50 protein-coding genes and 1 tRNA gene (1 of these 51 running past the window's edge) are annotated in these 56,006 nt (G+C 63.5%); 21 read left to right on the plus strand and 30 right to left on the minus strand.

Going from position 1 to position 56,006, the window contains the following annotated elements:
* Window positions 1–68 precede the first annotated feature (68 nt).
* The 4 genes from NTD88_RS20610 to bglX all read right to left on the minus strand — a co-directional run bounded on the left by NTD88_RS20610 (window position 69) and on the right by bglX (window position 7,113).
* On the minus strand, window positions 69–1,394 hold the full coding sequence (locus tag NTD88_RS20610) for an MFS transporter (protein ID WP_095154799.1): 1,326 nt from the start codon (window positions 1,392–1,394) through the stop codon (window positions 69–71).
* 272 nt (window positions 1,395–1,666) lie between these two features.
* The gene (locus tag NTD88_RS20615) at window positions 1,667–3,001 is read right to left on the minus strand and encodes a sigma-54-dependent transcriptional regulator (RefSeq protein WP_262155349.1); all 1,335 of its coding nucleotides are present in this window, start codon (window positions 2,999–3,001) and stop codon (window positions 1,667–1,669) included.
* Window positions 2,995–4,752, minus strand: coding sequence for an ATP-binding protein (locus NTD88_RS20620; protein ID WP_262155350.1), 1,758 nt, complete (start codon window positions 4,750–4,752; stop codon window positions 2,995–2,997). Before NTD88_RS20620 ends, NTD88_RS20615 begins: the two co-directional genes overlap by 7 nt.
* A 63-nt stretch (window positions 4,753–4,815) precedes the next feature.
* Window positions 4,816–7,113: a beta-glucosidase BglX gene (gene bglX, locus NTD88_RS20625; RefSeq protein WP_262155351.1), complete on the minus strand. Its 2,298-nt coding sequence runs from the start codon at window positions 7,111–7,113 to the stop codon at window positions 4,816–4,818.
* 186 nt (window positions 7,114–7,299) lie between these two features.
* Between bglX and NTD88_RS20630 the strand changes: the two genes are divergently transcribed.
* The 4 genes from NTD88_RS20630 (at window position 7,300) to NTD88_RS20645 (ending at window position 10,679) form a co-directional block, all read left to right on the plus strand.
* Window positions 7,300–7,896, plus strand: coding sequence for a LemA family protein (locus NTD88_RS20630; RefSeq protein WP_095154803.1), 597 nt, complete (start codon window positions 7,300–7,302; stop codon window positions 7,894–7,896).
* The gene (locus NTD88_RS20635; protein ID WP_262155352.1) at window positions 7,896–8,642 is read left to right on the plus strand and encodes a TPM domain-containing protein; all 747 of its coding nucleotides are present in this window, start codon (window positions 7,896–7,898) and stop codon (window positions 8,640–8,642) included. Before NTD88_RS20630 ends, NTD88_RS20635 begins: the two co-directional genes overlap by 1 nt.
* 95 nt (window positions 8,643–8,737) lie before the next feature.
* A complete protein-coding gene (locus NTD88_RS20640; protein ID WP_262155353.1) occupies window positions 8,738–9,355 on the plus strand; it encodes a TPM domain-containing protein in 618 nt (205 codons plus the stop codon).
* A gap of 106 nt (window positions 9,356–9,461) precedes the next feature.
* On the plus strand, window positions 9,462–10,679 hold the full coding sequence (locus tag NTD88_RS20645) for a class I SAM-dependent methyltransferase (RefSeq protein WP_262155354.1): 1,218 nt from the start codon (window positions 9,462–9,464) through the stop codon (window positions 10,677–10,679).
* A 34-nt stretch (window positions 10,680–10,713) separates the two neighbouring features.
* On the opposite strand, the gene NTD88_RS20650 is transcribed toward NTD88_RS20645, so the two are convergent.
* The 4 genes from NTD88_RS20650 to NTD88_RS20665 all read right to left on the minus strand — a co-directional run bounded on the left by NTD88_RS20650 (window position 10,714) and on the right by NTD88_RS20665 (window position 16,054).
* The gene (locus NTD88_RS20650) at window positions 10,714–13,284 is read right to left on the minus strand and encodes a TonB-dependent receptor (RefSeq protein ID WP_262155355.1); all 2,571 of its coding nucleotides are present in this window, start codon (window positions 13,282–13,284) and stop codon (window positions 10,714–10,716) included.
* Window positions 13,285–13,429: 145 nt separating this feature from the next.
* Window positions 13,430–14,383, minus strand: coding sequence for a FecR family protein (locus NTD88_RS20655; protein WP_095154808.1), 954 nt, complete (start codon window positions 14,381–14,383; stop codon window positions 13,430–13,432).
* Window positions 14,380–14,925 carry an RNA polymerase sigma factor gene (locus NTD88_RS20660; protein ID WP_095154809.1) on the minus strand — a complete coding sequence of 182 codons (546 nt, stop codon included), beginning with the start codon at window positions 14,923–14,925 and terminating at the stop codon, window positions 14,380–14,382. Before NTD88_RS20660 ends, NTD88_RS20655 begins: the two co-directional genes overlap by 4 nt.
* Before the next feature lie 103 nt (window positions 14,926–15,028).
* Window positions 15,029–16,054 carry a DUF4917 family protein gene (locus NTD88_RS20665; protein ID WP_262128263.1) on the minus strand — a complete coding sequence of 342 codons (1,026 nt, stop codon included), beginning with the start codon at window positions 16,052–16,054 and terminating at the stop codon, window positions 15,029–15,031.
* Window positions 16,055–16,166: 112 nt separating this feature from the next.
* On the opposite strand from NTD88_RS20665, the gene NTD88_RS20670 reads away from it, so the two are divergent.
* Both NTD88_RS20670 and NTD88_RS20675 read left to right on the plus strand, forming a co-directional pair.
* Window positions 16,167–17,240, plus strand: a complete 1,074-nt coding sequence (locus NTD88_RS20670) for a glycerophosphodiester phosphodiesterase (protein ID WP_410017301.1) — start codon at window positions 16,167–16,169, stop codon at window positions 17,238–17,240.
* A gap of 66 nt (window positions 17,241–17,306) precedes the next feature.
* Complete coding sequence (locus NTD88_RS20675) at window positions 17,307–17,945, plus strand: LysE family translocator (protein ID WP_262155356.1); 639 nt, start codon at window positions 17,307–17,309, stop codon at window positions 17,943–17,945.
* A gap of 62 nt (window positions 17,946–18,007) precedes the next feature.
* On the opposite strand, the gene hpaI is transcribed toward NTD88_RS20675, so the two are convergent.
* From hpaI to NTD88_RS20715, 8 genes are all read right to left on the minus strand, one after another.
* Complete coding sequence (hpaI, locus tag NTD88_RS20680; protein ID WP_175651755.1) at window positions 18,008–18,811, minus strand: 4-hydroxy-2-oxoheptanedioate aldolase; 804 nt, start codon at window positions 18,809–18,811, stop codon at window positions 18,008–18,010.
* A gap of 13 nt (window positions 18,812–18,824) precedes the next feature.
* Window positions 18,825–19,628, minus strand: a complete 804-nt coding sequence (gene hpaH, locus NTD88_RS20685) for a 2-oxo-hept-4-ene-1,7-dioate hydratase (RefSeq protein WP_095159798.1) — start codon at window positions 19,626–19,628, stop codon at window positions 18,825–18,827.
* 11 nt (window positions 19,629–19,639) lie between these two features.
* Window positions 19,640–20,944 carry an MFS transporter gene (locus tag NTD88_RS20690; RefSeq protein WP_262154602.1) on the minus strand — a complete coding sequence of 435 codons (1,305 nt, stop codon included), beginning with the start codon at window positions 20,942–20,944 and terminating at the stop codon, window positions 19,640–19,642.
* A gap of 50 nt (window positions 20,945–20,994) precedes the next feature.
* Complete coding sequence (locus tag NTD88_RS20695; protein ID WP_095159796.1) at window positions 20,995–21,387, minus strand: 5-carboxymethyl-2-hydroxymuconate isomerase; 393 nt, start codon at window positions 21,385–21,387, stop codon at window positions 20,995–20,997.
* A 17-nt stretch (window positions 21,388–21,404) separates the two neighbouring features.
* Window positions 21,405–22,262 (minus strand): 3,4-dihydroxyphenylacetate 2,3-dioxygenase, encoded by an 858-nt coding sequence (gene hpaD / locus NTD88_RS20700; RefSeq protein ID WP_095159795.1) that lies wholly within the window; start codon window positions 22,260–22,262, stop codon window positions 21,405–21,407.
* A gap of 191 nt (window positions 22,263–22,453) precedes the next feature.
* A complete protein-coding gene (gene hpaE / locus NTD88_RS20705; RefSeq protein WP_095159794.1) occupies window positions 22,454–23,914 on the minus strand; it encodes a 5-carboxymethyl-2-hydroxymuconate semialdehyde dehydrogenase in 1,461 nt (486 codons plus the stop codon).
* 5 nt (window positions 23,915–23,919) lie between these two features.
* Entirely contained in the window at window positions 23,920–24,693 is a 774-nt protein-coding gene (locus NTD88_RS20710) for a fumarylacetoacetate hydrolase family protein (protein WP_095159793.1), read from the minus strand.
* A complete protein-coding gene (locus NTD88_RS20715) occupies window positions 24,693–25,364 on the minus strand; it encodes a fumarylacetoacetate hydrolase family protein (RefSeq protein ID WP_095159792.1) in 672 nt (223 codons plus the stop codon). The genes NTD88_RS20710 and NTD88_RS20715 overlap by 1 nt, the downstream gene beginning before the upstream one ends.
* 161 nt (window positions 25,365–25,525) lie before the next feature.
* On the opposite strand from NTD88_RS20715, the gene hpaA reads away from it, so the two are divergent.
* Window positions 25,526–26,428 (plus strand): 4-hydroxyphenylacetate catabolism regulatory protein HpaA, encoded by a 903-nt coding sequence (hpaA, locus tag NTD88_RS20720; RefSeq protein WP_262154603.1) that lies wholly within the window; start codon window positions 25,526–25,528, stop codon window positions 26,426–26,428.
* 69 nt (window positions 26,429–26,497) lie between these two features.
* Here hpaA and NTD88_RS20725 read toward each other — a convergent pair whose 3' ends face one another.
* Together NTD88_RS20725 and NTD88_RS20730 are read right to left on the minus strand one after the other, a co-directional pair.
* The gene (locus tag NTD88_RS20725; protein WP_262154604.1) at window positions 26,498–27,685 is read right to left on the minus strand and encodes an LLM class flavin-dependent oxidoreductase; all 1,188 of its coding nucleotides are present in this window, start codon (window positions 27,683–27,685) and stop codon (window positions 26,498–26,500) included.
* A gap of 10 nt (window positions 27,686–27,695) precedes the next feature.
* Complete coding sequence (locus tag NTD88_RS20730) at window positions 27,696–28,919, minus strand: lipase family protein (protein ID WP_095159789.1); 1,224 nt, start codon at window positions 28,917–28,919, stop codon at window positions 27,696–27,698.
* Window positions 28,920–29,206: 287 nt separating this feature from the next.
* Between NTD88_RS20730 and NTD88_RS20735 the strand changes: the two genes are divergently transcribed.
* Window positions 29,207–30,280 (plus strand): sigma-54 interaction domain-containing protein, encoded by a 1,074-nt coding sequence (locus NTD88_RS20735; RefSeq protein WP_262154605.1) that lies wholly within the window; start codon window positions 29,207–29,209, stop codon window positions 30,278–30,280.
* Here the strand turns inward: NTD88_RS20735 and NTD88_RS20740 are convergent, their stop codons facing one another.
* Window positions 30,281–31,891 (minus strand): inorganic phosphate transporter, encoded by a 1,611-nt coding sequence (locus NTD88_RS20740; protein ID WP_262154606.1) that lies wholly within the window; start codon window positions 31,889–31,891, stop codon window positions 30,281–30,283. It lies immediately after the preceding gene.
* 138 nt (window positions 31,892–32,029) lie between these two features.
* Between NTD88_RS20740 and NTD88_RS20745 the strand changes: the two genes are divergently transcribed.
* From NTD88_RS20745 to NTD88_RS20780, 8 genes are all read left to right on the plus strand, one after another.
* A complete protein-coding gene (locus NTD88_RS20745) occupies window positions 32,030–32,461 on the plus strand; it encodes a GNAT family N-acetyltransferase (protein WP_262154607.1) in 432 nt (143 codons plus the stop codon).
* A gap of 134 nt (window positions 32,462–32,595) precedes the next feature.
* Entirely contained in the window at window positions 32,596–32,949 is a 354-nt protein-coding gene (locus NTD88_RS20750; RefSeq protein WP_095159786.1) for a helix-turn-helix domain-containing protein, read from the plus strand.
* A gap of 134 nt (window positions 32,950–33,083) precedes the next feature.
* Window positions 33,084–33,725 carry a UvrY/SirA/GacA family response regulator transcription factor gene (gene uvrY, locus NTD88_RS20755; RefSeq protein WP_095159785.1) on the plus strand — a complete coding sequence of 214 codons (642 nt, stop codon included), beginning with the start codon at window positions 33,084–33,086 and terminating at the stop codon, window positions 33,723–33,725.
* A gap of 2 nt (window positions 33,726–33,727) precedes the next feature.
* On the plus strand, window positions 33,728–35,551 hold the full coding sequence (gene uvrC, locus NTD88_RS20760) for an excinuclease ABC subunit UvrC (RefSeq protein WP_262154608.1): 1,824 nt from the start codon (window positions 33,728–33,730) through the stop codon (window positions 35,549–35,551).
* 32 nt (window positions 35,552–35,583) lie between these two features.
* Window positions 35,584–36,144, plus strand: a complete 561-nt coding sequence (pgsA, locus tag NTD88_RS20765; RefSeq protein ID WP_095159783.1) for a CDP-diacylglycerol--glycerol-3-phosphate 3-phosphatidyltransferase — start codon at window positions 35,584–35,586, stop codon at window positions 36,142–36,144.
* Between the two features lie 66 nt (window positions 36,145–36,210).
* Window positions 36,211–36,286: transfer RNA gene (locus tag NTD88_RS20770), tRNA-Gly, on the plus strand.
* Window positions 36,287–36,520: 234 nt separating this feature from the next.
* Entirely contained in the window at window positions 36,521–36,676 is a 156-nt protein-coding gene (locus NTD88_RS20775) for an Arm DNA-binding domain-containing protein (protein WP_410017302.1), read from the plus strand.
* Between the two features lie 121 nt (window positions 36,677–36,797).
* Complete coding sequence (locus tag NTD88_RS20780; protein WP_095156598.1) at window positions 36,798–37,715, plus strand: LysR substrate-binding domain-containing protein; 918 nt, start codon at window positions 36,798–36,800, stop codon at window positions 37,713–37,715.
* Between the two features lie 53 nt (window positions 37,716–37,768).
* On the opposite strand, the gene madM is transcribed toward NTD88_RS20780, so the two are convergent.
* The 11 genes from madM to NTD88_RS20835 all read right to left on the minus strand — a co-directional run bounded on the left by madM (window position 37,769) and on the right by NTD88_RS20835 (window position 46,664).
* The gene (gene madM, locus NTD88_RS20785) at window positions 37,769–38,533 is read right to left on the minus strand and encodes a malonate transporter subunit MadM (protein WP_095156599.1); all 765 of its coding nucleotides are present in this window, start codon (window positions 38,531–38,533) and stop codon (window positions 37,769–37,771) included.
* A gap of 1 nt (window position 38,534) precedes the next feature.
* On the minus strand, window positions 38,535–38,951 hold the full coding sequence (gene madL, locus NTD88_RS20790) for a malonate transporter subunit MadL (protein WP_262154609.1): 417 nt from the start codon (window positions 38,949–38,951) through the stop codon (window positions 38,535–38,537).
* A 60-nt stretch (window positions 38,952–39,011) separates the two neighbouring features.
* Entirely contained in the window at window positions 39,012–39,938 is a 927-nt protein-coding gene (mdcH, locus tag NTD88_RS20795) for a malonate decarboxylase subunit epsilon (RefSeq protein WP_262154610.1), read from the minus strand.
* Window positions 39,935–40,552, minus strand: a complete 618-nt coding sequence (locus NTD88_RS20800) for a malonate decarboxylase holo-ACP synthase (RefSeq protein ID WP_095156602.1) — start codon at window positions 40,550–40,552, stop codon at window positions 39,935–39,937. Before NTD88_RS20800 ends, mdcH begins: the two co-directional genes overlap by 4 nt.
* Window positions 40,553–40,591: 39 nt before the next feature.
* On the minus strand, window positions 40,592–41,374 hold the full coding sequence (mdcE, locus tag NTD88_RS20805; protein ID WP_095156603.1) for a biotin-independent malonate decarboxylase subunit gamma: 783 nt from the start codon (window positions 41,372–41,374) through the stop codon (window positions 40,592–40,594).
* The gene (locus tag NTD88_RS20810; protein WP_095156604.1) at window positions 41,371–42,225 is read right to left on the minus strand and encodes a biotin-independent malonate decarboxylase subunit beta; all 855 of its coding nucleotides are present in this window, start codon (window positions 42,223–42,225) and stop codon (window positions 41,371–41,373) included. The genes mdcE and NTD88_RS20810 overlap by 4 nt, the downstream gene beginning before the upstream one ends.
* Window positions 42,218–42,517 carry a malonate decarboxylase subunit delta gene (locus NTD88_RS20815; protein WP_095156605.1) on the minus strand — a complete coding sequence of 100 codons (300 nt, stop codon included), beginning with the start codon at window positions 42,515–42,517 and terminating at the stop codon, window positions 42,218–42,220. Before NTD88_RS20815 ends, NTD88_RS20810 begins: the two co-directional genes overlap by 8 nt.
* Window positions 42,518–42,519: 2 nt before the next feature.
* Window positions 42,520–43,374, minus strand: coding sequence for a triphosphoribosyl-dephospho-CoA synthase (locus NTD88_RS20820; protein ID WP_262154611.1), 855 nt, complete (start codon window positions 43,372–43,374; stop codon window positions 42,520–42,522).
* Window positions 43,375–45,036, minus strand: a complete 1,662-nt coding sequence (mdcA, locus tag NTD88_RS20825) for a malonate decarboxylase subunit alpha (protein WP_095156607.1) — start codon at window positions 45,034–45,036, stop codon at window positions 43,375–43,377.
* A gap of 157 nt (window positions 45,037–45,193) precedes the next feature.
* Window positions 45,194–45,862 (minus strand): GntR family transcriptional regulator, encoded by a 669-nt coding sequence (locus NTD88_RS20830; RefSeq protein WP_262154612.1) that lies wholly within the window; start codon window positions 45,860–45,862, stop codon window positions 45,194–45,196.
* A gap of 67 nt (window positions 45,863–45,929) precedes the next feature.
* Complete coding sequence (locus NTD88_RS20835) at window positions 45,930–46,664, minus strand: SDR family NAD(P)-dependent oxidoreductase (protein WP_262154613.1); 735 nt, start codon at window positions 46,662–46,664, stop codon at window positions 45,930–45,932.
* A 210-nt stretch (window positions 46,665–46,874) separates the two neighbouring features.
* Here NTD88_RS20835 and NTD88_RS20840 point away from each other — a divergent pair, with 210 nt between their 5' ends.
* The 5 genes from NTD88_RS20840 to NTD88_RS20860 all read left to right on the plus strand — a co-directional run.
* On the plus strand, window positions 46,875–47,906 hold the full coding sequence (locus NTD88_RS20840) for a polyamine ABC transporter substrate-binding protein (protein WP_262154614.1): 1,032 nt from the start codon (window positions 46,875–46,877) through the stop codon (window positions 47,904–47,906).
* Between the two features lie 57 nt (window positions 47,907–47,963).
* Window positions 47,964–49,031 (plus strand): phosphotransferase, encoded by a 1,068-nt coding sequence (locus NTD88_RS20845; protein WP_262154615.1) that lies wholly within the window; start codon window positions 47,964–47,966, stop codon window positions 49,029–49,031.
* A complete protein-coding gene (locus NTD88_RS20850; RefSeq protein WP_095156612.1) occupies window positions 49,028–50,350 on the plus strand; it encodes an aspartate aminotransferase family protein in 1,323 nt (440 codons plus the stop codon). The genes NTD88_RS20845 and NTD88_RS20850 overlap by 4 nt, the downstream gene beginning before the upstream one ends.
* A gap of 186 nt (window positions 50,351–50,536) precedes the next feature.
* Window positions 50,537–54,415: a hypothetical protein gene (locus NTD88_RS20855; RefSeq protein WP_262154616.1), complete on the plus strand. Its 3,879-nt coding sequence runs from the start codon at window positions 50,537–50,539 to the stop codon at window positions 54,413–54,415.
* Between the two features lie 18 nt (window positions 54,416–54,433).
* Window positions 54,434–56,006 carry the 5' portion of a hypothetical protein gene (locus tag NTD88_RS20860; RefSeq protein ID WP_262154617.1) on the plus strand. It continues 119 nt past the right edge of the window, so the window shows 1,573 of its 1,692 coding nt (coding positions 1–1,573); it begins with the start codon at window positions 54,434–54,436; the stop codon falls past the right edge of the window.

Below are 56,006 nucleotides of genomic sequence, written 5' to 3' on the forward strand. Positions count from 1 at the left end.
GCGCATGAAAAAAGCCCCCGGCCAATTGGCCGAGGGCTTTGTCTATTGCGGGCGAAGTGTTGTGAGGATCAGTCCGTCACGATTCGCGAATGTTTCTGGGTGTCTTTCATGAACACATACACCAGCAACGAGCAGGCGATGCAGGCGGTGACGTACCAGTAATACCCGGTTTCCATGCCGACGCTCTTGAACCACAGGGCGACGTACTCAGCGGTGCCGCCGAAGATCGAGACGGTCAGGGCGTAAGGCAGGCCGACGCCCAGGGCGCGGATTTCGGTGGGAAACAGTTCGGCTTTGACCACGGCGTTGATCGAGGTGTAGCCGCTGACGATGATCAGTGCCGCCATGATCAGGAAGAACGCGCCCCACCAGCTTTGGATGGTGTGCAGGGTGGTGAGGATCGGTACGGTGAAGATCGTGCCGAGAACACCGAAGGCGATCAGGATCGGACGCCGGCCGATCTTGTCGGAGAGGCCACCGATCACCGGTTGCAGGCACATGAACAGGAACAGGGTGGCCGCCGAGATCATGGTCGAGTCGGTGATGCTCATGCCGACGGTGTTGACCAGGTATTTCTGCATGTAGGTGGTGTAGGTGTAGAAGGCCAGGGTGCCGCCCATGGTCAGGCCGACCACGGTGGCGAGTTCCTTCGGATGGCGCAGCAGGGTGCGCATCGGCCGCTCTCTGCCTTTGGTTTTTTCCTTCTTGGTGAAGGAAGCGGTTTCTTCCATGCCGCGCCGCAGGTACAGCGCAACCACCGCGCACAGCGCGCCGATCACGAAGGGTACGCGCCAGCCCCAGGCGTAGAGCTGTTCGGTGGTCAGGGTCTGTTGCAGGACGATCAGCACGGCGAGGGCGATGAGCTGGCCGGAAATCAGCGTGACGTACTGGAAGCTGGAGAAGAACCCGCGGCGTTCCTTGGTTGCCATTTCGCTGAGGTAGGTGGCCGAGGTGCCGTATTCGCCACCGACCGACAGGCCCTGCATCAGGCGGGCGATGATCAGCAGGACTGGTGCGGCGACGCCGATGGTTTCATAGCTCGGGGTCAGGGCGATGACCAGGGAGCCGAAACACATAAGCAATACCGAGGCCATCAGCGCGGCCTTGCGGCCCTTGCGGTCGGCGTAGATGCCCATCAGCCAGCCGCCGATTGGGCGCATCAGGAAGCCTACGGCGAAGATCGCGGCGGTGTTGAGCAGTTGCGCGGTGGTGTCGCCGGCGGGGAAGAAGGCCTTGGCGAAGTACAGGGAAAATGCGGCGTAGACGTACCAGTCGTACCACTCGACCATGTTGCCGACCGATCCGCTGAAGATCGACTTGAGGCGACTGGAGGTGGTTTTTACCGGCGCGGGCGTGGCAATCGCCCCAGCAGGCACGGAGGTGGAGTTATCCATTGACGGGACCTTCATCGTTGTTTTTGTGGAGCGCGCCGAAACGCAGCCTGGCGGGTCTATAGCAGGAGCTGTGCCAGGGGAGCTCCGTCACCGCCATCGCTGGCCAGCCAGCGCCCACAGAAACACCGGCAGCCCTGGAAATAGAGGCCTGCGAAGAACCTGTGGGAGCTGGCTTGCCAGCGATGGCGGCGGCACAAACAACAACGATTAAAGATCAAGTGAGCGGAAATCCGCTTATTCGGAAGATGGCCTGAGCAGGAATCCGCCGATGCTCAGGTGCGCTCGAGGAAGTCTTCACGGACCAGGCCGTGGCGCTGCATTTTTTCGTTGAGGGTGCGCCGCGGCAGTTGCAGTTCCTCCATCACCGCCTTGATTTCGCCCTTGTGCCGGCGCAACGAGGCGCGCAGGCAGTTGGCCTCGAAAGCCTCCTGTTGCGCGGCCAGGGACTGGCCGGGTTCTTCGGGAGGCGATGTCGGATCGGCCAGGCCGAGGGCGTGGCGTTCGGCGGCGTTGGCCAGTTCGCGAACATTGCCCGGCCAGTCGTGGCCGAGCAGTTGCGCCAATTGCGCGATGCTCAACTGCGTTGCTTTGCGGCCGCTGCGTTCGGCGGCGTGGCGGGCGAAGTGCTCGAACAGCAGCGGGATGTCCTCGCGCCGCTCGCGCAGCGGTGTCAGACGCAGCTCGGCAATATTCAGCCGATACACCAGGTCTTCACGGAAACGTCCGGCACGGGCTTCTTCGAGCAGGTCGGGTTTGGTCGCGGCGATGATGCGCAGGTCCACCGCGATGCTCTGGTTGGAACCGAGGCGTTCCAGACGCTGCTCCTGGATCACCCGCAGCAGCTTGGCCTGTTGTGCCAACGGCAGGCTTTCGATTTCGTCGAGGAACACTGTGCCGCCGTCGGCGTATTCCAGCTTGCCGATGCGTTTGCCCTGGGCGCCGGTGAAGGCGCCGCTTTCATGGCCGAACAGTTCGGCTTCGAACAGGTGTTCGGGAATGGCCGCGCAGTTCAGCGCGACGAAGGGTTTGCTGGCACGCGGGCCGAAGTCGTGCAGGCAGCGGGCGACGCGTTCCTTGCCACTGCCGGTTTCGCCGCGGATCAGCACGTTGACCGGCAGGTTCGCCAGTTCCAGCACCTGGCGCCGCAGTTGCTGCATGCCTTGGGTCATGCCAAGCAGGGCGGACTCCAGCCGGCTCTTGATGTCGGCCTGTTCATGCAGGCGGCGGTTTTCCAGGACCAGCCGGCGCTTTTCCAGGGCGCGGCACAGGCTGCCCATGAGGGCGTCGGGGCTGAAAGGCTTTTCCAGGAAGTCGTAGGCGCCGTTGCGCATGGCTTCGACGGCCATGGGCACGTCGCCATGGCCGGTCAACAGGATCACCGGCAGGTCGGCATCGCGGGTGCGCAGTTGTTCCAGCAGTTGCAGGCCGTCGATGCCGGGCATGCGCACATCGCTGAGGATCACCCCGGGAAAGTGCGCCGGCAGGTTCGCCAGGCATTCGTCGGCGCGGCTGAACAGCCTGACTTCGAAGCCCGACAGGCTCAGCCACTGTTCGACCGCCGTGCGGATGCTGGCTTCGTCGTCGACGACAATCACCGAATTCAACATACGGGCTCCGGATCGCGGGGAAGGGTGAAACTGAAGCGGGCGCCGCCAGGCTGGTTTTCGACCTGCAGCCGGCCGCCCGCCTCGTGGATGATGCCATAGGAAATCGCCAGGCCCAGCCCGAGGCCTTCGCCCACCGGCTTGGTGGTGAAGAACGGGTCGAACACGCTGCCCAGGTGCTCCGGGGCGATGCCGCCGCCGCTGTCGAGCACGCTCAGGCGCCAGCCGTCACCTTCACAGTCGATGCGGATTTCCAGGCGGCGATAGCCTTTGCCGGCCATGGCATCCAGGGCGTTGTGCAGCAGGTTGATCAGCACCTGCTCCAGGCGGATCGCGTCGCCGCGGACCCAGGCCGGACGGGCCAGATACAGCGCAGTGCTGACGCTCTCGGCGCGCAGGCGGGTATCGAGCAGTTGCAGGGCGTGATCGACCACCGTGGCCAGGTCGAGGCTCTCGCGCAGGCCGCTGGGGCTGTTGCGGGCGAAAGTTTTCAGGTGCCCGGTGAGTGCGGCCATGCGCGTGAGCATCTGCTCCAGCGGTTGCAGGGCCTGGCGGGCGTCCTCGATGCGGTCGTGGTCCAGCAGCAGGCGCAGCGACGCCAGTTGCATACGCTGGGTGGTCAGCGGCTGGTTCAGTTCGTGGGCGAGGGCGGCGGACATCTGTCCCAGCGCTGCCAGCTTGGTCGATTGCACCAGGCCTTCCTGGGCGGTGCGCAGGTCGCGGGTGCGTTCTTCCACCAGGCGCTCCAGCTCCTCGCGGCTGCGCTGGCGCAGGCGGGCGAGGCGCAGGCGCTGGTTGACGAAGAGCGCGGCGAACACCAGGGTCAGCCAGATCGCCGCAGCGGCCAGCGCGGCGTTGCGTCCGTCATCGCCGGTCTGTGGCGTGCGCAGCAGGTGCAGGGTCCAGCCTTCGGCTTCCAGCGGCAGGCTTTCCCACAAGTAGTCTTGCGTGCCTTCCGGGCCCTGGACGCGGACCAGATTGCTGTTGTCGTCGAAGCGGTTGAGCACCTGGCGCTGCAACGGCACCAAGGGCTGTTTGTCGTACTGGCGGGTCTGTTCCAGTTCGTTGAAGTCATGGGCCGAGAGGGCGTTGAGCTTGCGGTAGCGCCAGCCCTCCTGGTTGGCGATGAAGACGATGCCGCGCGAGTCGCTGACCAGCAGCACGTCGTTGCCCATGCGCCATTCCCGCTCCAGCTCGGGGAATTCCAGCTTGACCACCATGGCGCCGAGGAAGCGCTGGTTGTCATCCTTCACCGCGCTGGACAGGAAGTAACCGGGAATGCCGCTGGTCACGCCCACGGCGTAGAAGCGCCCGGTGCCCTGGCTGAGGGTCTGCTTGAAGTACGGCCGGAAGCCGTAGTTGTGGCCCACGTAGGTGCTCGGCAGGCGCCAGTTGCTGGCGGCCACGGCCAGGCCGGTGTGGTCCAGCAGTTCCAGGGTGGAGGAATTGGCCGCGCCGTTGATGCGTTCCAGCTTGCGGTTGAGCAAGTCCTGGGTGGCGGCATCCACCGGCCCGCCGAGGGCGGCGATCAGTTCCGGGTCCAGCGCCAGCACCGCGGGCAGGGCGCGGTAGCGTTCGATCAGGGTGTGCAGCGAAGTGGCGTACAGGCCCAGTTGCTGGTTGGCCCGTTCCGCTTCCTCGACCATGGCCTGGCGTTGTGCGTGGTGCATGGCCCAGGCCGCGGCGAGCAAGGTGCCGGCGCTGATCAGCAGAAGGATCAGGCCAAGGCGCAGGGTGCGAAAGGAGAAAAGCATCGATAAGCCATCCGCGGCGATGGGGAAGGCCGCGAGGCGCTTCCCCTTGGGCAGGGCGGCGCGTTACAGCAGCTCGAAGCTCTGCTGTTGCACCGTCTCGGAGTCCAGGCCGACCTGCACGTTGAACTCACCCGGTTCGGCGGCGAGTTTCAATTGGCTGTTGTAGAACTTCAGGTCGTCTTCGCTGATACGGAAGGTCACGACCCGCTCTTCGCCAGCCTTGAGCAGGACTTTCTGGAAGTTTTTCAGTTCCTTGACCGGGCGGCTCATGGATGCGGCGACATCCTGCAGGTAAAGCTGCACCACGGTTTCGCCGTCACGCTTGCCGGTGTTCTTCACTTTGACGCTGGCTTCCAGGCTGCCGCCCTGTTTCAGGGTCTTCGCTGAAAGGGTCAGTGGCGACACGGAGAACTCGGTGTAGCTCAGCCCGTAACCGAACGGATACAGCGGGCCGTTGGGCTCCTCGAAGTACTGCGAGGTGTAGTTGCCCGGCTTGCCCGGGGTGAACGGCCGGCCGATGCGCATGTGGTTGTAGTACATCGGAATCTGGCCGACCGAGCGTGGGAAGGTGATCGGCAGCTTGCCGGACGGGTTGTAGTCGCCGAACAGCACGTCGGCGATGGCGTTGCCGCCTTCGGTGCCGGAGAACCAGGTTTCCAGCAGGGCGTCGGCCTGTTCGCGTTCCCAGTTGATCGACAGCGGACGGCCGTTCATCAGCACCAGCACCAGCGGCTTGCCGGTGGCTTTCAGCGCCTTGATCAGGTCGCGTTGCACGGCCGGGACTTCCAGGGTGGTGCGGCTGGACGATTCGTGGGACATGCCACGGGATTCGCCAACCACGGCCACGATCACGTCGGACTGTTGGGCGGCCTTGACCGCTTCGTCGATCAATACCGCGGCAGGGCGCGGGTCGTTGACGATTTCCGGGGCGTCGAAGTTGAGGAAGTTCAGGTAGTCGAACATGGCTTTGTCGCCGGTGATGTTCGAGCCCTTGGCGTAGACCAGTTTGGCCTTGTCGCCGACCGCGCGGCGCAGACCTTCGCGGACGGTGACCGAGTGCACCGGCTTACCGTCGGCGGCCCAACTGCCCATCATGTCGATGGGCGCATCGGCCAGCGGTCCGACCAGGGCGATGGTGCCGGTCTTTTTCAGCGGCAGGGTCTGCTTGCGGTTTTCCAGCAGCACCAGGCTGCGGCGCGCCACGTCGCGGGCGGCTTCGCGGTGCAGGCGGGAATCGGCGTAGTAGTCCGGCACATCGTTTTCCGGCTTGCCGATCCGTACGTACGGGTCCTTGAACAGGCCCATTTCGTACTTGGCGCCGAGCACCTCGCGCACCGCCTGGTCCAGCTCGGCCTGGCTGACTTCGCCGGACTTGAGCAGGCCCGGGAGTTCTTCGCCGTAGAGCGAGTCGTTCATGCTCATGTCGATGCCGGCCTTGATCGCCAGCTTGGCCGCCTCGCGGCCGTCGCGGGCGACACCGTGACGGATCAGCTCCTGGATGGCGCCGTGGTCGCTGATGGTCACGCCGTTGAAGCCCCACTCCTTGCGCAGCAGGTCGTTCATCAGCCAGGTGTTGGAGGTGGCGGGTACGCCGTTGATGGAGTTCAGCGCCACCATCACCCCGCCGGCGCCGGCGTCGATGGCCGCGCGGTAGGGCGGCAGGTAGTCGTTGTACATCTTCGGCAGGCTCATATCGACCGTGTTGTAGTCGCGCCCGCCTTCCACCGCCCCGTACAGGGCGAAGTGCTTGACGATGGCCATGATGCTGTCGTGCTCGGCCGGGCTCTTGCCCTGGAACGACTTGACCATCACTTCGCCGATCCGCGAGGTCAGCCAGGTGTCTTCGCCGAAGCCTTCACTGGTGCGGCCCCAGCGCGGGTCGCGGGCGATGTCGACCATCGGCGCGAAGGTCATGTCGAGGGCATCGGCGGAGGCTTCGATGGCCGAGGTGCGGCCGACGGTGGCGATGGCGTTCATGTCCCAGCTCGACGCCAGGCCCAGGCCGATCGGGAAAATGGTGCGGTTGCCGTGGATGGTGTCATAGGCGAAGAACATCGGGATCTTCAGCCGGCTGCGCATGGCCGCGTCCTGCATCGGCCGGTTTTCCGGGCCGGTGCGCGAGTTGAAGGTGCCGCCGATGCGGCCGGCGGCGATCTCCTCGCGGATCTTCTCCCGCGGCATCTCCGGGCCGATGCTGATCAGGCGCAACTGGCCGATCTTCTCGTCCTGGGTCATCTGGCCCAGCAACTTGTCGACGAACACCTTCTTCTCTTGCAGGTGCGCGGCGGCGGCGGAGGTGTCGGCCAGGGCCGTCTGACTGGCCAGGCTGACGAGCAGGCCCAGCAAACACAGCTTGTTCATGGATTCAGTTCTCGAGGCTCGCGCCGGCATTCACGGTGGATACCGGCCAGCCGAAATTGGGGGAGCGGCTATTGTTGTAGTTTGCTGGGGCATGTTTTTAGCCGATTGGGCCTGCACTATCCAGCGGCGGCCACGGATTATGCCTCAAGTCCGGTGCGTTACGGATAATCAAGGAGCGTTGCGACGATGCGGGTATTCAAGGGTGCGAAGCCGTGGTTGCTGGTGCTGCTGGCCAGCCTGCTGGCCGGCTGCGGGATCAACAATATTCCCAACTATGACGAACAGGTGAAGGCGGCCTGGGGCCAGGTACAGAACCAGTACCAGCGCCGCGCCGACCTGATCCCCAACCTGGTGGAAACGGTCAAGGGCTATGCCCGGCATGAACAGGAAACCCTGACCGCGGTGATCGAGGCGCGGGCCAAGGCGACGTCGATCCAGGTCGATGCCAGCACCCTCGACGATCCGGAAAAACTGCGCCAGTTCCAGGCCGCGCAGTCGCAGTTGAGCGGTGCGCTGAGCCGGCTGATGGTGGTCTCGGAACGGTATCCGGACCTCAAGGCCAATCAGAACTTCCTCGCCCTGCAGTCCCAGCTCGAAGGCACGGAAAACCGCATCGCCGTGGCGCGCAAGGATTTCATCGCCGCGGTGCAGCGCTACAACACCGAGATTCGCACCTTTCCCGGACGGATCTGGCACAGCGTGATGTACAGCGACTTGCCGCTGCGCGAGAGCTTCGAAGCGACCAGTGCCGACGCCGACAAAGCCCCTGAAGTGAAATTCTGATGCGCCTGTTCAAGGCCGTGGTGCTGCTGGCGCTGTTCGCCATGGCCCTGACGGTGCGCGCCGAGCCGTCCTTTCCGGCGCTCAGCGGGCGGGTGGTGGACAACGCCAACCTGCTCGACGCTCATACCCGCAGCCAGCTCGGGCAGATGCTCGAAGCCCATGAGCAGAGCACCGGCGAGCAGGTCGTGGTGGTCACGCTGACCGACCTGCAAGGGCTGCCCATCGAGGATTACGGCTATCAGTTGGGCCGCCATTGGGGCATCGGCCAGAAGGGCAAGGACAACGGCGCGCTGCTGATCGTCGCGCCCGAGCAACGCAAGGTCCGCATCGAAGTGGGTTACGGGCTGGAAGAACGCCTCACCGACGCGCAGTCGTCGGTCATCATCAACCGGATCATCCTGCCGGCCTTCAAACGCGGCGAACTCAGCCAGGGCATCGTCCAGGGCGCGGCCGCGATCCTGCAGGTCCTCGGCGGAAATCCGCTGGCCCAGCCGTCCGCGCTCAGCGGCGGGCAAAGCGAGGGTGAGTCGCCGTCCTTGCTGTCCATCGGGCTGTCCATTCTGATGGTGGTGGTTGTGCTGTATTTGCAGGGCCTTGGTGGCGGCGGTCGGCGTGGCGGGCCGGGTGGCGGTTTTGGTGGCGGCTTCGGCGGGCTGGGCGGCGGCGGGTTCGGCCGCGGCGGTGGTGGGGGCTTTGGCGGAGGCGGCGGCAGTTTTGGTGGCGGCGGGTCGTCCGGAAGCTGGTGAGTGCGTGGGTGTGGCGGGAAACCCTGTAGGCGCGGCCGGGCGGTCGACCCCACGGAAACCGCGGCGCATCTGAATTGTGTTCAAGGAACAACCTGATGGCATTGCTCAATGAGTTGCAACAACGACAGGTCGCGGAGGCGATCGCTGCGGTCGAGAAACACACCGACGCGGAGCTGGTCACGGTGCTGGCCCGCAACGCCGATGACTATGCCTATGTGCCGCTGGTCTGGGCCAGCCTGCTGGCGCTGTTGGTGCCGGGGCTGGTGTATTACGTCACGGGCTGGTTCAGCGCCCACGGTCTGCTGATTACCCAGTGGCTGACGTTTATCGTGCTCTGCCTGGTGCTGCGCCTGCCGCTGTTCACCAGCCGCCTGGTGCCGAAGGCGGTGCGCCACTGGCGCGCGTCGAACCTGGCGCGGCGGCAGTTTCTCGAACAGAACCTGCACCACACCGAAGGCCGCACCGGTGTGCTGATTTTCGTCAGCGAGGCGGAGCGTTATGTGGAAATCCTGGTGGACGACGGCATCGCCTCGCGTCTGGACAACCAGGCCTGGGACGCCATCGTCGCCGGCTTCACCGCCCAGGTCCGTGCGGGCCAGACGCTTGCGGGTTTTCTCACCTGCATCGAGGCGTGTGGCGAATTGCTCAAGGCTCATGTGCCGCTGACCCACAGCCGCAACGAGCTGCCCAACCGCCTGGTGATCCTCGACTGACGCCGCGCTGATCGACAAAAGCTGTGCGCTGGCCGGGCATCAACGTAAAATGCCCGCCATTGCGCGCCGGCTGGCGCCCCCGCAACCCCCGAGGCACCCAATCCCCATGTCCGCTACCCCCACCGCCCAGGCCGCGCCGGATGCGCGTGCGCAGTTTCTCGCCCTGTTGGCCGAGAGCCTGCACCAGCAGTCCTTCGTCAAGCTGGTACTGGCCCGTCACGTCGGCGCCGAAGCCGACCTGCAACGCATCATCGCCAAGCCGCTGACGGTCAAGGGGCAGGCCTGCCTGTCATTCGTCCATCGCTACAAGACCCGCGACATCACCCGCAACCTGCCGCTGGACGAAGCGCTGGCGCAGATCGGCGAATGGCTGCCGGGCGCGTTTCGCAATGCCCACCTGCTGAGCCTGGCCGATGACGCGCAGCTGGAGTTCAGCAAGAAGGGCAAGCCGATGCTGCACCGCAACGCCGCGCAGCAAGAGCGCCAGGCCGCGGGCGGTGAGCATGACCGCGAGAAGAAACGCTACCTGGAACTGAGCCGGCCGTTCCTTCAGGACCTCGGCGTGACCGACAAGCAGCAGGCGCTGATCCCGGCCATGTCGCGCAAGTGGAAGCAGATCAACAAGTTCATCGAGGTGTTTTCCCATGCCTTCGCCAGTGTTTCGCTGGCGGACGACAAACCCGTGCGGGTGGCAGATTTCGGCTCGGGCAAGGGCTACCTGACCTTCGCCATCCACGATTACCTGAGCAACACCCTGCAGCGTCAGGCGCAGGTGACGGGGGTCGAGCTGCGTCCGGACATGGTCGAGCTGTGCAATGCCGCGGCCGCTCATCTGGAGCATCCGGGGCTGGTGTTCGAACAGGGTGACGTGCGCACCGTGGTGCCGGCCGAGATCGATGTGATGATCGCCCTGCATGCCTGCGATATCGCCACCGACTATGCGATCCACACCGGCATCCGTTGTGGTGCGGCGATCATCATGTGCTCGCCGTGCTGCCACAAACAGATCCGCCCGCAACTGCACAGTCCGGGGTTGCTCAAGCCGATGCTGCAATACGGCCTGCACCTGGGGCAGCAAGCTGAAATGCTGACCGACAGCCTGCGCGCGCTGTACCTGGAAGCCTGTGGTTACGAGACCAAGGTGTTCGAGTTCATCTCGTTGGAACACACCAACAAGAACAAGATGATCCTTGCGACCAAGCGCAAGGAGGCGGGGGATCCAGCGGCGTTGCTGGAGAAGATCGCGGAGTTGAAGGCGTTCTATGGGGTTTCTGAGCATTGTCTGGAGACATTGCTGCGGGCGGATCAACTGATTCCGGCGTGAGTGAATCGGGGCCGCAAGGCGGCCCCCACGTTACTCAGAAGAACCGGGTAATGCTCACCTTGGCATTGCGCCCCGTGCTGTAGACGTTGTTGTCGCTGAGCATCGGCACGTAATCGCGGTTGAACATGTTGTCGAGGGTGAAGTTGACCTCGGTGCCCTTCAGGTACTGCTGCTTCGGTTTCCAGCTGGCGAACAGGCCCTGGACGTTGTAGGCGTCGTTGGCGCGATGGTCCCAGGCGCTGTCACCCAGTGCGCTGCCCATGAAACCCGGTGGGTATTTGTCGCTCGGCAGACGATCGGTCTGGCGTACCCACAGGCCTTTCCAGCCCACCACCACATCCCATTCGGGAATCTTCACACCCAGACGCGCCACCCATTTCGGTGCCGGTACATCCCGTGCCCAGACATCCGGGCCCCACGGGTTGTTGTAGGCGCCTTCGTGTTTGCCGGTCATCCAGGTGTAGGAGAGGGTGCCGAACAGGTAGGTGGAATCGTAGAAGCTTTCCACCTCGAAGCCCTTGTAGGTCACGCCGTCGAGATTGCGGTAGTTGCCGATCAGGTAGTTGCCGCAGGCCTGGCTGATACTGCCGCCGGTCACGTTCTGCGCCTGGCACTCGACACCGAGGTTCTTGAAGATCTCGTCCTTGATCTTGTTGTGGAACAGGGTGGTGCGGACCTGCAGGTTGTCGTCGGCGAAGAACAGGCCGGAGAAGTCGGTGACGTTACCCGCACGCAGGGCGGTGACGCGCTCTGGATCGAGGTCGCGGCTGGTGGCGCTGCGCGTGCTGACCGCGCTCTGTACTTCGTATTGCTCGTCGATGACCGGCGCACGCCAGGTCTTCGAATAGTCGGCGAAGAACGCAACGTCGTCGGTGGCACGCCAGAACACGGACAGGCGCGGCGACCAGCCGGTGTAGGTCTTGGCGCTGTAGTCGTGGCCAGCCGAGGCGACGTTGTAGAACGGCGCGTCGTTATCTTCGCCGCGGTTGCGCACATGGTCGTAGCGCAGCGACGGGGTTATGGTCACCTGGCCGAGGGTGATGGCGTCCTGCACGTAGGCGCTGTTGGTGTCCACTTTGCCGTGGGGCATGAAGTTCGGCTGGAAGTGGCCGTAGTTGTAGGCTGCGGTGTTTTGCGCGGTGCCCGGCATCCACATTTCGGTTTCGCGGGAGTGGCGGTGCAGTTCGGCGCCGGTGGTCAGCGAGTGCTCCAGCACGCCGGTACTGAACTGCGCGGTGTTGCGCACTTCGAAGTTGCGGTCCTTGTATTCGGTCTCCATGCGCCGGCCGCCGGTGGCGAGCTGGAAGAAGGCGTTGGGCCCGCGTTCGTCGGTCTGATCGACATCGGACTCCGAATAGCTGACTTCCAGGTTGACCAGCGGATTGTCCACCGGCTGGAAGCGGTACTTGGCCGACCAGGTGGTGTCGATGGTTTCGCGGTGGGCGAGGAAGCGGCGAATGGCGTCGCTGTAACCGTAGCGGTCGATATTGGCCTGGGTCGGCGGCGTCGAGTAGTTGGTCGACGAGTAGCGGGTCATGCGTTGGTTGTTCGAGCGCGAGTAGGACAGGCCGAGCGACTGCTCATCGGTGAGCTGGACATTCAGCTTGAACAGGCCGCCTTCCAGGTCCTGGGCGCTGTCGGGCAGGCGCTTGGGGTTGATCGGGTACTGGTTGCGTGGGTCGGGCTGCGACGAGGCCAGCTTGAAATCGTCGCCGTCGCGCTTGGTCAGGTAGACCAGACCGTCGATACGGCGGTCTTCAGTGCGCCCGAACAGGGCCGTACTGTAGACCTGTTGATGGTCGTTGCTGGAGTAGCCGTATTTGACCATCGCGCCGGTGTCGCGGCCTTCCTGCAGCAGGTCCGGGGCATTTTTGGTGGTCATGTGCACGCTGCCGGCAAGGCCCGTGTTGCCCACGAACGGCGAGTGCGGGCCTTTCTCGACCTCGATGCTCTTGATCAGCTCCGGCTCGACGAACATCGTGCCTTGCTGATAGCGCTCGAAGCCGGTCTTGGTGGCGCCGTCGACGGTCAGTTGCACGTCCTCGGCGTCGCCCATGCCCCAGATATTGATCTTCTGCCCGCCGGGCATCATGGAACCGGCCATTTCCACGCCGGGCAGGGTGCTCAGCAGGGACGGCACGTTGTTCGCCTGTTCACGGTCGATATCGCGCTGGGTCAGGGTCGAGCGGCCGACGGTGGCCGGGGTCACCTGCTGGCCGTCGCCGACGATGCTCATGGCGCCGAGCTGGATGGACGTGTTGTTGTTGCCGGGAGGCGTGGTTTCGTCTTCCTTCGGGCGCACCACGTAGGTGGTGCCCACCTTGACCAGCGTGAAGCGGCTGCTGGCGAGCAGGCGGGCAATCGCTTCCTCGGCGCTGAAATTGCCGCGCAGGGCTGGCGCGGAAACGTTGCGCAGCAACGACTCGTCGAACAGCAGTTGCACTTTGGTCTGTTGCGCCACCTGGCTCAGCGAGGTGGCCAGTGGCTGGGCTGGCAACTGCAGCTCAACGGGTGCGGCCTGGGCCTGAAGGCTCAGGGCCAGGCACACGGCAAGCAGCGATGGACGGGCAGACAACGGCTTGGAAGGTCGAAACGCGCGAAACATGAAATCCCCCAGTGCGGCCAAAGGCCAGAAAAAGTCAGTGCGCAGGGCGCGGACGGGGAGGAAGACGCGGGGCGAGGAAAAACCCTCACATGCGAATGAAAAATATTCTCAGAATTTTTCAGCGGCTTGCTGCGAAGCGGTGGTTCTACTTTCCGGCGCGCTCGATTCGCATCCGCCCATCCGCCAACACGGCGGTCTTCACCGGCAGCAACGCCGGCAAGGCATTGAGCAGGGCGTCAGGGTCATGCACATCGAGATTGCCGGAAACCCGGTACTTCGCCAGCGCCGGGTCAGCCAGCAGCACCGCCGCCGGGCGGTACAGCGACAGCTCATCCACCAGGCTCGCCAGCTCGCGGTTGCGGAACGAGACATGGCCGCTGCGCCAGTCGGCGACTTCGCCGTCGCTCAGGGTCTGCCGCACCAGGTCGCCGCGGGCCAGGTTGTACACCGCGCGCTCGCGGGCACCCAGCAGCATCGGTTCGCGGCGCTCGCCCGGCGCGTCGAACGCCACCAGGCCGTGGTCCACGCTCAGCACCAGTTCCTGTTGGCCGCGGCGCAGGTCGAACGCGGTGCCCACCACCCGGACCCGGGCGGGGCCGGCATCGACGAACAACGGTCGCTCCTTGTCCGGGCTGACTTCCAGGTAGAGCTGGCCTTGATCGAGGTGCACCAGCCGCCGTTCGGCATCGAAATCGATCCGCACGCGGGAGTTGGCGTTGAGGTTGAGACGGCTGCCATCGGGCAGGGTGATGGTGCGCGGCTGGCCATCCAGACTGGCCAGTTGTTGTTCCGCCGACGCGGCTGGCTTGCCCAGGTTGCTTGCCAGCAATGCGCAGACCAGCGCTGCCGCCGTGGCCAGCGCCGGGCGCCAGTACGAGGCTTTGCGCGGGCGTAGCTGCACCGGCTTGTTCAGTTCCTTGAGGGCGGCAAGGTCGTCCCAAAGTTGCTCGAACTGATGGTATGCGCGGGCGTTTCCGGGGTGTTCCAGCCACTGGGCGAAGGCTTTGCGCGAGGCCCGCGAGCGCTCATTGCGGTTACGGGTAAACCAGCTCGCCGCCTGGGCGTCGACCGAACGGCTGTCCATGTCAGGAAGGGTCATTCTGGTTGCTCCGCAACGTTGTCACTGTCCAGGCGCTGCTTGAGGTACAGCAGCGCGGCGGCGATGTGTTTCTCCACCATGCTGACTGAAATGCCCATGCGTTCACTGATCTGTGCCTGACTTAAACCTTCGAAGCGGTGCAGCATAAGGGCTTCGCGCCGTCGCGGCGAGAGTTCGGCAAGGACAATTTTCAAATGATCCAGGCGTTGCAGGTGCTGCGCGCTGGCCATCGGGTCGCTGCTTGGGGCTTCGCAGGCCTGGGTTTGCTCCGCCGACTCGGCATGTTCGTCGAGCACCGTGTGGCGCACTTTCTGCCGTCTCCAGTGATCGCGCAGCAGGTTGCGCGCCATCTGGAACAGGAACGCGCGAGGCTGCTCCACCCGGGCTTTGTCGCGGTAACCCAGCCATTGGGTGAAGACGTCCTGAGTCATGTCCGCGGCATCGCTGGCGTTGTCCATGCGCTTGCGCAGGAAATGCAGGATGTCGCTGTAAAACCCATGGCAGGTTTCTTGCGCGAAAGGATCGGGTTTGGGGCGGCGCATGCGAGCTTTCCAGGAAAGTGCCGGAGAGAAAGGTCGCAAATGTTATCGAGAATTATTGTTATTTACTATGGGTGTTTCAGCATGTTCCTGCCGCGGGCGTCTTTCAGCGGCGCCGCCGGGTGATTGGCGCGGGGGCCGGCACGTTCAGTTCGGCACGGCCGAGCGGGTGACTGCTGGCATCGAAGAAATGCAGGGTGATCTCCGGCGATTCACCGAAGATGCGCGCGTAATGCTGCTTCTGGCTGATGATCGAGGCGTCGTTCAACGGCAGGATCGCGATCGCCAGATGGGCCGGACGGGCCTGCTGGATCGCTCGCAGCAAATGTCGATCGGCGCGGTCGAGGTGATGGCCAAAAATGCACAGGCCGTCAGTGTGCGCGGCCAGCGCGGCGTAGCTCCAGGTCAGGTAATCCGAGGCGCGGATCGCTTGCAGCTTGTGTTCGCTGGTGTCTTCGTTGACGAACAGCGGCACGTCGCCCGGCGTGTTGATGGCAAAACCGTCGAGCAACTGGCTGCCGTTGGCCGCGCGCTGACGGGTGCCGCCGTCCTGGGTCTTGAGCAAGTGCAGGCCGCCGTGCAAGTAGTGCATGCGGGTGCCTTCGCCGTGGGTGCGGCTGACGTCGAAGTGGCCTTCTTCATCGAACAACGGCTGGAAACCCTGCGGGTCATGGCTGACGGCCCAGTGGTTGAGCAGGTCGTAGTTGCCGGAGAACACCGCGCGGTAGTTGCGCAGCTCGGTATTGATCGCTGCCAGGGTGCTGGATGGCAGCAGTTTCCACGGGATGTGCACGCTGCGCACGGCGTGGATAAGCGCTTCCTTGATCGCGTAATAGCGGTTCAGCGGCGCCGACGAACTGATCGCCAGTGCGGCGTTGACCCGCACCGTGGTGTTGAGGGCGCTGAGCACCGGCTCGAACAGTTCGCTGCCGAGGGATTTGAACAACGCCTGGTCGCTCACCCCCAGCGGCTTGTTGCGCACGCGCTGGGCCAGCTCGAACAGCGAGAAATAGCTGAACGGCCGCCAGATCGCCCGGCTGGCGCCGTTGCCCAGCAGCAGGCCGCTGCACGGGTGACGGGTGTTGAGATCCGGCCAGGAGGCGAGGGTGGCGTCGACGTCGGCGAGGGGCATGCTTGTCTCGTAGGAATCTGTTGCAAATTGGCAGGGCGGGACTGTAGCACGTCACGGGCTGTCATCCGTGTCGGCGACTATGCTCAGGGCCGGTTTTGATGAGGAGCGGTCGATGTCATTCAAGGGGATCTTTCTGGGGCTGGGCATTGCGCTGCTGGGGTTGAGCGCGCCGGTCATGGCCCGCGACGGCGCGGTGCTGGCCAAGGCGCAGGGCATTGCCTATCCGGCGGTAATCGCTCATCGCGGGGCATCGTTCGATGCGCCAGAGTCCACGGCACCGGCCTATGCACTGGCTCGCGACCTGGGCGCCGATTACCTGGAACTGGACCTGCAACGCAGTAGCGATGGCGTACTGGTGGTGGTGCACGACAATGATCTGCACCGCACCAGCGATGTGGCCGAGCGTTTTCCCGAGCGCAAGGACAGTCCGGTCAGCGCCTTCACCCTCGCCGAATTGAAATCGCTGGATGCGGGAAGCTGGTTCAACCAGGCCTATCCCGAGCGCGCCCGGGCGGCGTTCGCCGGCCTCAAGGTGCTGACGCTCGAGGAAGTGATGGACATCGCTGAAGCCAATCCTGCCCTGCGGCCCGGGCTGTACATCGAAACCAAGGTGCCGAACCTGTTTCCCGGTATCGAACAGGACCTGCGGCGCGCCTTGCAGGCCCGCGGCTGGCTGGATGTGCCGGGGCGGGTGGTGTTGCAGAGTTTCGACCGCGACAGCCTCGCGCTGCTGCACACGGCCATGCCGCAGGTGCCCAAAGTATTGCTGTTGTGGTTGGGCAAGGGGCATATCGAGCCGATGCCAGGCCCGACCTTCGCCGAGTCGGGCGAGCGCGATAAAGCCGCCTTCCTCGCCCGCCAGCAACCCCGGGATCGCGCCGAGTTCGAGCGCTGGCTCGATCATGCCAAGGCGGCGGGCGCCGTCGGCGTCGGCCCGTCCGCAGCGTTGGCGGCGGGAGGCGAGCAGAGTTACGCCGACCTGGTGCAGCCATGGATGAACCGCATGGCTCACGACAAGGGCCTGCTGGTGCACGTCTACACCGTTGACGAGGCGGTGGATTTCCAGCGCGTCAGCGACGCCGGGGTCGATGGCATCTTCACCAATCGCACGGGTGCGCTGTTGCGCTTTTATGGGCGAGGGGTGCCGCAGGACGAGGCGATATTGTTGAAGTCCGGGGGCTATTGAGCCTCTGGTCGATTGCCCTGGAGGCGGCGTAGACTCTGGCGTCTACTTGATACGGACTTCCTCCCCATGACGCTATCGCTGCTGTTCGCCGTGCTCGCTTCCGGCTTCATTTATGGCATCACACCGGGCCCTGGCGTGCTGGCCGTGCTGGGGATCGGCGCTACCCGTGGTCGTCGTGCTGGCGCCGGCTTTTTGTGCGGTCATCTGTTGGGGGATGTGCTCTGGTGCAGCACCGCGCTGGTGGCGATCGTCGGCGCGCGGCAGATCGGCAGTTCGGTGTTCGACATACTCGGCCTGATCAGCGGCCTGTACCTGTTCTGGCTCGGCCTTCGTGCATTGCGCAGCCGTCCGGGCGCCGCGGGTGGCGAGCAGGGCACGGTACGCCAGCCGTTCTGGCACGGTGTGGTGTTCGGTTTGACCAATCCCAAGGCATACCCGGTGGCCGTGGCGACCTTCACCGCGCTGCTCTCCAGCCGCGCGGAAGCGCTGGACTGGTCGATGCTGCCGGCGCTGATCGCGCTGAGTTTCCTCGGTGGCCTGGTGGCGTACCTGATCCTGATCGTGGTGGTGGGCGCGCGGCACGTGCGCACGGTGTATACCCGCTACGAACTGTGGATCACCCGGGCGTGCGGGCTGATGTTCATTGGCTTTGCGGTGAATGCCTTGCTGCATGCGCTGCCGGGGCTGATTCCACGGCGCGGCTGATGTAGGAGCGGGGGGGGGGGGGGGGCGGGGGGGGGGCGCCCCCCCCCCCCCCCCCAAAAAAACTAGTAAACGCCGCCGGAAGTGGGCTGTGCCACCTGCCCATCCTTGAACTTCGCCGCCAACCCCTGCAACCCGCGCATCAGCACGGTGGTATCCACACCCACCGCAACGAATTTCGCGCCCAGTTCGATATAGCGCCGCGCGAGCTTCTCATCCGCGCTGAGAATCCCCGCCGCCTTGCCGGCCTTGTTGATCCGCGCGATGGCGTCTTCGATCGCCGCCTGCACGTCGGGATGCCCCGGGTTGCCACGATGGCCCATCGACGCGCTCAGGTCCGCCGGGCCGATGAACACGCCGTCGACACCGTCCACCGCGGCGATCTCGTCCAGGTTGGCCAGGCCTTCCTGGTTTTCGATCTGCACCAGCAGGCACATCTGCGCATCGGCGTGATCAAGGTAGCCGGGGATGCTGTTCCAGCGCGAAGCCCGCGCCAGGGCGCTGCCGACGCCACGCACACCCTGCGGCGGGTAGTGGATGGCGCGTACAAGCTGGCGGGCCTGCTCGGCGCTTTCCACCATCGGCACCAGCAGCGTCTGCGCGCCGATGTCGAGGACCTGCTTGATCAGCGCGGTATCGCCGATCACCGGGCGGATGATCGCCTCGCTGGCGTAAGGCGCCACGGCCTGCAACTGCGCGAGCATGCCGCGCAGGTCATTCGGCGCGTGTTCGCCGTCGATCAGCAGCCAGTCGAAGCCGGCGTTGGCCGCCAGTTCCGCGCAGTAGGCATCGGCCAGACCGAGCCACAGGCCGATCTGCGCCGAGCCCTCGCTCAGGCGTTGTTTGAAGCGGTTGACGGGCATGTCCATGGGACGCTCCTGATCAGACGAAACGGCAGGCGATAGAGCCGAGCATGTCGTAGTCGACGTGGAAGGTGTCGCCCGGGCGCGCGGCCACCGGACGGGTGAACGAGCCGCCGAGGATGATCTGCCCGGCTTCCAGGGTGACGTCGTACGGCGCCAGTTTGTTGGCCAGCCACGCCACGCCCTTGGCCGGGTGGTTGAGCACCGCGGCGGAGACGCCGGACTCCTCGATCACGCCGTTGCGGTAGAGCACCGCCGGCACCTTGCGCAGGTCGATATCGGTCGGCCGCACCGGCCGGCCGCCCATCACCACGCCGGCGTTGGCGGCGTTGTCGGAGATGGTGTCGAAGACCTTGCGGGTGACCTGGGTCTGCGGGTCGACCTGGTGGATGCGCGCGTCGATGATTTCCAGCGCCGGGATCACCCATTCGGTGGCGTCGAGCACGTCGAACACGGTGACGTTCGGGCCTTTCAGCGGTTTGCCGAGGATGAACGCCAGCTCCACTTCCACCCGCGGCACGATGAAGCGTTCGAACGGAATGTCGCTGCCTTCTTCGAACAGCATGTCGTCGAGCAGCGCGCCGTAGTCCGGCTCGGTGATGTTCGACGACACCTGCATGGCGCGGGAGGTCAGGCCGATCTTGTGACCGACCAGCTTGCGCCCGTCCTTGATCTTCTGCGCGACCCAGGCGCGCTGGATGGCGTAGGCGTCCTCGATGGTGATGCCGGGGTGTTCCAGGGAGAACTGGCGCACCTGTTCGCGGTTGCGTTCGGCCCGGTCCAGTTGGGCCGCGGCGCTGAGGATCTGGCTGTGGTCGAGCATGATCGAATCTCTTACTGAGGGTTGACGGTGGCGGCGTTGGTGCGCAGCACCAGCAGGCCGCCGAGTGTGATGAAAACGGCCAGCACGTACAGGGCGAGGCTGGCGCTGTGGGTGGTGTCGCGCATCCAGCCGATCAGGTAAGGGGCGGAGAACGAGGCGATGCTGCCCAGGGAACTGATCAGGCCGATGCCCGCCGCCTGGGTGGTGTTGGACAGGAAGGCCGGCGGCAGTTGCCAGAACATCGGCAGTGCGGCGCTGGCGCCCATGCCGGCGATGATCAGGCCTCCCATCACCAGGATGGCGTTGTCCGGCGCAATACCGGCCACGGCGATCCCGAAGGCGGACATCAGCAACGGCACGCAGAGGTGCCAGCGGCGTTCGCGGCGGCGGTCCGAGGAGCGACCGCAGGCGATCATGAAGAAGCAGCCGGCCAGGTACGGTACGGCGCTGAGCAGGCCGACGCGGCCGTCGCTGCCGATGCCGGCGCCGTGGATCAGGGTCGGCATCCAGAAGGCCAGGGTGTTCACCGCCAGCATCACCGCGCAGTACACCGCCACCAGCAGCCAGACCCGCACATCGCTGAAAAGCCCGCCGAAGGAGGTGATCGACTTGCGTTGTTCTTCCTGGTTGAGCTCTTCGCGCAGGCCGCGTTTCTGCTCGTCGTTCAGCCAGCTGACGCTGTTGAAGTTGTCCGGCAGGCACTTGAGCACTACCAGACCCAGCAGGATGACGGGAGCGCCTTCAAGCAGGAACATCCACTGCCAGCCGCGCAGGCCGGCGGCGTCATGGAACAGTTCGAGGATGCCGCCGGACAGCGGGCCGCCGACCACACCGGCCATCGGCACGGCGATGGCGAACAGCGCGGTGATCTGCGCGCGGCGACGGGCCGGGTACCAACGGTTGAGGTAGACCAGAATGCCCGGGAAGAAGCCCGCCTCGGCCACGCCCAGGAGGAAGCGCAGAACATAGAAACCGGTGGAGGTTTCCACCAGCAGCATGCTGGTGGACAGGGCGCCCCAGACCACCATCAGCGTGGCGATCCAGCGACGCGGGCCGACACGGTCCAGGGCCATATTGCTCGGCACGCCGAACATTGCGTAGGCGATGAAGAACAGGCCGGCGCCGAAGCCATACACCGTGTCGCTGAAGTGCAGGTCGGTGCTCATCTGCATCTTGGCGAAGCCGATGTTGATGCGGTCCAGGTGGGCGAACAGGTAACACACCAGCAGCAACGGCATCAGCCGCCAGGTGATGGTGGAGTGGGTCGAGTCTTGACGCCCGAGTGCTACGGTATCTGCGGTATTGGCTGTGCTCATGATTTTTTCTTTTTTGTCAGAGTGGCCGTGGGTGTTACAGGCGGGAGGGTTCAGCCCGCCTGGTTGTTGAGAAACGCGTGGACGTTGTTCTGCTTGAAGTTCAGTTGCGGGTGCAGCTCGATCATTTCGAACGACAGCGCCAGCAAGCGCTCAGCCTGCAGCGCGGCGAAGTGCTCGGTGATGACCGCGAACAGTTGCTCGGCGACCTGGGTACGGGTTTCCAGGTCACGGCCATGGCCGACTTTCAGGGTCATGTGGACGAAGGCGTAATCGTGCTTGCCGTCGGCCATGCGCCAGGTGTCCAGGCGCACCGCGCGGCTGCGGATGCCGCCGAGCGGAAACACGCCGCTGGCGCCGAGGGTGGCGTGGACTTTTTCGAACAGGCCCGGCAGGTCGGCCTGCTGTTCGATGTTGTCGGTGATTTCAGCGATGAAGTGCGGCATGGGAACTCCTTGGGAAATCAGACCGGGAAGATCGCGTTGATCTGACCGGTGCCGGAGCTGCCGAAGGCTTCGGTCAGCACTTCCACCGGCTTGTCGTAGTCGGCGCCGCCGAGCAGGCCGAGCAGCATCGCGGTGTCGTGCATGCCGCCTTCGCCGTAGCAGTGCGCGGCGTAGTCGGGGAGCATCGCGCAGAACTCTTTGAAGCGACCTTGCTTCCACAGCTCCACCACGCGCATGTCGACTTGCTTGTCGAACTCGCGGGTCCAGTTGTGGATGTTGGCTTCGGCGTTGCGGTCGTCGGAGAAGCGGTGGGACAGCGAGCCGGAGGCCAGCACCAGCACCTTGCGGTCGCTCTTCTCGATGGCGCGGCGGACCGCGGCGCCGAACGCCAGGCTGTCTTCCAGGCGGTGCCAGGCGCACCAGGCGGCGATGGAAACGACCTTCAGGCGCTCGCTTTCCGGCACGCCCATGTGCATGTAGCGCATCGGCACCAGGGTGCCGTATTCCAGCTCCAGGCTCGCGATGTTGTGGGCCTGGGTACGCACGCCGGCGGCGTTGGCTTCGGCGGCGATCAGTTCGCCCAGCTCGGGGCAGCCGGGGTATTCGAATTCCATGTCCTTGATGAAATGCGGCAGCTCGTTGCTGGTGTAGACACCCTTGAAGTGCTCGCCGCAGTTGATGTGGTACGCGCTGTTGACCAGCCAGTGCACATCGAACACCACCGCGGTGTCGGCGCCCAGTTCGCGGGCCCGGCGACCGATTTCCTTGTGCCCGGCGATGGCCGCCTCACGGCAGCCGTGGTGCTTGCCCGGCAGTTCGGACAGGTACATCGAGGGGACGTGGCAGACTTTGGCTGCCAGGACGACTTCGCCCATGATGGAACTCCTGATTCTGTTGTTCTTCTTTTGTTCTCGCACGGGAATCCCCTGTAGGAGCGAGCTTGTCGGAGCGCCGAACCGTCGCGAAGGGCTGCGCAGCAGCCCCAAACCGGTGTTACCAGGATTTGCGACCGCTTCGCGGTCGTTCGCGAGCAAGCTCGCTCCTACAGGAGGGGAGTTGCTAGCCCTTACACACCCCAGCGCGGAATGTGGTGGCTGCCCATCGAGATGCACACGTTCTTGATTTCGGCGAACACTTCGAAGCTGTACTGACCGCCTTCGCGACCGGTGCCCGAGCCCTTCACGCCGCCGAACGGCTGGCGCAGGTCGCGGACGTTCTGGCTGTTGATGAACACCATGCCGGCTTCGATGCCGCGGGCCAGGCGGTGGGCCTTGCCGATGTCCTGGGTCCAGATGTACGAGGCCAGGCCGTATTCGGTGTCGTTGGCCAGTTGCAGCGCTTCGGCTTCGTCCTTGAACGGGATCAGGCAGACCACAGGGCCGAAGATTTCTTCCTGGGCGATGCGCATCTTGTTGTTCACGTCAGCGAACACGGTCGGCTGGATGAACTGACCTTTGGCCAGGTGCGCCGGCAGGTTGGCCGGACGCTCCAGGCCACCGGCGAGCAGGGTGGCGCCTTCCTCGATGCCGATGCGGATGTAGCCGGTCACCTTGTCGTAGTGGGCCTGGGTGATCATCGAGCCGACCTGGGTTTTCGGATCGGTCGGGTCACCGACGATCAGGCGCTTGGCGCGGGCGGCGAACTCGGCGACGAACTGCGGATACACGCTTTCCTGGATGAAGATCCGGCTGCCGGCGGTGCAGCGTTCGCCGTTCAGCGAGAAGATGGTGAACAGCGCGGCGTCCAGCGCACGCTCCAGATCGGCATCTTCGAAAATCAGCACCGGCGACTTGCCGCCCAGTTCCATGGAGTACTTTTTCAGGCCGGCGGTCTGCATGATTTTCTTGCCGGTGGCGGTGCCGCCGGTGAAGGAAATCGCACGCACGTCCGGGTGCCGGACCAGCGCGTCGCCGGCGGTGGCGCCGTAGCCCTGGATCACGTTCAGCACGCCGTTGGGGATGCCGGCCTCAACGGCCAGGCGACCCAGTTCATTGGCGGTCAGCGGCGACAGTTCGCTCATCTTCAAAACCGCGGTGTTGCCCAGTGCCAGGCACGGCGCGGTCTTCCAGGTGGCGGTCATGAACGGCACGTTCCACGGCGACACCAGGCCACACACACCCACCGGCTGGTACAGGGTGTAGTTGAGCATCTGGTCGTCGACCGGGTAGGTGTGGCCGTCCATGCGGGTGCAGACTTCGGCGAAGAAATCGAAGTTGTGCGAGGCACGCGGGATCAGCACGTTCTTGGTCTGGTGGATCGGCAGACCGGTATCGAGGGTTTCCAGCTCGGCCAGTTTCGGCACGTTCTGCTCGATCAGTTCGCCCAGCTTGCGCATCAGGCGGGCACGTTCCTTGGCCGGGGTGTTGGCCCATTTCGGGAAGGCTTCTTTCGCCGCGGCAACGGCCTGGGCGACTTCCTCGGCACCGCCGCTGGCGACTTCGCCGATGGCTTCGCCGGTGGCCGGGTTGTAGTTGACGAAGGTGTCCTTGCTCTCGACCTCACGGCCGTTGATCCAGTGCTTGATCATGCTGCTCACGCCTCTTTGTTGTACTGAGCGAAGAACTCGGCTTCGCTGACGATTCGGTTGACCAGACGGCCCACGCCTTCCACTTCCACCACCACTTCATCGCCCGGCACCACGTCGGCCAGGCCTTCCGGCGTGCCGGTGGCGATCATGTCGCCCGGTTGCAGGGTCATGAAGCTGGACAGGTATTCGATCAGGTAGGGGATGTCGAAGATCATGTCCGCGGTGGTGCCTTCCTGTTTCAGCTCACCGTTGATCCAGGTGCGCAGGGTCAGCTTCGACGGGTCCGGCACATCGGCCACATCGACGATCCACGGGCCGACCGGGGTGGTGGCGTCGCGGTTCTTCACCCGCAGGTTGGGGCGGTAGTAGTTCTCGAGGTAATCGCGGATGGCGTAGTCGTTGCACACGGTGTAGCCGGCCAGGTACTCGAGGGCGTCCTCGCGCTTGACGTTGCGCGCCGGCTTGCCGATGACGGCCACCAGTTCGCACTCGTAGTGCATGTACTTGATGTTGTCCGGGCGCCAGGTGATCTGGTTGTGGCCGGTGTAGGTGCCTGGCGATTTGACGAACGCCAGCGGCTCGGTCGGCGGCGCGAAGGCCAGCTCGGCGGCGTGGTCGGCGTAGTTCAGGCCCAGGGCGAACATGTTGCCGTTGGCGGGCGGCAGCCATTCGACCTGGTCTTCGGCGATCAGTCGGCCATCGGCCAGGCGCACGGCGTTGTCGGCTTCGACGGTGACCGCGTGGACATCGCCCTGGAAACGGATACGAGCGTGTTTCATCAGTGCGACTCCTCCTCGGCAACGATGGGGTTGGCCAGGCGGCCCAGTCCGGTGATTTCGATTTCGACGTGGTCGCCCGGCTTGACGTCGGCGCGGCCTTCAGGGGTGCCGGTGATCAGCACGTCGCCTTCATGCAGGGTCATGAACTCGGTGATTTCCGCGATCAGTTGCGGGATGCCGCGCACCAGATTGGCGGTGCTGTTCTGCTGGCGAACTTCGCCGTTGATGAACAGGCGGATGTCCAGGCTGTGCGGGTCGGCGATCTGCTCGACGGGCACCAGTTCCGGGCCAATCACGCAGAAGCCGTCGCGGCATTTAGCCTTGACCGCGGGGCGGTAGTAGCTCTCTTCCGGCAGGCTGAACTCGTTGACGATGGTGAAACCGGCAACGTGCTCCAGCGCCTGCTCGGCGCTGACGCGGCTGGCGCGCTTGCCGATAACCACGCCCAGTGCCGGGCCGGCCTGCAGGTGTTCGACGCCCTTTGGATAAACCACCGGCTGGCCGTGGCCATTACGGGTGTTGGGGGTCTTGATGAACAGCACCGGCTTGACCGGTGGCTTCTGGTACGGCGCCTGTTCGAATTCGGCGAGACGCTGTTCCAGCAGCCCCTTGTAGTTCAGCGCAACGCCGAACAGGGTGCCGGTGGCAGCGTCATGCAGGGCACGGCTCATGCTCTTCTCCTGACAAGGGCAGGGCATCGGGTGCCCCGCGGGGGATAATTGTTAATGTGTTAACGTTATAATTAAGATGTTAATGAAATGCAAGCTGCTGTTTCATCCGTGCGGCGTTAAGCTGCGCGCAGAACAACACGCGGTACGACGGGTACAGAGCCATGAGCGATCGCACGCCGATCCCCAACATCAACATCGGTCAGGTCTACGACCAGCGCTACAGCGATTCGGAAGTGCACTACGACAAGCTCGGCAACCTGGCGGGCTTCTTCGGTCGCAACATGCCGGTGCACCGCCACGACCGTTTTTTCCAGGTGCACTACGTCAAGTCGGGCACGGTGCGGGTCTATCTGGATGACCAGCAGTACGTCGAATCCGGGCCGATGTTCTTCCTTACGCCGCCGACCATCCCGCATTCGTTCGTCACCGAGCCGGACGCCGACGGCCACGTGCTGACCGTGCGCCAGCAACTGGTGTGGCAGCTATTGGAAGCCGATCCGGCACTCGCACCGGGCCCGCAAGTGGCGCCGGCGTGCGTGGCATTGACGGGGCTGGAAGGTAATTTCGCGGCTGAGGCGCAGCGGCTCGAACGGCTGTTCGAATTGCTGCATGGCGAAGTGAACGGCGACGAGGCGGGTCGCGGCGCGGCGCTGCACAGCCTGACGCGGCTGATCATGATCAGCCTGTTGCGCCTGTGTGCCCGCTCACTGCCGGCACGCTCCACGCGGCATGAGGACTTGCTGATTTTCCATCGCTTCAACGAGCTGATTGAAGCGCATTACCTCGAGCACTGGCCGCTGTCGCGCTATGCGCAAGGGATTGGCGTGACCGAAGCGCGGCTCAACGACATCTGCCGACGCATCGCCGACCTGCCGTCCAAGCGGCTGGTTCTGGAGCGGCTGATGCAGGAAGCCAAGCGACTGCTGTTGTTCACCGGTAGCTCGGCGAACGAGATCTGCTACAGCCTGGGGTTCAAGGACCCGGCGTATTTCAGCCGGTTTTTCCTGCGGTATGCGCAGGTGACGCCGGGGGAGTATCGGCAGCGGCAGGGCGGGTTACGTTGAGGTGATGGTGTTGTTGATGGCCTCATCGTCGCAGTTTGGCGATGAGGCCGGACAAGTCAGACAGATTTCTCAGCCAGCCACCTTCAACTCAGGCACCGCCACCCGCCGCAGTTTTTCCCGCTCCCCGCGGAAGTGCGGAAGAATGTGTTCCCCCAACCGATACGCCTCTTCCAGATGCGGATACCCCGCCAGGAAGAACACATCGATCCCCAGTTCGTTGTACTCGCGAATCCGCGCCACCACGTTTTCGTAGCTGCCCACCAGCGCCAGCCCCGGCGGAATGCCGATGTAGCCGAACCCCGCCCAGACATTGGGATAGATGAAGAAGTCATCGAACTGACGGCTTTCCTCGCGGCTGCCGTATTCCTCTTCATAACTCAGCTTGCGCGCGCTACGCAGCCCGGCATGCGCCGCCGCGGCCTTGATGGTGTTCTTGGCCACGCCCTCATCGAAGAAGCGCTTGGCTTCGACATGCGCCAGTTCTTCGGTCTCGCGGGTAATGACATCGATGGACAAACCGAAGCGGATATCACTGCGCCCGTACTTCAAGGCCCGCGCGCGGATATCGGCGATCAGCTTGCGAATCTCGTCCGGATGCTCGGCGCGCATCAGGTAGAAATCCGCGTGCTTGGCGGCGAACTCGCGGCCGGCGTTCGATGAGCCGGCGGTGCAGATCAGCGGCAACTCGGCTTTTTTCTGCGGGCCGCGCAGGCCGCCGCCCTGGGCTTTGTAGAAGTGGCCGTCATAGTGGAAGTTTTCCGAATGCCAGTAGCCCTTGACCACATCCATGAACTCGGTGGCCCGCGCGTAGCGTTCGTCGTGGTCGCTGAAATCGCCGACCTGGCGCTGCACGGTGTCGGAACCGCCGTTGATGATGTTCCAGATCAGCCGGTTGCCGGTGGCGCGCTGGTAGGTCGCGGCCTGTTGCGCGGCCACCCACGGCGTGTAGTGGTACGGCTGGAACGCCGCGACGTAACTCAACGTGCGGGTTTCCCGGGCCAGCAGCGAGCACACCGTCCACGGCTCTTCGCCGTAGGGCGCGTTGACCATCAGCACGCCGCCGAAGTTGTTGATCTCGGCGGCCCTGGCGATCTGCCCGAGGTAATCGATGTAGGTGAAGTGGTCGCCGACACTGAAACCGGACACCGCGCCGGTGCTGTCGCCGCCGGCATGCCAGTCGCCGCGGTTGCGCGGGTCGCCGGGGAGGAACTGGGTTTCGCCGTGAAGGGGCAGGCGGGTGAAGAATTCGATACTCATGGCGAAGTCCTTATTGCACGGTGGGGTTGCAGACGGGCGCGACAGGCTGGCCGCTGAACACCTTGCGGGCGAACGGCAGCGAGTCCTTGAGCGAGGCGTTCACCGTCTCGCTGTGGCCCAGGCCCTTGTACAGATGGCCCTCGACCACCGAACCGGCCTTGCAGGCGTCCTGCATCAGCGCCACCTGGGTGGAGGCGGCGGGCGTCTTGTCCTCGGCACCGGTGCCGATGAAGATCGGCTGCGCCAGTTTCAGCGTCGGGTAGCTGACCTGCGCCTGCCAGGCTTTCAGTTGTGCGCCGTCGTTGACCTTGCGGCTGTTGGCCGGAGTCAGGCCGGTGCCGATGACGTCCGAGACCAGCGACGACAGGCAACTGGTGCGCGCCTGTTCGAACAGCGGCAGGGCCTTGTCGGTGTAGAAGTCACGCGGGTTGATGTCCGGGTTGTACTGCTGCGCCGCGAGCAGGGTGTAGAAGCCGTAGGCGAGGGCGGCGTCGACCTTGTTCGGGTCCTGCTCGCCGACGTTCTTCTCGCCGACGGTGTAGATCACGCCGGTGCCGACGCTGCCTTTCAGGCCCAGGTCCGGGGCGTAGGTCGGCGCGTAGGCGGCCGAGGCGAAGGCGCCGGCGCCACCCTGGGACTGGCCGAGCACCAGCACCTTGTTGGCCAGCCCCGGCACGCCGCCGATCACCGCCCGCGCTGCGTCGAGGATGCCGTAGGCGGCCATGCGGTTATTCAGTAGCGGATGGCCGCCGGGTACGCCGAGGCCCTGATAGTCGGTGGCGACGATGGCGTAGCCCTCGCTCAGCCAGCGCGCCAGGTACTGCACGTCACGGTAGGAACGCCCGGCCCAGGACGGCGCGCAGATATCCGCCACGCCAACGGTGCCGTGGCCCCAGGTGACCACCGGCCAGCCGCCTTCCGGCGCCTTGCCCTGGGGAATGAACAGCGCGCCGGACACCGCGACCGGGGTCTTGCCGTCGATGCCGTCGGTGGAGCTGTAAAGAATGCGCAGTTGCTTCGCCGAGCCGGGCAGGGCGAGGGTGTTTTCCAGTGGCTCGCTGCGCAGCAGCTTGCCCGGTGTCGCCGGAATGGCCTTTTCCCAGGTGTAGAACGCCGAGACACGGCCATCGCCTTGCTGCGGGTCGGGTTTTGGTGCGTAGGTGTCGGCGGCGAAGGCGCTGAGGGAGAGGGTCAGCAGACTCAGCCCGAAGGCCAGCTTGTGCGGGAGTTTCATGAAGGGTCCTTGAAGAAAAGGCAGTCCCCAGCCTTAGAGCGAAACCCATGCCAATTGTCTGGAAATAGCCTGTAAGCCACGGATTGCGGGGCTTTCAGAAGAAATACGGAAGCGCCACTGTTGCCTGGCGTGCTGGCCGTTGAGCAACGGGTGTTGCCCGGTTGCTGCTGGGGCAGCAGTTTGATGTGTTAGCTGTTTTTGGAATATTCAAATGCAAATTAATAATTATTTGTTCTAATTTGTTTCGTGCACTATGAAGGCGCGCCACCCATGCCAGGAATGCCTTTATGTCGCTGCTTACCCATCCCAACGCTCGCGAACTGACCAAATCCGTTCGCGCCACCGTACTGGTGTTCAAGGACCCTCGGTCCCAGGAACTGCTCAGCCGCATCGAGCGCCTGGCGCCCAGCGAAGCCAACACGCTGATCATCGGCGAGACCGGTACCGGCAAGGAGCTGGTGGCGCGCCATATTCATCAATTGAGCCGACGCGGTCGCGAGCCGTTCGTCGCGGTCAACTGCGGGGCCTTCGCCGAAAGCCTGGTGGAGAGCGAACTGTTCGGCCACGAGAAGGGCGCCTTCACCGGCGCCACCAACGCCAAGGCCGGCTGGTTCGAGGCGGCCAACGGCGGCACTTTGTTCCTCGATGAGATCGGCGATCTGCCGCTGAACATGCAGGTCAAGTTGCTGCGGGTGCTGCAGGAGCGCGAAGTGGTGCGCCTCGGCTCGCGCACGCCGGTGCCGATCAACGTGCGGCTGGTGGCGGCGACCAACGTCAACCTGGCCGACGCCGTGGTGGCGGGGAATTTCCGTGAAGACCTGTTCTACCGCCTGCACGTCGCGACCATCCGCCTGCCGCCACTGCGCGAGCGGCCCGGCGATATCCTGCCGCTGGCCGAGTTCTTCGTCGAAGAACACTGCCAGCGCCTCGGCTACAGCCGCGCCAGCCTCAGCCCGGAAAGCGAACGCAAGCTGCTGGCGCACAGTTGGCCGGGCAACATCCGCGAGCTGGAAAACGCTATTCACCACGCCTTGCTGGTTTGCCGTCAGCAAGTGGTGCAACCCGGCGACCTGCACCTGGTGGACATGCGTCCGATGGGTGTGCGGGTCGAGGAAAACGCACTGCCGCTGCGCCTGCCGGCCGCGCCGCCGGATCTGGAAGCAGCGCTGACCGCGCTGTTCGAGCAGAACATCCCGGACCTCTACGAGCACATCGAAGAAACCGTGTTCCGCACCGCCTACCGGTTCTGCCACGGCAACCAGTTGCAGACCGGGCGGCTGCTGAACATCAGCCGCAATATCGTCCGGGCCCGCCTGGAGAAAATCGGCGAACTGCGCCGCAGCGACGCGGCGCAGATCTGATCAGATCAGGCGGGTCAGCAGCCAGTACAGGCTGCCCGACAGCAGGATCGAGATCGGCAGGGTCAGCACCCAGGCCATCGCCAGGTTGAGGATGGTCCGGCCCTGCAGGCCCGAACCGTTGGCCACCATGCAGCCGGCGACCCCCGACGACAACACGTGGGTGGTCGACACCGGCAGGCCGAAATGGTCCGCCGCGCCAATGGTGCACATCGCCACCAACTCGGCGGAGGCACCCTGGGCGTAGGTCAGATGGGTCTTGCCGATCTTCTCGCCCACCGTCACCACGATCCGTTTCCAGCCGACCATGGTGCCCAGCCCGAGGGCAATGGCCACGGCCACTTTGACCCACAGCGGAATGAAGCGGGTGGCGTCGTCCACTTGCTTCTGGAACAGGTGCACGGTGCGCCGGGTGTCGGGATCGACATCCAGCAGCTTGTGCTTGTCCATCAGGCGGATCGCCTCGCTGGTCAGGTACATGTCGTTGCGCACGTTGCCCATGGCTTCGGCCGGAATACCGGCCAGCGAGCCATAGCTGCCGACCTGGCTGCCGATAGTGCCGGCCAGTTCGGCCAATGCGGGAATCAGTTCCGGGCTGGGGGCGGGGCTGCGGATGAACGTGGTCAGGGTCTGTCGCGCATCGGCCGGTGCCGCCTGCGTGGCATGGCTGGCCAGCGCCGCGCGGGTGGTCTCGGCCATCGCCACGAACTGCTGCGATTGTTCCGCCGGCATGGTGCGGTTCAGCGCGTAGGCCATCGGCAGGGTGCCGACCAGGATCAGCATGATCAGGCCCATGCCTTTCTGCCCGTCATTCGAACCGTGGGCGAAGGACACCCCGGTGCAGGTGACGATCAGCAGGCCGCGAATCCACCACGGCGGTGGCGTGTTACCCACTGGCGCCTGGTACAGCGCCTTGTGCTTGACCAGCTTGCGCAAGGCCAGCAACAACAGCGCGGCGCAGGCGAAACCGATCAGCGGCGAAAACAGCAGCGAATAGCCGACCTTGCTGGCTTGGGTCCAGTCGACGCCACTGGTGCCGTCGCGACCGTGCATCAGCGCATTCGCCACGCCGACGCCGATGATCGATCCGATCAGGGTGTGGGACGAAGACGCCGGCAAACCCAGCCACCAGGTGCTCAGGTTCCAGATGATCGCCGCCAGCAGCAGGGCGAAAACCATGGCAAAGCCGGCCGAGGAGCCGACCTGTAGGATCAGCTCAACCGGCAGCAGGGCAATGATGCCGAACGCCACGGCGCCGCTGGAAAACAGCACGCCGAGGAAATTCCAGCAGCCCGACCAGACCACCGCGAAGCGCGCCGGCAGCGAGTGGGTATAGATCACCGTGGCGACGGCGTTGGCGGTGTCGTGAAAGCCGTTGACGAACTCGAAGCCCAGGGCGATCAACAGCGCCAGGCCGAGCAGCAGGAACGGGGTCCAGGTGGTGATCACCGTGCCGCTGGCATCGATGTCGCGAAACAGGCTCCAGGCGGTGTAGAGCAGGGCGCCGATCAACAGGCTGAAGAACAGGACGGTAGGGGTACGGCTCGAACGCGTCTTGAGAGGGGATGCAACGTGCGCGTCCACGGGGGGGATAGCGCTGGTCTGGGTCGTCATGAGAGGGTCCGGGGTGGAATTTCAGGCTCATGCCTGGCACAAAGCCAGCATACAATTGCCTTCAGCAGCCACCCTGACGGGGATCAACGAAACCCCATGGGCAATCGCTAAGCTCAGCGGCAACCAGAAGGACGCCCCGTGAATCTTCACCTCACTCCCGCCAGCGCGGAACACCTGCCTTTCGCCCGTGACCTGACCCGGCGCGGGATGCTGCGCTACTACTGCCAGTACGACCTGCTGTGGCTGGATGAGGCATTCGACCAGGCCTGGAACTGGCGTGAGCAATGGCGGGTGATGGACGGCGAGGTGCTGGTGGGTTTTTGCAGCCTGAGCCAGGACGGCAAGGCGCTGTATATCCGCGAATTGCATATAGTCGAGTCGGCCCGGGGCCAAGGTATTGGCGCTTGGGTGTTGCGGGAACTTGACGCCTGGGCTGCGCAGCGGCGGTTGCAGTGTCTGCGCTTGACCGTGTTCAAGAGCAATCCGGCCCGCCACCTCTATCTGCGCGAAGGCTTTGTAGAGCAGGGCGAGGACGAATGTTTCGTGCGTATGCAACTAACGTCGCATTGACCCGCATCGAAAGGGGCAGGGCGTCTTGTGCTGCAAATCGCATCCCGTGCATAGTTCAAGATTGTTGACGGCGCAGCGGATGTGCCGGGTTTTCTACCCTTTAGTGGGTGTATTGCAAAGGAATATGTATTCAAATGAAGGGAATAGGATTACGTCTCAGGGCAGAGCGCGAGCGGTTGGGTCTCACCCAGCGAGCTTTCGGTGACATCGGTGGCGTGGAGCCCAACGCTCAAGGCAAGTATGAAAGCGGCGAACGTACGCCGCGGGCTGATTACCTGGCCGCAGTGGCGGCCAACGGCGTCGATGCCCTCTATGTACTGAGCGGGGTGCCGACCCCGGCAGTGCTGGACAATCTGCGTCCCGGCGAGAATCACCTGTTGGACTGCTACCGGCGGCTACAGCCCGCAGATCAGCAGGCTGTAAGACATTTGCTTGAGAGTCTGGCAGGAACAATTCCAAAGCCTGTAGGCAAAGTGGTATCTGCCTGATCAGACAAGTGGCGTTTTCGTAGTCGAATTTATGTAATTTGACGTCATATTTGTGACGCATTCTGTTAGGTCCACCACGCAATTTTTTGATAAGGTGGCGGGATCCAATTCAGACCGTAAGGCGAGGTGTCTGCTTGATTAGGGTTCTGGTGGTCGATGATCACGATCTGGTTCGTACCGGTATTACCCGCATGCTGGCCGACATCGACGGTCTGCAGGTAGTGGGCGAGGCCGATTCCGGTGAAACGGCGCTGAAGGTCACCCGCGAGCTCAAGCCCGATGTGGTCCTGATGGACGTGAAAATGCCCGGTATCGGCGGCCTTGAAGCGACCCGCAAACTGTTGCGCAGCCACCCTGACATCAAGGTGGTTGCAGTGACCGTCTGCGAGGAAGATCCGTTTCCCACGCGCCTGTTGCAGGCCGGTGCCGCTGGCTATCTGACCAAGGGCGCCGGTCTCGACGAAATGGTCCAGGCCATTCGTCTGGTTTTCGCCGGCCAGCGCTACATCAGTCCGCAGATCGCCCAGCAACTGGCGCTCAAATCCTTCGAGCCCAAGAACGCCTCGCCGTTCGACAGCCTGTCGGAACGGGAGATCCAGATCGCACTGATGATCGTTGGTTGTCAGAAGGTCCAGATCATTTCCGACAAGCTGTGCTTGTCGCCGAAAACCGTGAACACGTACCGTTACCGGATCTTCGAGAAACTTTCGGTCACCAGCGATGTGGAACTCACCTTGCTGGCCGTCCGCCACGGCATGGTTGACGCCAACCTCTGAACATGACCCCCGCGTTTGATCCAAGTGCTTTTCTAGCGACCTGCAGCGGCCGTCCGGGTGTCTACCGGATGTTCGACGCGGACGGCCGCCTGCTTTATGTCGGCAAGGCCAAGAACCTCAAGAAGCGCCTGGCCAGCTACTTCCGCAAGACCGGCCTGGCGCCGAAGACGGCGGCGTTGGTTGGTCATATCGCTCAGGTCGAGACCACCATCGTCGCCAGCGAAACCGAGGCCCTGCTGCTTGAGCAGAACCTCATCAAGGAATGGCGCCCGCCCTACAACATCCTGCTGCGCGACGATAAGTCCTATCCCTATGTCTTTCTGTCTGACGGCGCTTTCCCACGGCTGGGCATTCACCGTGGCGCCAAGAAACAGAAGGGCAGGTACTTCGGACCTTATCCCAGCGCTGGGGCGATCCGCGAAAGCCTGAGCCTGCTGCAGAAAGCGTTTCATGTTCGTCAGTGCGAGGACAGCTACTACGCCAACCGCACCCGGCCTTGCCTGCAGTACCAGATCAAGCGTTGCAAGGCGCCTTGCGTCGGTTTTGTCGAGCCAGAAGAGTATGCCGAGGACATACGTCACTCGGTGATGTTCCTCGAGGGGCGAAGCCACCAACTGACCAACGAACTCAATGCCGACATGGAAAAGGCCGCGATGAGCCTGGCCTTCGAAAAGGCCGCCGAGCTGCGCGACCAGATCGCCCTGCTGCGCCGCGTCCAGGACCAGCAAAGCATGGAGGGTGGCAGTGGCGATGTGGACGTGGTGGCGGCCTTCGTCAACCCGGGCGGCGCCTGTGTCCACCTGATCAGCGTGCGTGGCGGGCGAGTGCTGGGCAGCAAGAATTTCTTTCCCCAGGTGGGCATCGAGGAGGAGGTGGCCGAAGTCATGTCGGCCTTCCTCGCCCAGTACTACCTGGGTAACGCCGAGCGCGAGCTGCCGGCGGAATTGATCGTCAACGTGGTGCACGAGGACTTCGACGCCTTGCGCTCGGCGCTGGAAACCCTGCGCGGTCGCGAGCTGGCCATCAGCCACCGGGTTCGCGGAACCCGCGCCCGCTGGCAGCAACTGGCCGTGACCAACGCCGAACAGGCATTGGGTGCGCGCCTGGCCAACCGTCAACATATGGCGTCGCGCTTCGAGGCGCTGGCCGAAGTGCTGGGCTTGCCGGAAGTGCCGCAGCGCCTGGAGTGCTACGACATCAGCCACTCCAGCGGCGAAGCCACCGTGGCGTCCTGCGTGGTGTTCGGCCCGGAAGGACCGCTGAAGTCTGACTACCGTCGCTACAACATCGAAGGCGTGACTGCCGGCGACGACTACGCCGCCATGCAACAGGCCCTGACCCGGCGCTTCGGTCGGATCAAGGATGGCGAAGGCAAACTGCCGGACGTCTTGCTGGTGGACGGCGGCAAGGGCCAGTTGAACATGGCCCGCGATGTCATGCAGGCGCTGGCCGTGCCGGACCTGACCCTGCTCGGCGTGGCCAAGGGCGTGACCCGCAAGGCCGGCTTCGAGACGCTGTACCTCAACGACGTCCAGCACGAATTCACCCTGCGCGGCGACTCGCCGGCGCTGCACCTGATCCAGCAGATTCGCGATGAAGCCCACCGCTTCGCCATCACCGGCCACCGTGCCCGGCGTGGCAAGGCGCGGCGTACCTCGAGTCTGGAAGATGTGGCGGGCGTCGGGCCAAAACGCCGTCGCGACCTGCTCAAACACTTCGGTGGCTTGCAGGAATTATCCCGCGCCAGCGCGGAAGAAATCGCCAAGGCACCGGGAATCAGCAAAAAGCTCGCCGAGTCGATTTATGACAGCCTGCATAGCGAGTAGAATGCCCGCTCACCTCGCAGCCAGTTGTCCCGATGAATATTCCGAATCTGCTTACCGTTCTTCGTGTCCTGCTCATCCCGATCTTCATTCTGCTGTTCTACGTGCCGTATCACTGGAGCTACGTAGCCGCCAGTAGCGTATTCGCCATTGCCGCCGCCACTGACTGGCTCGACGGCTACCTGGCGAGGCGCCTGGAGCAGAGCACGCCGTTCGGGGCCTTCCTCGACCCGGTGGCCGATAAGCTGATGGTCGCGGTGGCGCTGGTGCTGTTGGTGCAGGTTCACGCCAACTTGTGGCTGACCTTGCCGGCGGCGGTGATCATCGGTCGCGAGATCGTCGTTTCCGCATTGCGCGAGTGGATGGCCGAGATCGGGGCGAGGGCGCATGTGGCGGTGTCGAACCTGGGCAAATGGAAGACCGCGGCGCAGATGCTGGCGCTGGTCATCTTGCTGGCCAACCCGGCGACGCTCAGCACCTGGGTGGTTCTGGGTTATGCCTTGTTGATTATCGCCGCGGGCCTGACCCTCTGGTCGATGGTGCAGTACCTGCGGGCCGCCTGGCCGCACCTGCGGGAAGGTTCAGAAAAAAAATAAAACTTTTTTGAATCAAGGGGTTGACGAAATATTTCAAAACTATAAAATGGCCACCATCAAGACGACGCGGGAATAGCTCAGTTGGTAGAGCACGACCTTGCCAAGGTCGGGGTCGCGAGTTCGAGTCTCGTTTCCCGCTCCAAACATGGCGCTACAGGATTCAATAGAGTGCTGTAGCCAAGAAAAAAGGACCTTCGGGTCCTTTTTTCGTTTCTGCCGAAACCGCTGAAAACCACCAGTATCCGCGCATTTTAAGTACACGATTAAGTACACGAATTCGGTGCCTGATCCGGTGGGATGCTGAAGCGGATTGACGCTGGAGTTGCTTGGGCAATATGACAAGCATCTGGTTCCTGACCCAGTTCAGGAGCTTGTTATGCCACTTTCTGAAATGGCCGTCCGGCATGCCCGGGTCACCGGCACCGCTTACGCCCTCACCGACGCCGATGGGCTGTCCCTGTACGTTTCTGCAGGTGGCAGCAAGATCTGGCATTTCCGCTATTACTGTTTTTCAGCAGGTTATGAGCTGTAGTCATAACTTGAGGAAGGGTGTGTGGCGACTGCATCTGTCCCGATTCTGGCAGTGGTCGATGGTGCCCTTCCCGGGCATTCCTATATTCTCCCTGCGAGCCCCTTCGCGCCTGGACCCGAGCATGCAAATCGATGAAGAACTGACCCTGAAGAAGCTGGAAATCTTCCTCGCGTTCATGCACAGCGGCAATCTCGCCCGCGCCGCCAGCGAGCTGGAGACCAGCAGTGTCAGCGTGCATCGGGCTATCCATTCGCTGGAGAACGCCCTGCGTTGCCCGCTGTTCAAGCATGAAGGGCGCAAGCTGACGCCGCTGGAAAGTGCCTATGTGCTGGAGGAAAAGGCCCGCAAGCTGATCCAGGACGCCAGCGAGATGGTGCGCCTGACCCGCGAGGCCGCGGGGTTCTCGTCCGAGCGCTTCAAGCTCGGCGCGTTGTATTCGCTGACGGTGAAGACCGTGCCGCAACTGGTCATGGGCCTGAAGCTCAGGCGCAGCGAGCTGAACATTGATCTGACCCTGGGCTCCAACGTCGATCTGTTGTACCGCCTGAAGAACTTTGAACTGGACGCCATTCTGGTTTCGCTGGATGAAAGCACCAGCGACCCGGCGTGCGAGCAGTTGCCGCTGTTCTCCGATGACATCTTCCTGGCCGTGCCCACCGATTCGCCCTTTGCCCTGAAAGAGGAAGTGGACCTGGCCGATCTCGCCGGCTCGACCTTCATCACGCTGACCCAGGGTTTTGCCACCCACCGCGACGGTGTGCGGGTGTTCGAGCAGGCCGGGTTCAAGCCCAACGTGGCCATGCAGGTGAACGATATCTTCACCTTGCTCAGCATGGTCAGTTCAGGGGTTGGCTACGCCTTGCTGCCGGGGCGGATTTCGGCGGTCTATGAGAACCGCGTCAAGCTGATTCCGCTGCAGCCGCGCTATCGCCTGCAGCAGCATATCGGCGCGGTGTTTCTGAAGAGCCGGGAGCGCGACCCGAACCTGCTGGCGCTGGTCGCCGAATGCCGCATGTACAGCCGCCGCAGCGAAGGCTGACGCGACGACGCCCCGGTGCGTGGCCGGGGCGTCGGGAACTGCGAAGGCGTGTGTCAGCCGACCAGGGCGCGCACGCAGAAATACAGGATTGACGGACCCATCAGGCAACCCAGGCCGGTATGGAAGGTGGCGGTCAGGGCGCCGTAGGGCACCAGGCGCCGGTCCGTCGCCGCCAGCCCCGCGGTTACCCCGCTGACGGTGCCGGCCAGGCCACCGAAGACCATCGCCGAGCGTGGGTTGTCGAGGGCCAGCAGGCGCGCCGAGACCGGGGTGAAGACCATCACCAGGATCGCCTTGATCAGGCCGGTGGCGATGGACAGCGCCATCACATCCGAACTGGCACCCAACGCTGCACCGGTCACCGGCCCGACGATGTAGGTCACTGCACCGGCTCCGATGGTGGTCATGCTCACCGCATCGCGGTAGCCGAAGCTCCAGGCAACTGCGGCGCCGACGATAAAGGGCAGGACGGTGCCGAGGAGCAGGGCGACCACACCGATCATCCCGGCCTTGCGTGCTTCGGTAGCCTGCACCTCGAAGGCTGTGGCAACGATGGCGAAGTCACGCAGCATGGCGCCACCCATCAAGCCGATCCCGGAAAACAGGGCCAGGTCGGCCAGGCCTTTCTGGCCGCCGGTGAGGTTGCCGCCGACCCAGGCCAGCACCAGGCCGATGACGATGGCGATGGCCGAGCCGTGGACCCGGCCCAGGGTCAGGTAGCGTGACAGCAGAACCGAGATCCACATCACCCCGCCGACAATGGCGAACGCGGTGATCAGGCTGTTGTGTTCCAGTGCATTGACGATGAGATCGGGCATGTCAGCGGCCTCCTGCCGGGACGACGGTGGCGTCAGTTTCGACGCACTCCTTTTCCAGCGGTTCCCCGCGGTGGGTGCGACTGATCAGGGCGATGGTCGCGCCACACAGCAGCACTGCGCCGACGGCGGCCAGCAGTGCCACCGGGCCGCCATGCAGGGCGGTGACGACGTTCTGCTGGGCGGCCATGGCGACCACGATGGGAATGTACATCGCGCCCCAGAAGCCGACGCCCAGTTCGCATTCCTTGCTCATGCCACCGTTGCGATGCATGTACAAACGGGCACAGATCAGCAGGATCATGGCGATCCCGACACCACCGACATTCGATTTGACGCCCAGCAGGGTGCCGAGAAAGTCACCGATGATGACACCGGCAAGTGTGCATATGGCCAGCAGGGCCACTCCGTAAATGATCATTGTTGTTGTCCTCGCGTTGAGTCGAAGTTGCTTGTTGTTGTTCTTCGAACGGCACGGCAGTTATCGGGTTGAGCTCACCTCCCTGCGCAGCAGCGCATCCAGGGTATCGGCGCGGGTGTCCTGGCAGGTGACCACCGTCCCGGAGTTGAAGACAGGCCTGGCCAGGCCGGCGAGCACGCCGCCGGGTGGCATTTCCACCAGCAGACGCACCCCGCGCTCCCAGGCCGTGCGAACGGCACCGGCCCAGTCGACGCGGCGGCACATGTTGAACGCCAGGTCGTCGCGCAGGGCCTGCGGGGTATGCAGCGGCCTGGCGCAGGTGCTGCTGAGAAAGATGATGCCGGGCTGGCGCAGGGGCACCGAGGCAAAGGCCTGCGCCAGTTCCGCAGCCGGGGCATCCAGCAGCCGGCAGTGCGACGGCACGCTCATGGCCAGGCGTTTGGCGCAGCGCGCCCCGAGGGCAAGTGCCTGGTCGGCGACCCGCGCCATGGCCGCATCGCTGCCAGCAATCACGAACTGCTGCTCGGTATTGATATTGGCCAGGAACACCGGCTCGCTGGCGTTGCCGATGAGTTGTTCGACACGGCCCTGATCCAGCCCGATCAGGGCGGTCATGCCGTAGCCGCTGGGGTAGGCGTGCTGCATCAGTTCGCCGCGCAAGGCCACCAGGCGCACGGCGTCGGCATAGTCCAGGGCGCCGGCGATCACTGCCGCCGGATAAGCGCCGATGGACAGTCCGCACACGTAGCCGGGTGGCGGGTTGCGTTGCAGCAGTTGGCGAGCGGCAGCGACCCCGGCCACCAGCAGACACAACTGGACCGCGCGGGTGGAGACCAGTGCTTCACGGCTGTCGAGGCGCAGCAGCGGCTCGCCGAGAACATCGCTGGCTTCTTCCAGGCAGACCCGTCCCGCGGCATCGTCGACCAGGTGCTGAAGCATGCCGGGTCGTTGCGCGCCCTGGCCGGGAAAGGCGAACAGGCTGCTCATGCCGGTTGCTCCGCGAGGTGCCAGGGATCAGCGACCAGGCGTGCGCCGTCGCGATGCTTGAGCAGGACACGTGCGCTATCTGTCACCCACTCGGCCAGCGCCACGGCACCGTTGGGGGTTTCCAGTTGCAGGTCGATCCGGCAGGCCAGGTGCTTGAGTGCGTGGCTCAGCGACCTGGCTGTTGCGCGGTCGAAGGGCGTCGGCGTGCGCAGCAGCAGGTCGAGATCGCTGTCGGCATGCAGCACCGTATGACCGGTTGCCAACTGGTAGGCAACGCCACCCGTGGGGCCCCAGTCCAGACCGGTGCCGTCGAGGATCGGTGTCACCTGCTTCAGGGCAGCCAGCGCTGGGAGATTCGCCGGACCGTTCAGGCGCAGGTCCTCGGGGCGTCGCCGGCAACGCACCGCCTCACGCGGCATCCATGCCGCCAGACGCCGGGCGCGCTCATCGCCGCGAAGACCGACAGGCATCCACCCTTCATCACCGCTGGCCCGCCGTACCACCACCGGAAAGCCAGCGGCCAGCACTTGCCGTGCCCACTCCGGAGCATCGTCGGGCAGTTGCTCCGGGGGCATGCCCCAGAGCAGATCGTGCGCGCCAAAGATCGTGTTCATCCGTCGCTCCCTACACCGGAAAAAACTGCTATCGCCGAACTACCATTGGGCCCGCAATTGCTCGCGTACCCGCGACGACATCGCCCGGTTCGGTGCGCCAAGGCGGCTGCGAAGATCTGTGCTGGTGCCGATATCCAGCACCGCCCGGGCCAGTGATTCGTTGACCTTGGCGATGTCCGCCGCACCGGGCTGCTCGACGCTCTGGACCTTGACCCGGTCCCACAGCAGCCCGAGCGAGGCATAGCTGGCGATGTCATAGGCCATGGGCGGCACCGTGGCGGCCAGGCTTTCCAGCTCCTCGATGCTGCGCAGGGTGATGCGCGCGGCGGCGGCCTTGCCCATGGCGTGGACCATCACACCGTCGTCGTCCAGCGCGATCAGTCGCTGGGCCTGATAACCGTGGGCCAGGAATGCCCCTGACATTGCCTTGCCCACCAGCAGGGCAATGAGCGGATGGCCCGCGAGCCGGGCACGGGCATAGGCGTCGACCGCTCCGGCCAGTGCCTGGTGGATACCCAGCGCTTCCTCGCGACGACCGTAGGCCTGGCTCGGCACATCGACAATGGCGACCAGTATTCGAGGGCTTCCCCCCGCATCCGCCTCGATGGCCTCATCGATGGCCTTGGCCAGCCCCCAGCCTTCCAGCAGCCCGACCTCACCCTGGCGGGCCCGGGGAAACGGGTTGTGCGGGGCCGGGACCACCGCCAGGTAGCGCGCTGGCCGGTTGCCCAGTTCGCCGTCGATGACTTTCACCGAGGCGGGAAAGCCCGGCAGTTCATGGCCGCAGGCCAATGCGTTCAGCCACTCGGTTCCTCGGCTCATTGCAGTTCTCCCTGGTAAATGGTCCGCACACGGCCGGCATCCAGTTGTTCACAGTCGGTGCCGAGCTTGTTCAGAAGCGCGAAAAAATCGGCGTAGCGTCGGCTGCGGGGCAGGGCCGGTTCGCCCGCCGCGACGGCGGCGAGGAGGGCTTGGCGCAGTTGCTCGACATCGTCTGCGACATAGCTGTCGGCCAGCCCGCAGGCATGCCGCTGTTCACCGCCGGTCAGGCTCCAGATAAAGGGCCGGTCGCGGGAGTCGTATTCGTCGATGCCGGCTTCCTGCTCGATCACCTGCGGGCCATTGAGGCCCAGGCGCGCCTCACGGGTGACAATCAGATGACTGCACAACCCGGCGGCGATGGACATGCCGCCAAAGCAGCCGACCGACCCGGCAATCAGACCGATGACCGGCCGGAATTGACGCAGTTCGACGATCGCTGCCTGGATCTCGGCAATGGCGGCCAGACCGAGGTTGGCTTCCTGCAGGCGCACCCCGCCGGTTTCCAGCAGGAGCACGGCGGCGGTGGGAATGCCGTTGCGGTTGTCTTCGACGGCCAGCTCCAGGGCGCCGGCGATCTTGGCTCCGCCGACTTCGCCCATGCTGCCGCCCTGGAACGCGCCCTCGATGGCCGCCACCAGCAGTGGCTGACCGTCCAGGGTGCCCTTGGCAATGACCACACCGTCATCGGCCTGGGGCACGATGCCCTGGCCTGGCAGCCAGGGCGACATCAGGCGATCGAACGGACCGAGCAATTCGCGGAAGCTGCCGGCATCGAGCAACGCCCGTGCACGCTGGCGTGCATCAAGCTCGACAAAGCTGCGGCGGTTCAACAGGCGGGCCAGGTCAGTCATGGGAAATCTCCTCGAAGCCTTGTTCCAGGCGCAGCCGAACGACGCCCGGTGTCGCGCCGAAGTCGTGGATATCGATGTTCATTGCCGGCAGCACCTGCCCGGTGAACAGGCGCTGGAACAACTGCTCCCAGCGCGGCGCGCTGCCGTTGACCGACGTCACCACATTGATCGTCAGCACGCCGTGCACGCCCGGTTCCAGCAGCACTTCAAGATCGCCGGAGCCGACGCAGCCCACCAGGGCACGTCCCGCGCCAGGCTGCCCGGCGGGGAAGGTAAAAGACAGGGTTTCCATGGTCAGAGGCTCCCGACGTTATCAAGGAACAGGCAGGCCGCCAGCAGGTCGGCGGCGCCGCCCGGAGAGGCGTTGAGGGCGAGCAGGCGGGTATCCAGCTCGCGCAGGCGACGGCGTCCGGCCAGGCTGGCGCTGCCACCGGCGTCCAGTACCGCTCGAGCGCCTTGTTGCATGATGTGCAGCCCTTGCGGACCGGCGCGCCAGAGCACGCAGGTATCGTCCAGAGTGGCCATGATTGCCAGCAAGGCGTCGAGGCGCGCGTTCTGTTCTCCCGCGTTGCGGCTGCGGCTGTTCCTGAGTTGCGGCAGGCCGTGGCCGAGCACGGCAGGGAAGCCCGATTGCGCTTCTTCCCGGGCGCCGCGTGCGCCGTAGCGGTGTTTTACCTGAAGGCCGTGGCTGTCCTGTTGCCTGGGTGCAAAACGGTCGTCGATCAGGGCGATACGCCCGGCGCGTGCGGCGACCGCTGCGGCCTCTTCGCCCGACGCGCTCAAGGCGCAGGACGCCACCAGCAGGCCCAGGGCCCAGATCGCGCCACGGTGGGTGTTGACCCCAGCGGTGGTCGCCAGCATCGCGCACTCACCCTCGCGGCCAATATGGCCGAGCGCCTCGCGCAGCGGCTGGCCGACCTCGCCGATGGCCAGTGCAGCCTCGGCCATTTCCTTGAAGCAGGGCCACAATGACAGGGCCGAGGCGTGCATCAGGCCCAGGTGCAGGTCGTTGTGCGCGCCCGTGCCGCGGCGGTCCACCAGCGCTGGTTTGGGCGACAGGTCGGCCTCGTCGATCAGGGCGTCCACCGCCAGGTCGGCGAGCAACTGGGCCAGTGGCAACGGGACTTGAATCAGTGTCGATGCGTTCATTTACCAGCTCCTGAAGCGTGCGGGCGGCTTGTACAGATCCCCGGACCAGTCGACCAGTTCGGCGATGCTCTTCGCCGCCAGCAGCGAGCGGCTGGCCTGGTTGCGCTGAATGCCCAGGTCTTCCGGCAGGGCGATCAGGCCTTCACGGCGCATGCGCAGGGTCTGCTCTGGATCATGGCGCAGCCCGATAGCGGTAATGCCTGCCACCGCAGCGATCATTGCCTGGCGTTCTTCGAGGGAGCGCGCCTTGTACAGGTAGGCGATGCCTTCCTCGGTGAGCAGGTGGGTGACGTCGTCGCCGTAGATCATCACCGGTGCCAGGGGCATGCCGGCTTTTCTGGCCACGTCCACGGCATCCAGGGTCTCGACGAAGGTGGGTTTGCCGCCTTCCTGGAAGGTCTCGACCATCTGCACCACCAGCTTGCGGCCCCGCTCCAGAAGCGTCACCGGCTCGGTCATATCCAGCCAGGCCGGAGTGACATGCCGGCGACCACGCGGGTCGTGGCCCATGTTCGGCGCACCGCCGAAGCCTGCCAGGCGACCCCGGGTAACCGTCGACGAATGCCCGTCGCCGTCCACCTGCAAGGTGGCGCCGATGAACAGATCCACCGCGTACTGGCCGGCCAGTTGGCACATCATCCGGTTGGAGCGCATCGACCCGTCGTGACCGGTAAAGAACACATCAGGGCGCTGCGCTATGTAGTCCTCCATGCCCAGTTCGGTACCGAAGCAGTGCACGCTTTCGACCCAGCCGGACTCGATCGCGGGGATCAGCGTCGGGTGTGGATTGAGCGTCCAGTTGCGGCAGATCTTGCCCTTCAGGCCGAGGGATTCGCCGTAGGTCGGCAGGATCAGTTCGATGGCGGCAGTGTTGAAGCCGATACCGTGATTGAGGGACTGAACGTTGTGCTTCTCGTAGATCCCGCGAATTGCCATCATCGCCATCAGCACATGCACCGGTTTGATGTGGCGCGGATCGCGGGTGAACAGAGGCTCGATATAGAAGGGCTTGTCGGCGACCACCACAAAATCGACCCAGGATGCCGGGATATCGACGCGCGGCAAGTCACGGACATCGTCCACCAGTTGATTGACCTGAACGATGACAATGCCATTGCTGAACGCGGTCGGCTCGACCAGGGCCGGGGTGTCCTCGGTGCTCGGGCCGGTATAGATGTTGCCCTCACGGTCGGCCATGAACCCGGCCACCAACGCGACGTTGGGAATCAGGTCGACCAGCAGGCGCGAGTAGAGCTCGATATAGGTGTGGATGGCGCCGACTTCCAGGCGTCCGTCTTCGAGCAACTGACTGATGCGCAGGCTTTGTGGCCCTGCGAAAGAGAAGTCGAGCTTGCGTGCAATGCCCTGTTCGAACAGATCCAGATGCTCGGCGCGGCTTACGCTGGGCATGATCATGTGCAGGTCATGCAGCTTGCCGGGGTCCGCCTTGGCAAGTGAGCGGGAGAGGAAATCCGCCTGCTTCTGGTTATTGCCTTCGAGCACCACACGATCGCCAGAGGCAATCAGCAGTTCGAGGGCTTCCACGATTCGTTCGCTGGGTATCACCGCGCCGTCTGCCAGATGGCGTACCTGATCGAGCCTGCGCTGCTTTTCGGCACGCCGACGTGACCATTGCGGTGGGGGGGAGGGGCTTATTGTCATTGTGTTGCTCCACGGGTCCGCTTACGTGGAGTCAAATTAGGTGGCAAGGCCGGGTGTATCAATCAAGCTGCAATGCTGATTATTACTCTAAGGTTAACGATTCAAGGCTAGCTTCGTAGTCCTGCCGGTCCCCCGCTGACCCCGCAGGGCCGATCCGTCAGTCATGCTCAAGCTGGACGTACTCCAGCATTTTCTGACTTCCATCCAGAATGTCGCTGCAGATTGCTTCCCGCGCGGCAGCGCCATCCTTTTTCTTCAGCGCCGAAAGCACATCCCAGTGATGATCGATTGCCATACGCTCGTTGAAGCTTCCGTAGGCACTGGCAATCAACGGTCCCGTACGCATCCACAAACCATCCAGCAGGCCGGACAGCACTGGCATGTCAGCGATCTGCGTCAGGGCGTAGTGGAATTCATGATTGTGGGTGAGCGCTGAGGCCAGATTGTTGTCCTGGATTGCCGCGAGATTACTTTGAATACAGGTTTCCAACTGCTCCAGCTGCTGCGGCGTCACACGTGCCGCCGCAGTCTCTGCCGCCAGTCCTTCCAGCGACAGGCGGATGCTTCGAATCTCCAGATATTGCCTGGAGGTCAGCATTGGGACCCGTATGTCTCTCGGGGTCTTGAGAATCAAAGCCTGTTCTTTGGCGAGCTGCAGGATCGCGTCGCGGACAGGCGTGACACTGGTGCCCAGTTGCTCGGCCAGATCGCGAATGCGCAATCTGTCATTGGGTTTGAAGCGACCAGTGATCAGAGCCTCTCGCAGCAGGCCATAGATACCGCTGCCCAGATAGGAGTGCTTCAGATTCTCGATGGGGTAATTCATTGCTTACTCGTGTGCGACACGTGCCCGAATGGGGTGGGAGACCTTCCCGGACAGAGTATCGGATAACTCAAACATGTTGCCCACCATTCACGTGTATCTCGGCGCCATTCACATAAGAGGCGCCATGGGTGCACAGGAAGTGAATCAGGGCCGCGACTTCCTCCGGTTTGCCCATCCGTTTCATCGGGATGGATCGCTCGACGATAAGCTCTGTGCCGGCAGACAGGATCGAGGTGTCAATCTCCCCTGGCGCGATAGCGTTCACCCGGACGCCGTGAGCGCCGAAGTCATGGGCCATTTCCCGCGTCAGCGCTGACAGCGCAGCCTTTGAGCAGGCGTACGCGACGCCTGCGAAAGGGTGGACGCGGGAACCGGCGATGGAGGTGACATTGATCACCGAGCCTTTCGCCGCTTTCAACTCTGCGAAAAGGCCCTGAGCCAGCAGGGCCGTCGAGAACAGGTTGACGTTGAACACATTCAGCCAGGTGGCGTAGTCGGACTCTAGAACGCCAAGGCGTTCGCCATTCGCGCTTTTTGGAGAGATCCCCGCATTGTTGACTAGCGCATCCAGTCTGCCGCCGAGCTTCTCGCGAATCTCGGGAAGCATTCTCTGGACGTCTTCAACACTCGCCAAATCGAGATGAATGTGATTTGCCAGACCCTCCGCCCAGGGACAACCTTCGCCCAGGTCCTGTCTGGAGGCTGTGAACACCCGCCATCCCGCAGCATTGAAATGCTTCACGGTGGCGTGGCCAATACCGCGGCTTGCGCCGGTGAGAAGCAAGGTACGTTGGTCGGTCATGGTGCGATCCCTTTGGCTGGTAGGGCCAAGCGTAGCTTAAAAATATGATGCATCATATTTTTATTATGGTTTAATGGCTCACCCCTATAGCCGGGGGGAGACGTATTTCCATCAATAAGGAAGCGTCTTGCTCGACCTGTTGCTGCCACTACAAAAAAACTGCCATCCCTTGATGCTGCCCACGACCCCGTAGCTCACCTGGAGAGACGCATGAACATAAAAATCGCAGCTGTACTGGTGCTTGGAGCACTCGCAGGACCGTTGAACGCCGCTGAAAAACTCACCGTGGTTTCGTTTGGTGGCAACAATCGCCAAGCCCAGGAAAAAACCTTCTATCAACCCTTCACCGCGAAAAACGGCGTGAGCATCACGGCGGATGACTACAACGGTGAGATGGCAAAAATCAAAGTGATGGCCGACACCGGCACAACCACTTGGGATGTCATTGAGGTTGAATCACCGGAGCTTATTCGCGGCTGTAGTGAGGGACTGTTCGAGCCTTTGGACTGGGATCGAATTGGAAAGAAAGAAGACTTCATACCGGCGGCAGTCAGTGACTGTGGCGTGGGCATTTTCATCTGGTCGACCGTACTGACGTACGATCCCAAGAAAGTTGCCTCTGTCCCGCAGAGTTGGGCTGATTTTTGGGATGTGAAGAAAATTCCAGGGAAGCGTGGCCTGCGGCGCGGCGCTAAATTCACCATGGAGTTCGCCCTGCTTGCCGATGGAGTTGCCAACCAGGATCTGTACAAAGTGCTTGGCACTGAAGAGGGTATCAAGCGCGCGTTCAAGAAGCTGGATGAGATCAAATCCAACATTCAATGGTGGGATTCCGGAGCCCAGCCCTTGCAGTGGCTGGCGGCTGGCGATGTGGTCATGACGTCGGCCTATAACGGTCGCGTTACCTCTGCACAGGACGAAGGCCAGTCGTTCGCAATGCAATGGAACGGCAGCCTCTACGACCTCGACCACTGGGCGATTGTCAAAGGCACCAAGAAAAAGGAACTGGCAGAGAACTTCATCGCCTTTGCCAGCCAGCCGGTTCAGCAGAAAAACTTCGTCGAAGCGATTCCCTATGGTCCCAGCAACAAAAATGCGATGGACCTGGTGGACAAGAAGATTGGTGAAAAGCTTCCAACGGCTCCCGACAATCTGAAGAATGCCCGTGCGACCGACGCGGAGTTCTGGATTGATCACGGTGAAGACCTGGAAGAGCGTTTCAACGCTTGGGTTAATAAGTGATTGATGGCGCCTGCTTGTTTGGGGGCGCCAATTGTGAGTCGGATGAGGGTGTGAGTTATGCCGCTTGAGAATTTATCTATTGATGACAGCTTGCTGGAAATCGCTCCTGCTCACGTAAGCGATGCGCAGGCGTGCGAACTACTCGAGCGACATTATGGTTTAAGCGGCAGACTCGAAAAGTTGGGCGGCGAGCGCGACCTGAATTTCCGCGTAATGCTCGACGATGGCTCTTCCCGCCTGTTCAAGCTTTCTCACCCGCTTGAGAATCCCGACGTCGTCGACTTCCATAATCAGGCAATGAGACGGATTGAGCTGTGCGATCCCGAGCTGCCGGTTCAGCGGGTGCAGCGGTCGTTAACCGGCGAGTACGCCAACGCCGTTGAGGTGGATGGCCAGCGCATGCTGGCCCGTCTCCTGTCCTTCGTGGAGGGCATCCCGCTTCACAAGGTAGAGAGCACGACCACGGCGTTCAGAAAGGTGATTGGGCAGTCCCTTGCCCGGCTCGATCTGGCGCTGGGAGGCTTCAATCACCCCGCAGCCGGGCATGCTTTGCTGTGGGATATGCAACATGCCGAGCATCTTCGACCGCTGCTGGTTCACATCGAGGACCAGGAAGGGCGAAGCATCGTTGAACGAAGTCTCGATCAATTTGAGACGCTCGTGTTGCCAAGGCTATCTCGCCTTCGCAAGCAGGTTATTCACAATGACATGAACCCGCACAACATTATTGTCGATGCCGAGAACCCCGATATCCTGCGAAATATCCTGGATTTCGGCGACATGGTTTACGCGCCGCTCGTTAATGAAATCGCCGTCGCTGCTTCTTATCACCTGGGCCAACGAGGTGATGTTCTCGATCCCGCCCTTGATGTGATCGCCTCGTATCATCAGCTTAATCCACTGACCGATGAAGAGTTGACGCTACTTCCCGAACTGCTGAGCACGCGTCTGGCGTTGGCGCTCTGCATCAATTCGTGGCGTGCTCAATTGCACCCAGATAACCGTGCGTACATTCACCGCAACTCTCAGCGTGCATGGGCGAATATAAAAGCGATGTCGGCGCTCTCTCGATCAGAAATTGAAGATCGAATTTCTTTGGCATGTGACCGGACGATTAAAGTATGAGCATGATCAATGGATTTACTTCAGAAGATGCAACCCGACTGTCAGAAACCGAACGGCGCCTTATTGAGCGCAGAGAGCGCTTGCTAGGTCCGGCCTATCGTCTGTTCTACGAGCGCCCGCTGCACACCGTTCGCGGCGAAGGTGTCTGGCTCTTCGATGAACAAGGGCGTCGATACCTCGATGCCTACAATAACGTTGCCTCCATCGGTCACTGCCACCCGCAGGTAGTGGAGGCCATGTACCGCCAGTCCCTGCAACTCAACACCCATACCCGTTACCTGCAGGAAGGCATTCTCGATTATGCCGAGCAACTGCTGGGGACCTTCTCCGATGATCTGGATCGGGTCATGTTCACCTGCACGGGCAGCGAAGCGAATGACCTCGCACTTCGCATCGCCAGACAGTTCACCGGCGGTACCGGCGTCATCATCACCCAGTTTGCCTATCACGGTGTGACGGGGGATATCGCGGAACTCTCGCCATCGCTTGGACCTTGCATCGTGTTGCCCGAGCATGTGCGCACAGTACGTGCGCCAGATGCATACCGTCTGGGTGCAGAAAATGTTGCCTCGATATTCGCCGCAGATGTGCGAGCAGCGATCGATGACATGAAAAAACACGGCATCCGACCGGCCGCAATCATGCTTGATGGCATCTTCTCCAGCGACGGCGTTCTGACAGGGCCCGAGGGCTTTCTTGCCGAGGGCATTGCATTGGCCCAAGCCGAAGGCATGCTGTACATCGCCGACGAAGTACAGCCTGGATTTGCTCGTACCGGCCTGAATATGTGGGGCTTCACTCGACATGATGTGCGGCCTGATATCGTCACGCTTGGCAAACCAATGGGTAATGGTCAGCCCATTGCCGGTATCGTCGGGCGATCCGAAGTGGTTGATCACTTCGGCAAGAACATGCGGTATTTCAATACATTCGGAGGTAACCCGGTATCGTGTGCCGCCGGCAAGGCGGTATTGGATGTCATCCAGCAGGATCAGTTGCAGCAGCGCTCGCATGACATCGGCAAGTACTTGCTGGAGAGGCTGACCAGGCTTTCGGCGCGGCACGAGATTATCGGCGATGTCAGAGGAGCCGGACTCTTTATCGGTATAGAGCTTGTCACCGACCGCAGCAACAAAAGACCGGCAGCCGAGCAGGCTCGGCGGGTTGTGAACCACATGCGCGAAAACGGCGTGCTGATCAGCGCAGCCGGGCCGCTTGAAAACGTCCTCAAGGTTCGACCGCTTTTGACGTTTACGACGGAGCATGCGGACATACTCATCGAGGCGGTCGACTCGGCAATGCAGTGCGCTGCTCGTTGAGGCAACCTGTCAGATGTGCCGACACGGCCAGTGTCGGCGCGCCCATAACCTCCCAGCATCGCCCCGCAATCGCCATTGCCGAAAGGCGCTCAGATTCGCTCAGAAACCCAATGCTGACAAAAAGCCATCGCGCTGCCTATTTTGGCGCCGCACGGGGCACTGCCCCCCTTTATCAAGGAGATGGCAATGAAGCACCTGCATTTCGATCTGCGGCATGTCGAGCGCACGGAAACCCTGGAGGTTCGTGTTGGCAGCGCGCGCTATCCACTCAGTCTCCATAGCGAGCAGAGTCTCGAATCCGCCGGGGTGACCCACGGGGCGCTGTCGCTGTTGCCGAGCGAGCACCAGCAGCGCTTCAGCCACTTCGCGGTAGTCGACAAGGCCCATTTCAGCGACGCCGATTCGCGTTACCTGCAGGTGGTCATTCCCGAGCGCGAGGGCGTGCATTTGCCCCAAGTGGTGGCGATGTGCGTGATCATCCCCGAGGATCATCTGCGGGTGTTCTGGCAAGAGCGTCTGGAGCGCTATCAGCACCCCCTGGAGCAGGTGCGGGCGTTTCATCGGCATACCGTTGCGCGCAAGCCCAAGGTTCATTGCGCGCGCCTGGCCCACCTGGGGCTGCGTTCGCTGCCAGACGGGCAATCGGCGCGCCTGGACGCCCTGGTCCAGGCCCAGACCCTGGTCACGCCGCTGGATACCGCGGCCGCCCTGGTGTCGTATCACCCAGGCCTGGCCAGTATTCAGCCCAGCACCAGCGTGATCGTGCTCAACGACCATATTCTGCCCAGCCCGGAGGTCGATCCGGAGCAGTACAACCGCATGCAGTTGCTGGCGGCGCAGATTGGCCGCCTCGGCCAGGACTGGTCGCCGATCGAGGCGTGCCGGGATGCCGACGGCAATGCGCTGGTGGCCGAGTACGATCTCCCCGGTCAGATCGAGGCCGGTCAAGCGCTGTATACCTATGGCGTGCACGACGACCTCGAAGGCCATCTGGGGGCCAGCGTGGCAGGGGCCAACCGCTCGGCGGCTGACGACCTGCGGCTGATGAACAAGACCTGGACAGCGAGCAGCGGCACGACCTTCGCCGACAGAGAGCGCACGGCCGATGACGCTGAAGCGAGCGGGGCCGGAGAGGCCCGCTACAAATGGACGGTCAACGAGCGCACGGTGCATCACGGCATCCTGGTCGACGCGGGGTCGATCGATATCGACCACGACAGCCTGTTGTCGATCGATGTCAGCAACAGCTACCTGCGCACCCTGATCGCCGGCTATCAGTTGCTCGACGCCAGCGGCCAGCCCTTGGGCGGCAAGGTGCGCCTGCATTCGGTATCGGCAACCAACTCGATCCTGGGCATTCCCTACGCGACGCAGCCGAGCACGCTGGACATTCCCATGGGCAGCGCCTCCGCCGTGCGCCTGTATTTCGCCAGCCTCGGGGTCAGTGACTGGGACGACGACTTCAGCACCAGTGGTGCCTTGCTGACCGGGCTCTGGCAATACGGCGTGCCGACCGTGCTGCTGGCCTGCGGCAGTTACATTACCGGCCATAAGGAATTCAACCGGATCGTCAACGACCGACAGCTCACCGCGGCCGCCATTGCCATCGGCCTGCCCATGCTCGGCGGCGGCGTTGCTACGGCCTCCGCTGTATTCAGTACCCGCACGGTCATGGACAAGTGCGCCAATATCATCGTCGGCCTGATCCTGAAAAAAGGTATGGAAGCCCTCGGCAAGTGGCTGGCCACACGCTGCGCGACCGGCACCCTGGGCTCGTTCCTGGGGCCGGTGGGCTGGGTGTTCCGTACCGCCGCGACGCTGATGAGCATCGAGCAAATGGCCGTGACCACGGGCGAAGTGCTGTCATCGCCGTCCTGCGTCAAGGTCACGGTGTCGCGGGCGATCGACGTGACGCTGAGCCTGAATCCGGACCCGGCCCATGGCGAGGCCGGCAATCCGCGCACCGCAGTGTGGCCGGCAGTGGCCAGCAATTACGTCGCCTATCTCGAATACCAGGGCGGCACCAATCACCGGCTGACCGGCAGCATGCCGAAGATCACCAGCGGCACTCCCGTGACGCTGCGCTTCGACGATGTGCCGGCGGGCGGCCAGTTCCGCGTGCTGTTCGGCCTGTACAGCGACAATGGCTGGCTGGCCGGCTCCTGGCAGAGCGACTGGATGACCGCGCAGGCCAACCACGGCACCACCCTGGAACTGGGCGCGCACACCATCGTCGAGCAACTGGTCCCGCTGAGTCCGGATACCCAGTACGTGTTCAAGGAGCGTATCGCTGTCGAACAGGGGCGCTATGTCTGGCAAGCGAGTGCGCCACCACAAGCCACCCATGCATCACTGGCCTGTGGTAATGGCGGCACGCTGTGCGAGCTGGTGGACATCAGCCTGAACACCAGCGCCTACCAGATCGGCTACGCCTGGCGTGCCTCGGGCCAGCATTTGCCGACGGATTCGGCCACTGCACCCAAGTCCGATGGGCAGCAGTACGTGTTGCAGAACCTGTCGGTACTGGCTGACCCGCAGTCACGCCTGATCGTTTCTGATATCGGCCTGAGCAACCGGCCCGGTCTCGCCTGGTCGCAGGCGAACAACCAGCATGAGTGGATCGAGCAGGACAATTTCATCCTCGACCCGCGCGGCAGCGCCATGCACTTGCGCAAGGCCACCCTGGGCAGCGACGCACCGACCTTCGGCTTGGGGGCGCCGGGCCTGCAAAGCTGGGGACAGTTTCCGCTGAACACCCTCGACGCCCTGGCCATCCACCCTGACGGTATCGTCCTGGCCGCGTCGTGGAAGGACAGCAAGCTGATGTTCCTGCCGTTGCCCGCGCAAGGTTCGCCCGACAGTGAGGCACCGATGGCGATGATGGTGGCCGGGGAGGGAATCCGTCAGGGGCTGCTGCGCGGACCAAAAGCCATTTCGGTGATGCCGGACGGGAGGATTCTGGTGCTGGAGAGCGAGAACCAGCGGGTCCAGGCGTTCGACACCAAGGGCAATGCGGTACCGGGTTTCACCCCGTTCCAGCCATTGCTGTCGATCGACAGCGAAGCCATTGCCGCAGCGCTCAACGACGGTGTCGTGCCGGAGGCCTTCATCCAGGCCCTGATCGATCAGGAGCAAGGCTATCTGTTTGCCCTTTCGACCAGTTTCGTCAAGCAACTGGACGGGGCGTCGTTCGCGGCCGAGGACGATCCGTTGCTCAAGGCCTTGAGCCTGCAGGGTGTGGTTCTTGCCTACGATCCGCAAGAGATGGGCGATCCGGTGTCCAGCGCGCAGATCCGCGTGGTCGAGCCGGGCCATGAATGGACCCTCGACGACCCGCGCGGATCGAGCTGGCAAGTGCGGCTGCGCCATGGGGTGCTGGCGGTGTACCAGCGTCCGTGCCGGGCGCGGGTCGAGGTCATCGCGCCGGGCAGCGAATGGCACATTCTCGATGGCAGCACCGGCCAGGCCTGGAGACTCCGGCCGTCCACGGCGCAACCCCGGCAGTCTTTGGTGTACTGGTCGCTGTCCTGCTTCCCGCTGCGAGGCGCTCGCGGCCTGAAGGTGACTTACCTGGACATGGCGGTCGAGGCGCGCGGCTACATCTACGTGTTGTCGTACACCGGTGATGGCAGCAAGGCCAGTGATTACCTGCTGGATATCCATGCCCCGGACGGCAGCTTCCTGTCCCGCTCGCCCGACCCGTCGCTGTCCCGTACGCCGCATAACGTGGTTGCCGGGAAGCTGGCCGTGGATCTCTGGCGCAATGTCTACGGGCTGATGTTCGAGACCTTGAAATCACCGTCCGGCACCACCCAGCCCGGCATCGGCCACTGGATGCCAACGCCGCCGCTGTTCTCCATGCCGGTCAGCCTGCAACCGCGACTCAACGAGCACAACATCGGCGAAGTGAAGGTCCAGTTCGACAAACACGGGATCGGCCTGACGCCCAATGCCTTTATCGACGTCATCGACCCGAATGGCGCCTGGAGTGTCAAGGACGTCACGGCGACGCACCACATCTATCGCGTTGCCGACAGCATTCTTGTCTATGCGGTCCAGGCCTGAGTTCACAGAGGATTCATCATGCAGACACTGACCATCGCCATCGGCCAGGCCGGTATCGATTTCTTTTGCCGGCAATTCCTGTCCCCCCGATTGCAGGACCTGATCCGTTCGATGCCGGTCCCGGACCGGCTGATCGACGTCGGCAGTTTTCACGGTTCCGGTTCGGGAATGGGTACCGACTACTCCAATGTCAAAGTGGCGCTGAGCGCGGGCCACCTGCAGGGCTTCAGCCCGGTGTATCGCTCGGTCACCCAGCTGGCTTCCGGCAACCCGACGGGCAGCGAATTCAACCTCGAGTTCGCCGCTTCCGCATTCACCGCGCAGTACCAGTGGCACGAAACCGGAAAGTCCAAGGAGTGCATTCAGAACATGTCGGGGACGGTGTCGTGCCAGTCCCGCAACATCGACCGCACCTATGACTACGCGCCGGGCTTTTCCGGATTGCAGGTCCAGGTGATCGCAGCCTTCCAGTTCGACACCACGAGCCAGACCTATAACGTGGTCGAGCGCCGCTCCGTGGCGACGCCGGGAGAGGTCAGCGCGAATATTCCGTCGAGCAGCGTGGTGCGCAACGAGATTCAGGGCTGCAGCACCACCGAAGTCAGCGCCAGCACCCGCGAAGCGGTGTCCCAACTCGATTTCTCGGCCCTGATCAACCAGATCATGCCGGCGTCGCTGCGCAGCATTCCGTCCAGCGGCAATCTGGGCCACGACATTCTGTTCGAATTCGGCCTCGGCGAATCCGGCCTGGGCTTCGACACGACGGCGGGGCGCAACGGTTTCAAGATCGGCGTCACCGGACGGGTGCGCTACAAGGGCGAGGCTTATCCGGTGCCCGCACCCGCGCCGTTGGGCCTGCCGCCGATTCCGGAGGCGAGTGACCCGAATTATCTGCAGACCTACGTGTCGAGCTACAGCATCAATGGCCTGCAATGGGCCTGTTTCAAGGCTGGGCTTCTGCACACCACCGCGACCACGGGCAATATCCCCAATCCCGATGCCTTGCGCTGCGCCACCTATGCCTCGGCCGTCGAGGCGCTGAGCGAGTACGACGACACCGACATGTACGCCGAAATCGTCTCGGCAGAGGCACCCACGACAGCGTTCCAGAGCGTCTGGGAAATGACCGATGCGGTGCTGGTGCGCGTCGCGACCATCCCGGGCATCACCGCGGTCATGCCCGCCGTGTCGAAGTTGCGCGGCCACTCCTACCTTGAACAGGCGGAGCTGGAAAAAGCGCTGGCCGCAAGGCAAGTGAGCCCGGCGTTGATCGCCGAGGTGGTCAACTGTGCCCGTCAAAGCGGCATGGTCATGCGCCAGAAACTGCACTTCACGGTGTTCCTCGATACCGGTGCGGCGACACTGCCCAAGATCGAGTTCTCGGTCAGCCGCACCGATTTTCTCACCAACCTGCGCCTGGGCCTCGCCCCGGCTTCGACGGCGCAGATCCTGAAGTTCGATTACCAGAAGAACAGCTCGACAACGACGTTCCTCAGCAGCACCGTCCCGGACTTTGCCGACGAAGTCGGCAGCCAGTTCGGCAGCATCCTCTGGACGGTGGTGGAGAGCCAATACGATGACTGCCTGCGCA

The organism is Pseudomonas sp. 20P_3.2_Bac5, from assembly GCF_025466035.1.
Lineage (GTDB): Bacteria > Pseudomonadota > Gammaproteobacteria > Pseudomonadales > Pseudomonadaceae > Aquipseudomonas.

Excerpts from the sequence above, each read along its gene's own strand:
- NTD88_RS20655 (WP_095154808.1), bottom strand. The coding sequence starts at position 14,383 with ATGACCCTTCCTGACATGGACAGCCGTTCGGTCGACGCCCAGGCGGCG.
- NTD88_RS20660 (WP_095154809.1), bottom strand. The coding sequence starts at position 14,925 with ATGCGCCGCCCCAAACCCGATCCTTTCGCGCAAGAAACCTGCCATGGG.
- NTD88_RS20820 (WP_262154611.1), bottom strand. The coding sequence starts at position 43,374 with ATGAACGCATCGACACTGATTCAAGTCCCGTTGCCACTGGCCCAGTTG.
- NTD88_RS20610 (WP_095154799.1), bottom strand. The coding sequence starts at position 1,394 with ATGGATAACTCCACCTCCGTGCCTGCTGGGGCGATTGCCACGCCCGCG.
- NTD88_RS20810 (WP_095156604.1), bottom strand. The coding sequence starts at position 42,225 with ATGACTGACCTGGCCCGCCTGTTGAACCGCCGCAGCTTTGTCGAGCTT.
- NTD88_RS20740 (WP_262154606.1), bottom strand. The coding sequence starts at position 31,891 with ATGACGACCCAGACCAGCGCTATCCCCCCCGTGGACGCGCACGTTGCA.
- NTD88_RS20855 (WP_262154616.1), top strand. The coding sequence starts at position 50,537 with ATGAAGCACCTGCATTTCGATCTGCGGCATGTCGAGCGCACGGAAACC.
- NTD88_RS20775 (WP_410017302.1), top strand. The coding sequence starts at position 36,521 with ATGCCACTTTCTGAAATGGCCGTCCGGCATGCCCGGGTCACCGGCACC.
- hpaA (WP_262154603.1), top strand. The coding sequence starts at position 25,526 with ATGAGCGATCGCACGCCGATCCCCAACATCAACATCGGTCAGGTCTAC.
- NTD88_RS20845 (WP_262154615.1), top strand. The coding sequence starts at position 47,964 with ATGCCGCTTGAGAATTTATCTATTGATGACAGCTTGCTGGAAATCGCT.
- NTD88_RS20710 (WP_095159793.1), bottom strand. The coding sequence starts at position 24,693 with ATGAAACACGCTCGTATCCGTTTCCAGGGCGATGTCCACGCGGTCACC.
- NTD88_RS20620 (WP_262155350.1), bottom strand. The coding sequence starts at position 4,752 with ATGCTTTTCTCCTTTCGCACCCTGCGCCTTGGCCTGATCCTTCTGCTG.
- NTD88_RS20615 (WP_262155349.1), bottom strand. The coding sequence starts at position 3,001 with ATGTTGAATTCGGTGATTGTCGTCGACGACGAAGCCAGCATCCGCACG.
- NTD88_RS20730 (WP_095159789.1), bottom strand. The coding sequence starts at position 28,919 with ATGAAACTCCCGCACAAGCTGGCCTTCGGGCTGAGTCTGCTGACCCTC.
- mdcH (WP_262154610.1), bottom strand. The coding sequence starts at position 39,938 with ATGAGCAGCCTGTTCGCCTTTCCCGGCCAGGGCGCGCAACGACCCGGC.
- bglX (WP_262155351.1), bottom strand. The coding sequence starts at position 7,113 with ATGAACAAGCTGTGTTTGCTGGGCCTGCTCGTCAGCCTGGCCAGTCAG.
- NTD88_RS20715 (WP_095159792.1), bottom strand. The coding sequence starts at position 25,364 with ATGAGCCGTGCCCTGCATGACGCTGCCACCGGCACCCTGTTCGGCGTT.
- hpaH (WP_095159798.1), bottom strand. The coding sequence starts at position 19,628 with ATGCTCGACCACAGCCAGATCCTCAGCGCCGCGGCCCAACTGGACCGG.
- NTD88_RS20695 (WP_095159796.1), bottom strand. The coding sequence starts at position 21,387 with ATGCCGCACTTCATCGCTGAAATCACCGACAACATCGAACAGCAGGCC.
- NTD88_RS20690 (WP_262154602.1), bottom strand. The coding sequence starts at position 20,944 with ATGAGCACAGCCAATACCGCAGATACCGTAGCACTCGGGCGTCAAGAC.
- hpaD (WP_095159795.1), bottom strand. The coding sequence starts at position 22,262 with ATGGGCGAAGTCGTCCTGGCAGCCAAAGTCTGCCACGTCCCCTCGATG.
- NTD88_RS20850 (WP_095156612.1), top strand. The coding sequence starts at position 49,028 with ATGAGCATGATCAATGGATTTACTTCAGAAGATGCAACCCGACTGTCA.
- NTD88_RS20640 (WP_262155353.1), top strand. The coding sequence starts at position 8,738 with ATGGCATTGCTCAATGAGTTGCAACAACGACAGGTCGCGGAGGCGATC.
- NTD88_RS20665 (WP_262128263.1), bottom strand. The coding sequence starts at position 16,054 with ATGCCCCTCGCCGACGTCGACGCCACCCTCGCCTCCTGGCCGGATCTC.
- mdcA (WP_095156607.1), bottom strand. The coding sequence starts at position 45,036 with ATGACAATAAGCCCCTCCCCCCCACCGCAATGGTCACGTCGGCGTGCC.
- NTD88_RS20675 (WP_262155356.1), top strand. The coding sequence starts at position 17,307 with ATGACGCTATCGCTGCTGTTCGCCGTGCTCGCTTCCGGCTTCATTTAT.
- NTD88_RS20750 (WP_095159786.1), top strand. The coding sequence starts at position 32,596 with ATGAAGGGAATAGGATTACGTCTCAGGGCAGAGCGCGAGCGGTTGGGT.
- NTD88_RS20650 (WP_262155355.1), bottom strand. The coding sequence starts at position 13,284 with ATGTTTCGCGCGTTTCGACCTTCCAAGCCGTTGTCTGCCCGTCCATCG.
- pgsA (WP_095159783.1), top strand. The coding sequence starts at position 35,584 with ATGAATATTCCGAATCTGCTTACCGTTCTTCGTGTCCTGCTCATCCCG.
- NTD88_RS20835 (WP_262154613.1), bottom strand. The coding sequence starts at position 46,664 with ATGACCGACCAACGTACCTTGCTTCTCACCGGCGCAAGCCGCGGTATT.
- madM (WP_095156599.1), bottom strand. The coding sequence starts at position 38,533 with ATGCCCGATCTCATCGTCAATGCACTGGAACACAACAGCCTGATCACC.
- NTD88_RS20670 (WP_410017301.1), top strand. The coding sequence starts at position 16,167 with ATGTCATTCAAGGGGATCTTTCTGGGGCTGGGCATTGCGCTGCTGGGG.
- NTD88_RS20780 (WP_095156598.1), top strand. The coding sequence starts at position 36,798 with ATGCAAATCGATGAAGAACTGACCCTGAAGAAGCTGGAAATCTTCCTC.
- uvrC (WP_262154608.1), top strand. The coding sequence starts at position 33,728 with ATGACCCCCGCGTTTGATCCAAGTGCTTTTCTAGCGACCTGCAGCGGC.
- hpaI (WP_175651755.1), bottom strand. The coding sequence starts at position 18,811 with ATGGACATGCCCGTCAACCGCTTCAAACAACGCCTGAGCGAGGGCTCG.
- NTD88_RS20725 (WP_262154604.1), bottom strand. The coding sequence starts at position 27,685 with ATGAGTATCGAATTCTTCACCCGCCTGCCCCTTCACGGCGAAACCCAG.
- mdcE (WP_095156603.1), bottom strand. The coding sequence starts at position 41,374 with ATGAGCCGAGGAACCGAGTGGCTGAACGCATTGGCCTGCGGCCATGAA.
- hpaE (WP_095159794.1), bottom strand. The coding sequence starts at position 23,914 with ATGATCAAGCACTGGATCAACGGCCGTGAGGTCGAGAGCAAGGACACC.
- NTD88_RS20645 (WP_262155354.1), top strand. The coding sequence starts at position 9,462 with ATGTCCGCTACCCCCACCGCCCAGGCCGCGCCGGATGCGCGTGCGCAG.
- NTD88_RS20635 (WP_262155352.1), top strand. The coding sequence starts at position 7,896 with ATGCGCCTGTTCAAGGCCGTGGTGCTGCTGGCGCTGTTCGCCATGGCC.
- NTD88_RS20800 (WP_095156602.1), bottom strand. The coding sequence starts at position 40,552 with ATGAACACGATCTTTGGCGCGCACGATCTGCTCTGGGGCATGCCCCCG.
- NTD88_RS20840 (WP_262154614.1), top strand. The coding sequence starts at position 46,875 with ATGAACATAAAAATCGCAGCTGTACTGGTGCTTGGAGCACTCGCAGGA.
- NTD88_RS20815 (WP_095156605.1), bottom strand. The coding sequence starts at position 42,517 with ATGGAAACCCTGTCTTTTACCTTCCCCGCCGGGCAGCCTGGCGCGGGA.
- madL (WP_262154609.1), bottom strand. The coding sequence starts at position 38,951 with ATGATCATTTACGGAGTGGCCCTGCTGGCCATATGCACACTTGCCGGT.
- NTD88_RS20630 (WP_095154803.1), top strand. The coding sequence starts at position 7,300 with ATGCGGGTATTCAAGGGTGCGAAGCCGTGGTTGCTGGTGCTGCTGGCC.
- NTD88_RS20830 (WP_262154612.1), bottom strand. The coding sequence starts at position 45,862 with ATGAATTACCCCATCGAGAATCTGAAGCACTCCTATCTGGGCAGCGGT.
- NTD88_RS20735 (WP_262154605.1), top strand. The coding sequence starts at position 29,207 with ATGTCGCTGCTTACCCATCCCAACGCTCGCGAACTGACCAAATCCGTT.